Origin of the sequence: Stappia sp. MMSF_3263, assembly GCF_030733745.1 — a bacterium.
Classification (GTDB): Bacteria; Pseudomonadota; Alphaproteobacteria; order Rhizobiales; family Stappiaceae; genus Stappia.
In genome coordinates this window covers 57066-113207 of record NZ_JASHIK010000001.1, presented here as the reverse complement: position 1 = coordinate 113207, position 56142 = coordinate 57066, and the positions used below count along the sequence as shown (strand labels likewise).

55 protein-coding genes, 1 tRNA gene and 2 pseudogenes (2 of these 58 running past the window's edge) are annotated in these 56142 nt (G+C 65.3%); 30 read left to right on the top strand and 28 right to left on the bottom strand.

What is annotated here, in order from left to right:
- From RBB46_RS00545 to RBB46_RS00520, 6 genes are all read left to right on the top strand, one after another.
- Nucleotides 1–640 carry the 3' portion of a fumarylacetoacetate hydrolase family protein gene (locus tag RBB46_RS00545; protein WP_306026880.1) on the top strand. The gene continues 206 nt to the left of window position 1, outside the view, so only the last 640 of its 846 coding nucleotides appear in the window; its start codon lies off the left edge, out of view; its stop codon occupies nt 638–640.
- Between the two features lie 9 nt (nt 641–649).
- On the top strand, nt 650–1519 hold the full coding sequence (locus tag RBB46_RS00540; RefSeq protein WP_306026879.1) for an amidohydrolase: 870 nt from the start codon (nt 650–652) through the stop codon (nt 1517–1519).
- A gap of 128 nt (nt 1520–1647) precedes the next feature.
- Complete coding sequence (locus tag RBB46_RS00535; protein WP_306026878.1) at nt 1648–3147, top strand: sugar ABC transporter ATP-binding protein; 1500 nt, start codon at nt 1648–1650, stop codon at nt 3145–3147.
- Nucleotides 3144–4142 carry an ABC transporter permease gene (locus RBB46_RS00530; protein WP_306026877.1) on the top strand — a complete coding sequence of 333 codons (999 nt, stop codon included), beginning with the start codon at nt 3144–3146 and terminating at the stop codon, nt 4140–4142. Before RBB46_RS00535 ends, RBB46_RS00530 begins: the two co-directional genes overlap by 4 nt.
- Nucleotides 4142–5104: an ABC transporter permease gene (locus tag RBB46_RS00525; RefSeq protein WP_306026876.1), complete on the top strand. Its 963-nt coding sequence runs from the start codon at nt 4142–4144 to the stop codon at nt 5102–5104. Before RBB46_RS00530 ends, RBB46_RS00525 begins: the two co-directional genes overlap by 1 nt.
- 27 nt (nt 5105–5131) lie before the next feature.
- Nucleotides 5132–6067, top strand: a complete 936-nt coding sequence (locus RBB46_RS00520) for a sugar ABC transporter substrate-binding protein (RefSeq protein WP_306026875.1) — start codon at nt 5132–5134, stop codon at nt 6065–6067.
- A 74-nt stretch (nt 6068–6141) separates the two neighbouring features.
- Here RBB46_RS00520 and RBB46_RS00515 read toward each other — a convergent pair whose 3' ends face one another.
- From RBB46_RS00515 to RBB46_RS00460, 12 genes are all read right to left on the bottom strand, one after another.
- Nucleotides 6142–7020: a 4'-phosphopantetheinyl transferase superfamily protein gene (locus tag RBB46_RS00515; RefSeq protein WP_306026874.1), complete on the bottom strand. Its 879-nt coding sequence runs from the start codon at nt 7018–7020 to the stop codon at nt 6142–6144.
- Nucleotides 6998–9970, bottom strand: a complete 2973-nt coding sequence (locus RBB46_RS00510) for an AMP-binding protein (RefSeq protein WP_306026873.1) — start codon at nt 9968–9970, stop codon at nt 6998–7000. Before RBB46_RS00510 ends, RBB46_RS00515 begins: the two co-directional genes overlap by 23 nt.
- A 205-nt stretch (nt 9971–10175) precedes the next feature.
- A complete protein-coding gene (locus RBB46_RS00505; RefSeq protein WP_306026872.1) occupies nt 10176–11150 on the bottom strand; it encodes a Pnap_2097 family protein in 975 nt (324 codons plus the stop codon).
- A gap of 124 nt (nt 11151–11274) precedes the next feature.
- Nucleotides 11275–12084: a class II aldolase/adducin family protein gene (locus tag RBB46_RS00500; protein WP_306026871.1), complete on the bottom strand. Its 810-nt coding sequence runs from the start codon at nt 12082–12084 to the stop codon at nt 11275–11277.
- 79 nt (nt 12085–12163) lie between these two features.
- Nucleotides 12164–13189 (bottom strand): TauD/TfdA family dioxygenase, encoded by a 1026-nt coding sequence (locus tag RBB46_RS00495; RefSeq protein ID WP_306026870.1) that lies wholly within the window; start codon nt 13187–13189, stop codon nt 12164–12166.
- Nucleotides 13190–13215: 26 nt separating this feature from the next.
- A complete protein-coding gene (locus tag RBB46_RS00490; RefSeq protein WP_306026869.1) occupies nt 13216–13641 on the bottom strand; it encodes a PaaI family thioesterase in 426 nt (141 codons plus the stop codon).
- A 69-nt stretch (nt 13642–13710) separates the two neighbouring features.
- Nucleotides 13711–15486 (bottom strand): fatty acyl-AMP ligase, encoded by a 1776-nt coding sequence (locus tag RBB46_RS00485; protein WP_306026868.1) that lies wholly within the window; start codon nt 15484–15486, stop codon nt 13711–13713.
- 22 nt (nt 15487–15508) lie between these two features.
- The gene (locus tag RBB46_RS00480; protein ID WP_306026867.1) at nt 15509–16288 is read right to left on the bottom strand and encodes a thioesterase II family protein; all 780 of its coding nucleotides are present in this window, start codon (nt 16286–16288) and stop codon (nt 15509–15511) included.
- Nucleotides 16285–17574, bottom strand: a complete 1290-nt coding sequence (locus tag RBB46_RS00475) for a cytochrome P450 (RefSeq protein WP_306026866.1) — start codon at nt 17572–17574, stop codon at nt 16285–16287. The genes RBB46_RS00480 and RBB46_RS00475 overlap by 4 nt, the downstream gene beginning before the upstream one ends.
- 109 nt (nt 17575–17683) lie before the next feature.
- Nucleotides 17684–18583, bottom strand: coding sequence for a class I SAM-dependent methyltransferase (locus tag RBB46_RS00470; RefSeq protein WP_306026865.1), 900 nt, complete (start codon nt 18581–18583; stop codon nt 17684–17686).
- The gene (locus tag RBB46_RS00465) at nt 18580–18867 is read right to left on the bottom strand and encodes an acyl carrier protein (RefSeq protein WP_306026864.1); all 288 of its coding nucleotides are present in this window, start codon (nt 18865–18867) and stop codon (nt 18580–18582) included. Before RBB46_RS00465 ends, RBB46_RS00470 begins: the two co-directional genes overlap by 4 nt.
- A gap of 36 nt (nt 18868–18903) precedes the next feature.
- Nucleotides 18904–19881: an acyl-CoA desaturase gene (locus tag RBB46_RS00460; protein ID WP_306026863.1), complete on the bottom strand. Its 978-nt coding sequence runs from the start codon at nt 19879–19881 to the stop codon at nt 18904–18906.
- Nucleotides 19882–20335: 454 nt separating this feature from the next.
- On the opposite strand from RBB46_RS00460, the gene RBB46_RS00455 reads away from it, so the two are divergent.
- Nucleotides 20336–20944 carry a LysE family translocator gene (locus RBB46_RS00455; protein ID WP_306026862.1) on the top strand — a complete coding sequence of 203 codons (609 nt, stop codon included), beginning with the start codon at nt 20336–20338 and terminating at the stop codon, nt 20942–20944.
- A 217-nt stretch (nt 20945–21161) separates the two neighbouring features.
- Here the strand turns inward: RBB46_RS00455 and RBB46_RS00450 are convergent, their stop codons facing one another.
- Nucleotides 21162–22799, bottom strand: coding sequence for a sensor histidine kinase (locus tag RBB46_RS00450; RefSeq protein ID WP_306026861.1), 1638 nt, complete (start codon nt 22797–22799; stop codon nt 21162–21164).
- 351 nt (nt 22800–23150) lie between these two features.
- Between RBB46_RS00450 and RBB46_RS00445 the strand changes: the two are divergent.
- Together RBB46_RS00445 and RBB46_RS00440 are read left to right on the top strand one after the other, a co-directional pair.
- Nucleotides 23151–23308: pseudogene (locus tag RBB46_RS00445) on the top strand (SDR family NAD(P)-dependent oxidoreductase); the annotation flags it as partial.
- Between the two features lie 28 nt (nt 23309–23336).
- A complete protein-coding gene (locus tag RBB46_RS00440; RefSeq protein WP_306026859.1) occupies nt 23337–23507 on the top strand; it encodes a hypothetical protein in 171 nt (56 codons plus the stop codon).
- Nucleotides 23508–23509: 2 nt separating this feature from the next.
- On the opposite strand, the gene RBB46_RS00435 is transcribed toward RBB46_RS00440, so the two are convergent.
- From RBB46_RS00435 to RBB46_RS00415, 5 genes are all read right to left on the bottom strand, one after another.
- Nucleotides 23510–23586, bottom strand: a tRNA-Arg gene (locus tag RBB46_RS00435).
- A gap of 211 nt (nt 23587–23797) precedes the next feature.
- Nucleotides 23798–25327: a HAMP domain-containing sensor histidine kinase gene (locus RBB46_RS00430; protein WP_306026858.1), complete on the bottom strand. Its 1530-nt coding sequence runs from the start codon at nt 25325–25327 to the stop codon at nt 23798–23800.
- A 119-nt stretch (nt 25328–25446) separates the two neighbouring features.
- On the bottom strand, nt 25447–26877 hold the full coding sequence (locus RBB46_RS00425; protein WP_306026856.1) for an NAD(P)/FAD-dependent oxidoreductase: 1431 nt from the start codon (nt 26875–26877) through the stop codon (nt 25447–25449).
- 85 nt (nt 26878–26962) lie between these two features.
- Entirely contained in the window at nt 26963–27757 is a 795-nt protein-coding gene (locus tag RBB46_RS00420; RefSeq protein ID WP_306026855.1) for a TVP38/TMEM64 family protein, read from the bottom strand.
- A gap of 49 nt (nt 27758–27806) precedes the next feature.
- Nucleotides 27807–28652 (bottom strand): DUF547 domain-containing protein, encoded by an 846-nt coding sequence (locus tag RBB46_RS00415; protein WP_306026854.1) that lies wholly within the window; start codon nt 28650–28652, stop codon nt 27807–27809.
- A gap of 417 nt (nt 28653–29069) precedes the next feature.
- Between RBB46_RS00415 and rpmH the strand changes: the two genes are divergently transcribed.
- From rpmH to RBB46_RS00370, 9 genes are all read left to right on the top strand, one after another.
- Nucleotides 29070–29204 (top strand): 50S ribosomal protein L34, encoded by a 135-nt coding sequence (rpmH, locus tag RBB46_RS00410; RefSeq protein WP_067220180.1) that lies wholly within the window; start codon nt 29070–29072, stop codon nt 29202–29204.
- Between the two features lie 38 nt (nt 29205–29242).
- A complete protein-coding gene (gene rnpA, locus RBB46_RS00405; RefSeq protein ID WP_306026853.1) occupies nt 29243–29665 on the top strand; it encodes a ribonuclease P protein component in 423 nt (140 codons plus the stop codon).
- 9 nt (nt 29666–29674) lie between these two features.
- Nucleotides 29675–31501 (top strand): membrane protein insertase YidC, encoded by a 1827-nt coding sequence (gene yidC / locus RBB46_RS00400; protein WP_306026852.1) that lies wholly within the window; start codon nt 29675–29677, stop codon nt 31499–31501.
- 270 nt (nt 31502–31771) lie between these two features.
- The gene (locus RBB46_RS00395) at nt 31772–32410 is read left to right on the top strand and encodes a CatB-related O-acetyltransferase (protein WP_306026851.1); all 639 of its coding nucleotides are present in this window, start codon (nt 31772–31774) and stop codon (nt 32408–32410) included.
- 72 nt (nt 32411–32482) lie between these two features.
- Nucleotides 32483–33151: a ribosome biogenesis GTP-binding protein YihA/YsxC gene (yihA, locus tag RBB46_RS00390; RefSeq protein WP_306026850.1), complete on the top strand. Its 669-nt coding sequence runs from the start codon at nt 32483–32485 to the stop codon at nt 33149–33151.
- 160 nt (nt 33152–33311) lie between these two features.
- On the top strand, nt 33312–35606 hold the full coding sequence (locus tag RBB46_RS00385) for a bifunctional diguanylate cyclase/phosphodiesterase (RefSeq protein ID WP_306026849.1): 2295 nt from the start codon (nt 33312–33314) through the stop codon (nt 35604–35606).
- Nucleotides 35607–35717: 111 nt separating this feature from the next.
- Complete coding sequence (argB, locus tag RBB46_RS00380) at nt 35718–36605, top strand: acetylglutamate kinase (RefSeq protein ID WP_306026848.1); 888 nt, start codon at nt 35718–35720, stop codon at nt 36603–36605.
- Entirely contained in the window at nt 36602–37339 is a 738-nt protein-coding gene (locus RBB46_RS00375) for a pyrimidine 5'-nucleotidase (protein WP_306026847.1), read from the top strand. The genes argB and RBB46_RS00375 overlap by 4 nt, the downstream gene beginning before the upstream one ends.
- A gap of 12 nt (nt 37340–37351) precedes the next feature.
- Nucleotides 37352–38251, top strand: a complete 900-nt coding sequence (locus RBB46_RS00370; RefSeq protein WP_306026846.1) for a DUF817 domain-containing protein — start codon at nt 37352–37354, stop codon at nt 38249–38251.
- Here the strand turns inward: RBB46_RS00370 and RBB46_RS00365 are convergent.
- Complete coding sequence (locus tag RBB46_RS00365) at nt 38211–39134, bottom strand: LysR family transcriptional regulator (RefSeq protein ID WP_306026845.1); 924 nt, start codon at nt 39132–39134, stop codon at nt 38211–38213. The two genes, RBB46_RS00370 and RBB46_RS00365, sit on opposite strands and share 41 nt — an antisense overlap.
- A 123-nt stretch (nt 39135–39257) precedes the next feature.
- Here RBB46_RS00365 and RBB46_RS00360 point away from each other — a divergent pair, with 123 nt between their 5' ends.
- The 4 genes from RBB46_RS00360 to RBB46_RS00345 all read left to right on the top strand — a co-directional run bounded on the left by RBB46_RS00360 (nt 39258) and on the right by RBB46_RS00345 (nt 42309).
- On the top strand, nt 39258–40361 hold the full coding sequence (locus RBB46_RS00360) for an alkene reductase (protein ID WP_306026844.1): 1104 nt from the start codon (nt 39258–39260) through the stop codon (nt 40359–40361).
- A gap of 2 nt (nt 40362–40363) precedes the next feature.
- On the top strand, nt 40364–40588 hold the full coding sequence (locus RBB46_RS00355) for a hypothetical protein (protein ID WP_306026843.1): 225 nt from the start codon (nt 40364–40366) through the stop codon (nt 40586–40588).
- Nucleotides 40589–40602: 14 nt separating this feature from the next.
- Nucleotides 40603–41613 carry a zinc-binding alcohol dehydrogenase family protein gene (locus RBB46_RS00350; protein WP_306026842.1) on the top strand — a complete coding sequence of 337 codons (1011 nt, stop codon included), beginning with the start codon at nt 40603–40605 and terminating at the stop codon, nt 41611–41613.
- Between the two features lie 162 nt (nt 41614–41775).
- Entirely contained in the window at nt 41776–42309 is a 534-nt protein-coding gene (locus RBB46_RS00345) for an alkylphosphonate utilization protein (RefSeq protein WP_306026841.1), read from the top strand.
- A 27-nt stretch (nt 42310–42336) separates the two neighbouring features.
- On the opposite strand, the gene RBB46_RS00340 is transcribed toward RBB46_RS00345, so the two are convergent.
- Complete coding sequence (locus RBB46_RS00340; protein ID WP_306026840.1) at nt 42337–43242, bottom strand: DMT family transporter; 906 nt, start codon at nt 43240–43242, stop codon at nt 42337–42339.
- A gap of 221 nt (nt 43243–43463) precedes the next feature.
- Between RBB46_RS00340 and RBB46_RS00335 the strand changes: the two genes are divergently transcribed.
- The 6 genes from RBB46_RS00335 to RBB46_RS00310 all read left to right on the top strand — a co-directional run bounded on the left by RBB46_RS00335 (nt 43464) and on the right by RBB46_RS00310 (nt 48113).
- Entirely contained in the window at nt 43464–43808 is a 345-nt protein-coding gene (locus RBB46_RS00335) for a multidrug efflux SMR transporter (RefSeq protein WP_306026839.1), read from the top strand.
- Between the two features lies 1 nt (nt 43809).
- Nucleotides 43810–44367 (top strand): TetR/AcrR family transcriptional regulator, encoded by a 558-nt coding sequence (locus RBB46_RS00330; protein ID WP_306026838.1) that lies wholly within the window; start codon nt 43810–43812, stop codon nt 44365–44367.
- Nucleotides 44368–44503: 136 nt separating this feature from the next.
- Nucleotides 44504–45361: a 2,3,4,5-tetrahydropyridine-2,6-dicarboxylate N-succinyltransferase gene (dapD, locus tag RBB46_RS00325; protein ID WP_306026837.1), complete on the top strand. Its 858-nt coding sequence runs from the start codon at nt 44504–44506 to the stop codon at nt 45359–45361.
- Nucleotides 45362–45471: 110 nt separating this feature from the next.
- On the top strand, nt 45472–45900 hold the full coding sequence (locus RBB46_RS00320; RefSeq protein WP_306026836.1) for a DUF805 domain-containing protein: 429 nt from the start codon (nt 45472–45474) through the stop codon (nt 45898–45900).
- Between the two features lie 64 nt (nt 45901–45964).
- Nucleotides 45965–47140, top strand: coding sequence for a succinyl-diaminopimelate desuccinylase (dapE, locus tag RBB46_RS00315; protein WP_306026835.1), 1176 nt, complete (start codon nt 45965–45967; stop codon nt 47138–47140).
- Between the two features lie 223 nt (nt 47141–47363).
- Nucleotides 47364–48113 carry a DUF2189 domain-containing protein gene (locus RBB46_RS00310; RefSeq protein ID WP_306027330.1) on the top strand — a complete coding sequence of 250 codons (750 nt, stop codon included), beginning with the start codon at nt 47364–47366 and terminating at the stop codon, nt 48111–48113.
- On the opposite strand, the gene truA is transcribed toward RBB46_RS00310, so the two are convergent.
- From truA to def, 5 genes are all read right to left on the bottom strand, one after another.
- Nucleotides 48077–48883 (bottom strand): tRNA pseudouridine(38-40) synthase TruA, encoded by an 807-nt coding sequence (gene truA / locus RBB46_RS00305; RefSeq protein ID WP_306026834.1) that lies wholly within the window; start codon nt 48881–48883, stop codon nt 48077–48079. The genes RBB46_RS00310 and truA overlap by 37 nt on opposite strands.
- 19 nt (nt 48884–48902) lie before the next feature.
- On the bottom strand, nt 48903–49430 hold the full coding sequence (locus tag RBB46_RS00300) for a GNAT family N-acetyltransferase (protein WP_306026833.1): 528 nt from the start codon (nt 49428–49430) through the stop codon (nt 48903–48905).
- A 113-nt stretch (nt 49431–49543) separates the two neighbouring features.
- Nucleotides 49544–50491, bottom strand: a complete 948-nt coding sequence (gene fmt, locus RBB46_RS00295) for a methionyl-tRNA formyltransferase (RefSeq protein WP_306027329.1) — start codon at nt 50489–50491, stop codon at nt 49544–49546.
- A gap of 49 nt (nt 50492–50540) precedes the next feature.
- Nucleotides 50541–51173, bottom strand: a complete 633-nt coding sequence (locus RBB46_RS00290; protein WP_306026832.1) for a MarC family protein — start codon at nt 51171–51173, stop codon at nt 50541–50543.
- Between the two features lie 33 nt (nt 51174–51206).
- Complete coding sequence (gene def / locus RBB46_RS00285) at nt 51207–51725, bottom strand: peptide deformylase (protein ID WP_306026831.1); 519 nt, start codon at nt 51723–51725, stop codon at nt 51207–51209.
- A gap of 129 nt (nt 51726–51854) precedes the next feature.
- On the opposite strand from def, the pseudogene RBB46_RS00280 reads away from it, so the two are divergent.
- Nucleotides 51855–52946 (top strand): annotated as a pseudogene (locus tag RBB46_RS00280) (DNA recombination protein RmuC); the annotation flags it as partial.
- Nucleotides 52947–53168: 222 nt separating this feature from the next.
- On the opposite strand, the gene RBB46_RS00275 reads toward RBB46_RS00280, so the two are convergent.
- Nucleotides 53169–53495 (bottom strand): hypothetical protein, encoded by a 327-nt coding sequence (locus RBB46_RS00275; protein WP_306026830.1) that lies wholly within the window; start codon nt 53493–53495, stop codon nt 53169–53171.
- A 211-nt stretch (nt 53496–53706) separates the two neighbouring features.
- Here RBB46_RS00275 and RBB46_RS00270 point away from each other — a divergent pair, with 211 nt between their 5' ends.
- On the top strand, nt 53707–54651 hold the full coding sequence (locus RBB46_RS00270) for a glyoxylate/hydroxypyruvate reductase A (protein ID WP_306026829.1): 945 nt from the start codon (nt 53707–53709) through the stop codon (nt 54649–54651).
- A gap of 21 nt (nt 54652–54672) precedes the next feature.
- Here the strand turns inward: RBB46_RS00270 and RBB46_RS00265 are convergent, their stop codons facing one another.
- Both RBB46_RS00265 and RBB46_RS00260 read right to left on the bottom strand, forming a co-directional pair.
- The gene (locus tag RBB46_RS00265) at nt 54673–55101 is read right to left on the bottom strand and encodes a response regulator (RefSeq protein WP_306026828.1); all 429 of its coding nucleotides are present in this window, start codon (nt 55099–55101) and stop codon (nt 54673–54675) included.
- Nucleotides 55102–55447: 346 nt separating this feature from the next.
- Nucleotides 55448–56142: the 3' portion of a C40 family peptidase gene (locus tag RBB46_RS00260; RefSeq protein ID WP_306026827.1), read on the bottom strand. 205 nt of this gene lie beyond the right edge of the window; only the last 695 of its 900 coding nucleotides appear in the window; its start codon lies off the right edge, out of view; it ends in the stop codon at nt 55448–55450.

Genomic DNA, 56142 nt, shown 5'->3' with positions numbered 1-56142 from the left:
CACGGGCAAATTCATCTGCATCGGCCTCAACTATGCCGACCACGCAGCGGAATCGGGCATGGCCGTTCCGAGCGAGCCGGTCGTCTTCATGAAGGCGACCTCGGCCATCACCGGCCCCAATGACGACGTTCTGATCCCGCGCGGCTCGACCAAGACCGACTGGGAGGTCGAGCTCGGCGTCGTCATCGGCAAGACCGCGAAATATGTGAGCGAGGCCGACGCGCTCGATTACGTCGCCGGCTATTGCGTCGCCCATGACGTTTCGGAGCGCGCCTTCCAGGCGGAGCGCCAGGGCCAGTGGACGAAGGGCAAGAGCTGCGACACGTTCGGCCCCATCGGGCCCTGGCTGGTGACGCGCGACGAGATCGCCGACCCGCAGAACCTTGCCATGCGGCTCAGCGTCAACGGCGAGACGATGCAGAACGGCTCGACGAAGACGATGGTCTACGGCGTCTCCTTCCTCGTTTCCTACCTATCGCAGTTCATGTCGCTGCAGCCCGGCGACATCATCTCCACCGGCACGCCGCCGGGTGTCGGCATGGGCATGAAGCCGCCGCGCTACCTCAAGGCGGGCGACGTGGTCGAACTGGAGATCGAGGGGCTGGGTTCCCAGAAGCAGTCCGTGCACGCCGACTCCTGAGGTCGCCCCATGTCCGCCAGCTCCGACGAGAAACCGGCCCCGGTCGTCGACGCCCATCACCACTTCTGGCAGGTGGCGCGCGGCGACTATCACTGGATGACGGCGGAGACGGGTCTCCCGCTCCGCCGCGACTACCTGCCCGAAGACCTCGCCCCGCTGCTACGCAAGGCCGGCGTCGACAGGACGGTGGTCGTGCAGGCGGCGCAAAGCGAGGCCGAGACGGACTTCCTTCTCGACCTTGCCGACGGGGCCGGCTTCGTCGCCGGGGTGGTCGGCTGGCTCGACATGGAGGATGCCGGTTTTGCCGGCAAGCTGGACCGCCTGATGGCGCGGCCGAAATTCGTCGGCCTGCGTCCGATGCTGCAGGACCTCGACGACGATGCTTATATCCTGCGGCCGCGCGTGCGGGACAATCTCGCCCGCATGGCCGAGCGCGGGGTGGCTTTCGACGTGCTGAGCTTCCCCCGGCACCTCGCCAACGTCACGCGCGCGCTGGAAGCGGTGCCGCAACTCAGGGCCGTCGTCGACCACCTGTCGAAGCCGGCAATCGCCGCGCGGGAGTTCGACGGCTGGGCCACCGGGATTTCGCGTCTCGCGGCCCTGCCGAACGTCCATTGCAAGCTCTCCGGGATGATCACGGAGGCCGACCACGCTTCCTGGCGACCGGCCGACCTCGAACCCTATGTCGACCATGTGCTGTCGGCCTTCGGCCCGGGGCGGCTGATGTTCGGCAGCGACTGGCCGGTCTGCCTGCTGGCGGGCAGCTACGCCGAGGTTCTCAACGCCCTGTGCACGGTGCTGGAAGGAAAACTCTCCGCCGACGAACGGGCGGGCGTCTACGGCGCGAACGCCGCACGCTTCTACAGCCTGCCCGGTTAGGGCCGGCTGCAAGAGTGGGCGGGTCAAGTCTTGCACTCATTATTATATTAGTGTAATAGATTAGTCATCCACCCGGCGGAAGCGGCGACAGACCGGCGGCGCCGGAGCACGGAACCGGGAGGGAGGACATGGCCGCATCCGGCAGCGCCTTGCGCATGCGGGGCATCAGCAAGACGTTTCCGGGCGTCAAGGCGCTCTCCGACGTCAGCCTTTGCGCGGAATACGGCCGAGTTCACGCCATTGTCGGCGAAAACGGCGCCGGCAAATCCACCTTGATGAAGATCCTGAGCGGCGCCTATCCGCCCAGCGCCGGCACGACGGAAGTCGACGGTGCGGAGGTACGCATGCGCAAGCCGGCGGACGCGCAGAAGCTCGGCATCCGGATGGTGCACCAGGAGCTGAACCTGGTGCCGGACCTGAGCGTCGCGGAGAACGTCTATCTCGGCCGGATGCCCCGACGCCGGGGCTTCGTCGACCGCGCGGCGATGCTGCGCGACACGAAGGCCGTTCTGGAAGAGCTCGGCGCCGCCATCGACCCCAAGGTGCGGCTGGGCGAGTTGTCGATCAGCCAGCAGCAGCTCGTTGAGATCGCCAAGGCCTATTCGGCCGGGCCGCGCATCATCGTACTGGACGAGCCGACCTCCAGCCTCAGTGAACACGAGACCGCGGCGCTGTTTCGCATCCTGCGGACGATGAAGGCGGCCGGGATCGCGATCATCTATATCAGCCACCGGCTCAAGGAAGTTCTGGAAATAGCCGATGACGTAACCGTCCTGCGTGACGGGCGCCTGATCGACACAAGGCCGGCTGCCGGCATCACCGCGGCGGAGATGATCCGCCTCATGGTCGGGCGCGAAGTCACCAATGTCTTTCCGAAAACCCCCTCGGAGATCGGCACTCCGGTCCTGAAGGTCGTCGGTCTTGGCGACGGACGCGACTTCCAGGACATCAGCTTCGAGGTCCGCGCCGGCGAGATCCTCGGCCTGACCGGCCTTGTCGGCGCCGGCCGCACGGAACTGGCGCGGGCGATCTTCGGCCTCACGCCGGCAAGCGAGGGCCGGATCGAGATCAACGGCATGGCGGCCGCGATCACCTCACCGGCGGCGGCGGTGAAAGCGGGCATTGCCTATGTGCCCGAAGACCGCAAGGACAGCGGCATCATTCCCTCGATGAGCGTTCGGGAAAACATCAGCCTGCCGGTGCTGCGACGGCTGTCGCGGCTGGGCCGCGTCAGCATGAGCGCCGACCGCCGGCTGGCGACCAAGTACACGCGCGACTTCGCCATCGCCCCCCCCGACCCCGAGCGCCGCATCGAGCAGCTTTCGGGTGGCAACCAGCAGAAAGCGGTGATCGCGCGCTGGCTGTCGACGAGCCCTTCCGTGCTGATCCTCGACGAGCCCACACGCGGCGTCGATGTCGGCGCCAAGGCAGAAATCCATCGCATCATCGGCGAACTCGTCGCCGGGGGCATGGCGGTCGTGATGATCTCGTCGGAACTGCCGGAGGTGCTTGGCGTATGCGACCGGGTGGTGGTGATGCGCGATGGACGTGCTTCGCCGCCAGTGGCGCGCGCGGAGTTCAGCGAGGAGCGGATCATGGCGCTGGCCACGGGAGAGGCGGCGGCATGACGGACGCATCGGCCGCCTTGAGCGAAGAAACCGGCAGCACGCGCTTCCGCAAGGATGGCAGGTGGGCCGCCCTGCTCTCACGCGCCGGGCTTTCCATCGCCATCCTGGCGGTGATCGCCTATGGCAGCGCCGTCAGCCCGGTCTTCTTCACAACCGGCAACCTGGTCAACGTGATGACCTCGATGGCGATCATCGGCATCGTCGTGGTCGGCATGACCTTCGTGTTGGTGGTGGGCGGGCTCGCCGACCTGTCCGTGCCTGCGACGATCGCCTGCGGCGCCATTCTCTCGCTGGCGCTGCAACCGATGATCGGACCTGTTCCCGCCTTTGTCGCGGCCATAGGGCTGGCCGGGCTGTGCGGCCTCGTGAGCGGCGTGCTGGTCGGCTATGTCGGCATCAATCCGATCATCGCGACGCTCGGCATCGGCACAATCGTGCTCGGCATCGTCCAGGCTTCCGTCGGCGGCGTGATCGTCTACGGAACCAATCCCGAGACGGCGATGCTGGTGAAGAGCCGGCTGTTCGGCATCCCCACGATCGTGCTGATCTTTCTTGCCGTGGCGCTAGCCGGCAACTTCCTGCTGGCGCGTTCATGGTGGGGACGCTGGACCTTTGCCACGGGCGGCAACCCGAAGGCCGCAGAGGCGGCGGCCGTCCCGGTTCGGGCGGTCAAGGCCGGGGCCTTCGTCATCACCGGGCTTTGCTCGGGCCTGAGCGGTGCCCTGCTGGGCCTGACCCTGCAAAGCGCCCGGCCGCTGGTCGGCACCGGATACGAGTTCAGCGCGATCACCGCCGTGGTGGTCGGCGGCGTCTCCATCATGGGCGGTGCGGGCTCCGTGCCACGCGCTGTCGCCGGCCTCGTCTTCGTCCAGTTGCTGACCAACGTGATGGTGCTGCAAGGGGTGCGCACGCCGGTCCAGGGCCTGGTGCTCGGCCTGCTGATTGCCGGCGCGGTGGCGCTCGACGTCGCCCTTCGCCGCCGAGGAGGCGCATGATGAACCTCGGTGCAACCATCGTCCGCTTCCGCGTCGCAGTCATTCTCGGGCTGACGCTGCTGTGCGCCTCCCTGCTGGTGCCGGGTTTCCTGGGGGCAACCACGTTGAGCCTCGGTCTCGACCGGGGCGCGACGGTCGGCCTCATCGCCATAGGCATGACAGTGCTGCTCATCGCCCGGCAGATCGACCTTTCGGTTGGCTCGACCTTCGCCCTTGCCGGCATCGTCGCGGTGATGCTGCAGCCGAGCCTCGGCATCTGGCCGGCGGCGATGGCCGGCCTCATCGCGGGCGCGGCGGCCGGCGCCATCAACGGCCTGCTCGTCGTCACCTTCAAGGTGAACCCGCTGGTGGCGACCCTCGCCACCATGCTGATCTTCCGCTCCGCCGCCCATTGGCTCACGGACAGCCAGCCGGTGCCGGGTACCGACATCATGCTGTCGGTCTCACTGTCGAAAATCCACCTCGGCATTTTCACATTGCGCAGCGCACTCTTCATCGGCGCGGTGCTGCTCCTGCATGTGTGGCTGACCCGCACCGTCGCCGGGCGCAACCTGTTCGCCGTCGGCTCGAATGCCGAAGCCGCGAAGGCAAGCGGCATCTCGCCCGGGCGTACCGTGTTCCTGGGCTTCATCTTCGCCGGCCTGTTCGCCGGCCTCGCCGGGGTCCTGCAAAGCCTGACCACCAACACCGGCTCACCGGTCTTCGGGTCGGAGCTGCTTGTCGCGGTGATCGCGGCCGTCGTCGTCGGAGGCACCCGCATCGAAGGGGGGCGCGGCTCGGCGCTCGGCACTCTGGGCGGCGTGCTGACCATAGCCTCGCTGACCACCGCGATGGAGTTCCAGTCGGTGCCCGCCTACGTCCAGCAGGTCGTTGCCGGCTGCATCCTGATTCTGCTTGTCGTTCTGGACCGCACCGTGCGGCCCGGCCCCCGCAGCCATGCCGCAACAGGCGGCACGCACTGACTTTCTAGCCATTCGAAGGAGGAGACGATGGCCAATTGGAAACGTAGATTGCTTGTCGGGACGCTGGCGCTACTGGCATCCGCCAGCTGGGCACAGGCCAAAACCGTCTGTTACGTCACGGCCGCTGACGCTCACGCGTACGCGACCCCGGCCAACGAGGCACTGGAAGCGCGCGCGAAAGAACTGGGCATCGAGATGATCACGCTCAGCCAGAATTTCGACGTGCAGACCGGCACCGAACAGCTCGGCACCTGCATTGCGCGCAGCGTCGACGGCATCATTCTCTGGCCGCTCGACCCGCAGGCCTATATCCCGGGCCTTGCCCGCGCCCAGCAGGCCGGCATTCCCGCAATCCTGATCAACTCGCCGATGGACTCGCAGGCAAACCAGTTCATCAAGTCGTTCACGGGCCCGGACGTCTACGAGGAAGGCGAGATGGCTGCAGACTCGCTGAACGGCGCACTCGGCGGCGAAGGTTCCGTCATCATCATCGCCGGGCAGGCCGGAAACGGCACGACCATCGGCCGCGTCGGCGGCTTCGTCGACCGGCTTGCCGAGATCGGCAGCAAGGTCGAAGTTCTGGACACGGTCAACGCCGATTTTGACCAGCAGAAGGCGCTGGTCGTGAGCCGAGACCTGATCACCCGCTTCGGCGACAAGATCGACGGCGTCTATGCCAATGACGACACGATGGCGCGTGGCTTCATCGATGCCTGGAAGGAAGCCAATCCCGGCAAGCCGACCCCGCCCATCGTCGGCATCAACGGCCAGAAGGACGCCTTCGCCTCGATCAAGTCCGGCGAAATGCACTCGACCATCGTGCAGTCGCCTGTCGAGGACGGCAGGCTGGCGATCGAGACAATCGCCGAAATCCTCGACGGCAAGGAGGTGGAGGCCCGCCGCCCGATCCCGCTGACGGTGGTGACCAGCGAGAATGTCGACAGCGTCGAACCCGCCTTCTGAGCCTCGACACTCCCTGAAATTCCCCACGGGCCCGGCAGTGTATGCCGGGCCCGTTTCGCATGGGAGCCTTGCCTTCAGGTTTCGGCCGGGCGCCTGTCCCAGACGGGATCGAGACGGCGTACCGCGCGTCCTGGAACGGTCTCGAAGACCGTGATGGCATCGTCCTGAAGGGTGCCCGCGCCGGTACACAAGGCAAGCGAATGGCGCTCGCCTGCCGGCGAGGACAGCATCGTCTGCCAGAAGACAGGAGTGAAATGATCGGTCGCAAATTCCGGCGGGAGACGATCGGGATGGCGCCGGAAGGAGACACAGCCCGGTGCATCGAAGGCGAAGGAAAAACTGTCTAGCGGCATCGACAGGCCATAGCCCGTCGCCTTGATATAGCTCTCCTTCAGGCTCCAGAGAGCGAAGAAGCGATCACGCTGTTCCGGTTCAGGCAAGGCTTCCAGATCCGTCACTTCCTCGGGTGCGAAATAGCGCCGCGCGATGCCGGGACCGATGTTGCGGGTGGCCTGTTCGACATCCACGCCGACCGGGTCGCCGCTAAAAACCCCCGTCTCGTCATACGCAACCGCAAGCGCGACAAGCCCCGTGGCGTGCGACAGGTTGAATCCGACACGCGGCAGGCCGGTGGCGACCTCCGGCTTGCCCTGCGCGCCGGTGTCGAAGCGCCAGTCGCGCGGCGCCACCTGCGGATGGAAGAGCGAGAGAACATGACGGACAAAGCCATGAGCGATGGCGAACTGTTGCCGCAGAGCGGGAAACCGGAAGCGCGTCATGCGGGCCAGTTCCTCGTCGCTCAGGCAATCACGGCAAATGGCGATGGCAGCCGCTGCGTCCGGCTCCGCGTCGCGACAGAGCCAGACCGACAGGCCGCCGCGCACCGCGCCTTCGCCGGGCCACCGATGCCAGGTCGGGGAGTGGGCATCTTCAAGCCCCGATGACAAGCTCACCCTCGATCGCCTTTCTCATCCGCGACACGATGGCGAGAATGTCGTCATCCGAGAAGGCCCTGGTGCGATAGAGGAACCGCAGGGCGCAGCCGTCGGCATAGGGCCGGGCGAAGGCCAGCATCTCGTGCGGCAGCGAGGCGCGGATCGCTCCGCCTCTTGGCGCCATCGCCAGGCCGGCGGGCATGCGCTCGCTCACGTCATAACCGTCGAGGGCGAAGCTGATGCCGGTGATCGGGTGGATGCGCTCGTCGAGCGCCTGGCCGGTCAGCCGCGCCAGGTCCTCGAAGCCGATATCCTGGTGCTCGCGCGCCTCGTCGAGCAAGCGGTCGAGATAGGCGACGATCTCGCGTGTCGGCGCTGCCGCGCAATCGAGACGCAGCGGCACGGCGCTGAAGACAAGGCCGAGCGTGTCGAGCAGTTCCGGCCGATAGCGACCGTGGGTGGTAACCCGGATGATAAGATCGTCGATGCCGACATGCCCCGCCATGGCGCGGTAGAAATGCGACATGAGATAGGGAAAGACGCCGGTCTGCATCTCCTTCGCCGTCGAGAGCAGGGCAGCGTGATCGCAGCCAAGCGGCACCGTCAGCGACCGGCCAGACATATCGTGCTTGTCGACCTCGGCGATGAACCGCTTCATTGGCGGCGCGGCGCCGATATGCCTCAGCCAATAGGCGGTCGAGCGGGATTTCTCGCCCTCGCGCTGGGAGCCAAGCACCGAGCTGAAGGGTGTGCGCGGCGCCACAGTGACGCCTGCAAGCCCGTCCTCGATGTCGCGCCGGATGTATTCGCGCGACATGCCGTCACTGATCAGGTGATGCATCGACAGGACGAGACGTCCGGCGCCGGAGGGGGCGGTCAGCAGCAGCAGGCGAAAGGGGCACTCGGTCTCGATGTCGAAGACCCGCTCGGCAAAGGCGGTGGCCAGTCGGTCGAAATCCGCTTCCCGCGCCTCGACCTCCTCGAAATCCCCTGGTCCGCACCGGGTCGGCACGAAATACTGGCACAGGCCGCCTTCGCCCTGGCGGAAGCGAAGGTGGAAGCAGTCGTTGCCGGCGATGACCTGCGACACCGCCTCGCGGATCCGACCGGCCGCGCCGGCGGGAAACGGCACCTGCAGGATCATGTTGATGGCAGCGCCGAACAGGTCCTTGCAGAAGATGTTGTAGATGGTCTGCTGCCGACTGGTCAGCGGCCAGTCCCGCCCCTCCACCTGGCGTGCGGCCGCGCGCGGCGTCTCCGTCACCGGCGGCCGGTAGGCGCCGCCGTTGCGCTCCAGCCAGCCGGCGATCGCACGCGGCGTGCCGGACCGGTAGAACAGGTCCTGCGGGAGCGATATGCCGAAGGCGGTCTCCAGTTCCAGCGCGATCAGGCCGGACATCAGCGAGTTGCCGCCGATGCTGACGAAATCCGTGTCGAGGCCGCAAGGGCGCCGCAGCACTTTCGAAATCACCGCCTGGACATGGCTTGCAGCCTCACTGGAGGACGCCCCGCCCGCCTTCGCGTTGCAGGGAGCGGCGAGCCGCCCGATCGCCAGCGCGGCAAGCGCCTTGCGATCCACCTTGCCGTTGATGGTGACGGGGAAGCTGGCCAGAGCAGCATAGAATGTCGGGACAATGGCGGGGTGCAGGTTGTCAGCGAGATGCGCGCGCAACGTTGCCTCGCAGGCCTTGTCGCCCTGATGGAACAGCGCCAGCGTCTCCAGCGGAGCCTCGGGCGGCGCCAGCTTGACGACGACGGCGCGCGCGACCCCCACGCAGCTTTCCGCCAGCCGCTCGACCTCGCCGGCCTCGATGCGGATGCCGTTGACCTTCATCTGGCCATCGATCCGGCCGAGCAGGTAGAGCTCGCCGTCGATCACTTCACCACGGTCACCGGTCGGATAGCTGCGCCAGCCTGGCGAGGCAGCGGAAAAGGGCGTCACCGTGCCGTCCTTCTTCCGGTAGCCATTGGTGAGAAAGGGCGAGCGGATGATGACCTCCCCCTCCCCCGACACTGTGTAGGTGACCGCCTCGTCAATCGGCCGACCGACCGGATAGAGCCCGCCGCGTGTCGGGCAGCCGTCATCAACGCGGCGGCAGAACTTGGCCATCGTCGTCTCGGAGGGACCATAAAGATTGTAGATGCGGCCCGCGTAGCGAGGCTTCAGGTCGTCGACCAGATGCTGCTTCAGCGGTTCGCCGGCAAAGAACAGGGCAGCTGCGGGAAGCGGCGGCAAGTCGCCACCGGCAAGCCAGGCCCCCATGATCGAGGGCACCACATGGACGATGTCGATATCCTGCCCGATCAGCCAGTTCCAGCCGGAGGCGATGTTGAAACCGGATCCGCTGTGCGGGATCACCAGCGTCCCTTGCGTGCACAGCGGCAGCAGCAGGTCCCGATACATAACGTCGAAGGAAAGCGGCGTCAGCCAGGAGACGCGGGGGCGGTCGATCCACGCGCCCACAAGTTGCGACTGCCAGGCCATGAAATGGTCGATGCCCTCCATCGTTCCCTCGATGGCCTTGGGCTCGCCGGTCGTGCCGGAGGTAAAGGTGACATAGGCCGGCTGCCGCTCGATGCGGGCGGCAACCACACTTGCCGCTGCGCCGGGAACCTTTGTCCCGCCGGCCGGATCCGCCAGGATCGCAGAGACTGCACCACGGTCCTGCGCGACATCGCACCAGTCAAGCAGCGCCTGCTGGCGCGCGGGTGGCAGCCGTGCGTCGACCGGCACGGCGACGTCGCCCGACGCCATCGCCGCCAGGATGCCGATACCGGCCTCGATCGACGGCCGCCCGTTGATGCCGACAAGCCCCGGGCCTGGCATCGCCAGCCCCTGCCGTCCAACATGGCGGATGCATTCGACAAGTCCGGCATAGGAGAGCCGTCGGTCTCCTTCCTCCATGGCGATGAGGTCGCCATGCGCCAGGGCGGTCTCCTCGATCCGCCGCAGCACCGAAAATGTCATGAATCTTCCCTCGTCATCGCGACCGGGGTACCGTCGAAACAAACGGATATCGCTCGAAGAAAAGCAAAGAACCGGAGAGCGATCCGGTTCCACATGTTCTTATTGTAAAATATACCAGTAATAATCGCTGCATACTCCAACACATACATGCAAGCCGGATATCACGATCCCGCCAGGGTGTAAAATCCGGGCCTGCACAGCCTTGTCACGAAGATACAGAACCGCATCCGGCCGGCATCGCGGCACAGCGCTGCTTTCCAGGACAGTTCGGACCGCCGACGCAACCGACTTGCCGAGGGGCGGCGATTCGTCTGGAGCCGGCAACCTCTACCCGGCTCCGCACGGTGAGAACATCGGCCATGTGCTTGCCATCCGTGGCGCGGGTGACCCGGCATTTGTGCCGCCACAGGACGGGGCTGCGCTCGAAATCGACCACCTCGATCGAAATCGCCTCGCCGGGATCGATGTTGGCGAGATAGGTGACATGCCGCCAGCGGGTGACGGCATTGCGGGCGAAGTCCTGATCGACATTCCATTCCGCGCGGTCGACGAAGGCCGGCACATTGGCAAAGTAGAGAAAGCCCGCGCCGTTGAAATCCTGCGAGGGGCACGGAAAGAAAACCTGCGGCCGGCGGCCTGCGGTCTCGACAGCGTCCATATCCCAGATCGTCCCTTCGACGGAGGGCCTGATCAGCGCCGACCTGTGCGCCTGCGAAATCGGCGGCAGGCCCTGGATCTCGACCCGGACAACGGAGCGGTTCGAAGACTTGCCGTTGCGGTGCACGAAGACGGACACCATCCGGATGGTCCCGATCAAGGCGCCGCCTATGGTCAGGCGGTGCTCGCTCTGCACCTGCGTGCGCGAGATCCGCACCAGGTTCGAGCGGATGACGAGCGTGTCGTTCTCCTTGGCCAGATCGAAGCGGGCATCCTCGATCTGCACGGAACGGAAGGCCGCATAGACGATGTTGCCGGCCGCGTCGTAGAAATCGGGCAACCCGGATGCGGCCATGCGCGCCAGTTGCCTCCAGTGGCGATGCCCCAGTTCCTTGAGCAGCCAGGCCTCGGACAGGCCACTGAACGCGAGATGCGGCATACCGAGCTGCACCCGGAAGCTGCTGGCCCATACGCCCGGTCGCTCCCTGGGGACCTGGCTTGTGCTTTTTTCTGCAAGTGACACGGGACGTGAACCTCCGCAATCTCGGAGAACGCGCGGCAGGCGCGTTCGCACCAGTGTGGCGGATGTGAAGCTCGTCCAAGGCCTGCCGGAAAATCGAACGAACTCCAGATCAGGGTGACCGGCCCTACCGCAGCCGGTCGGGCGCGGTATCTCCGGCCCAAAGGGGGCCCTTGTCGCGCCGGACCTTGCGCATCATCGCGTCGAACAGCTTGGCGGCGAAGGCATCGCCGGCAATAAGTTCCTCCGCGACCTGCGAGCAGCGTTCGCGCACGTCGACGCCCAGACCGGTGTTGGCGCCGGGGAGCGTGCCCGCCTGGCACTGGATCTCGGCCGCGCGCTGCGCGGTGTAGAGCAGCCAGAAGGTGCGCGGCACATCACGCTCGCCAACCGCGATGCCGTGGTTGCGCAGAACGAGCACGTTCCTGTCGCCAAGGCTGGCGATCATGCGCGGCCGCTCTTCGGCAAAGACCGTGACCCCCTCGAAGGCGTGATAGCCCACCCGGCCGTAAAGCTGAGCGCCGTAGAAGTCGTCATAGGTGAAGCCGTCTTCCTTGAGGGCAATCGCGGAGATCGGCGTCGTATGCGTGTGGGCAATGCAGTGGATGTCGTCGCGCGCCTCGTGAATCGCCCCATGCAGCGCGAATCCGGTGCGGTTCGGCGGGTAGTCCGACGTTCCGACGAGATTGCCCTCCACGTCGACCTTGACGAGATTGTCCGGTGTCACCTCCTCGTAATGGAGGCCGAAGGGATTGACGAGGTAATGCCCGTCCGGGCCGGGCACCCGCAGGGAGATGTGATTGAAGATCATCTCCGTCCAGCCGAGATAGGCGACGAGATGGTAGAATTCGGCAAGCTGAACGCGCAGCAAGGCCTCCTCCTGGTGCCCGTCTGCGTTCGAGCGGTCAGTGTTCTGGTTCGATACTGTCTTCAGCATGGTCTTCTTCCGATAAGATGGGGCAACGGGACCGGGGAGAGCCGTTCGGACGAAGCCCTCCCGGAGCCGCGAGCAATACCTAGTGGGCGTGCTGGATGAGCGCGGTCAGCACGCTCCTGTCACCGGCGAACTTGCGACGACCGTGGGCCACCAGGATGTTGTCGAGGATGAGCACGTCGCCGGCCTGCCACTTGACCGGCCGGGCATTGGCCGTGAGCACGTCGTAGATGTGCAGCACGTCGGCTTCCTCGATCTCCGTTCCATCGCCATAGCGCATGTGGTCGAGCAACTGCGGCGCCTCCTCGAGCGCCCGGGCCAGCCTGTCCGCCGCCTCTGTACGCCCGTCCTCGCGCGCCCACTTCAGGGCGGAGGCAGGCGAGAAGATGTGAACCTGGTTGAACCAGACCTCGTCGCCGGACCTGGGGTGCAGGCGGGTGGTGGGTCGCACCTCCTGCCAGAGCTGCATGGAACCGTCCTCCATCCACTCGAAACGCCAGCCTGACTTCTCGGCGACCTTTTCAGCCTCGCTGCGATCCTTGGTCGCGAAGACCTCGTGCCAGGTCTTGGGCACGCCGGGACGCGCGTCGACCCGGTCGGGAAGCGGCAGGTTGCGGCAGAGCTGAACGCCGCCATGCGCCTCGAAACGGTCCCGGACCGCGGCGTCCATGTTCCGGGTGATGGCACGCATGTCGCCGATGGTCGTCTCGCCGCCTTCCGTGGCCGGGCGCTCGCAAAAGAAGGAGATGCGATCGGGTGAGTTGTCGGTGTAGGACATCTCCTGGTGCAGCGGGATTGAATAGGTGCCGGGGATCTCGGTCGCCGTCATGATCCGGCCGTTGACCACCTTGCGCGGCGAGGTGCCGCCGACATAGTCCATCAGATCCGGCGCGACGACATCGAGAACCTTCTGATAGTCGTCGGAGGAGCGAACGCAGTCGAAGCCGCGCAGCAGCACGCCGCCGTGCTCGTCGAGCTGGGTCGACAGGCGGTCCTTGCTGTCGGCGAGATAGCGGGTAAGGCCGTCAAGGTCGAAACCGCGCCCGTTGGCGGGCGACCAGACGATGATCGGCATGTCGGAGCCGAGCGGGTTTTCGGTGTGGTACATAGTGCAACCTCCCAGGCGGTTTGTTGTTACCGTTTGACCTGAACGATCGTGGCAAGCGCGGTCGCCACGAGCTTTCGCCGTTCGGACGCGATGGCGTAGAGATCGGCGCGGCAGACGACCTGACGCCCTCCGGCATGGACGACCGAGCCGCATCCCACGAGAGTCTGACCGACGGCCGGCGCCACCAGGTTCAGCTTGTATTCCGACGTCACGACGTCGCCGGCCACCGAGGCCCCCGCCCAGGCACAGGCACTGTCGGCAAGGAAGCCGATGATGGCCCCATGGCCAAAGCCGTGATGCTGCGTCAGGTCGCGGCGCATCGGGATGCTGATCTCGACCTCGCCCCGCCGGTAGATGTCGAGGCGTGCGCCCACCCAGACCGCGAAGGGCGTCTTTGCGATGATCGCCTCGATCTCCTCACGGGAGAGTGCCGGTGCCTGGTCCTCGGACATGGTCTGATCCGCCTCGTCATTTCGGGTTGGTACCGCGGGCAGCGGCATTTTCAGCGCCGCCCGCGAGGGTCAGTCGCTGCCGGCCGCCGCCGTGGCCGGCGAGCGCCTCGTCAAGATCGACAGCGTCTCGTCCAGGTAGCGGGTTCTCGTCTCGGCGCGGCGGATCTTGCCGCTCGACGTCTTGGGGATAGAGCCCGGGTCGAGCAGGACGATTTTGTGAACCGTCACGTCCGCCTCCTTCAGGATCTCCTGGCGGATCGCCTTGGTCGCCGCGTCGATGTCGATCGCCTGCCGGTTGCCCATCATCACCTCCTGGGCAAGGACCAGAGTCTGGATGCCGGTCTCCGGATCCTCCACGGCAAACGCCGCACCGGAATTCTTCTTCAACCCCGGCCAGGCCCGTTCGGCCATGTACTCGATGTCCTGCGGGTAGACGTTATGGCCGCGGACGATAATCAGGTCCTTGTGCCGCCCGGTGACGTAGAGCTCGTCGTCAAGGATGAAGCCGAGATCCCCTGTCCTTAGAAAGCGGGGACCGGGTTCGCCGTCGACCTTCGCATGGAACGTCTCCTTCGAGGCCTTCGCATGGCCCCAGTAGCCTTCGGGAATATGCGGCCCCGCAACCCAGATCTCGCCGACCTCACCGTCGGGCAGTGCCACCGAGGTCTCCGGATCGACGATACGCAGCGTCTCGTCGCGCAGCGCCCGGCCGCAGCCGACCGCAAGGGTTTCGTCCTTCTCGTCGACTGGCGGGCCCGCGCTTCCCCGGGCAAGGCCGCCGCGGCTCACCGAGCGAATGATCGGTTCCTCCTTGCGGCTGCCGCCCGTGATCAGCAAGGTCGCCTCCGCCATCCCGAAACAGGGGTAGAAGGTCTGCGGCCGGAAGCCGATCGGCGCGAAGGTCTTGGCGAATTTCTCCAGCGTGCCGGCACGCACCGGCTCGGCGCTGTTGAATGCGAGCTTCCAGGACGACAGGTCAAAGCCGGCCTCCAGGATCTGGTCGCGCCGCTCGATGCAAAGATCATAGGCGTAGTTCGGCCCGCCGCTGACGACGGCGCGGTAGTCGCTGATCGCCTTGGGCCACAGCCACGGCCGGTGGGCGAAGAGGTTCGGCGACATAAGGATGCAGAAGGACCCGAGATAGAACGGTTCCAGCACGTTCGCGATCAGTCCCATGTCGTGATAGAGCGGCGCCCAGCCGACATAGGTGGGCGTGTCGTCATTGCCGAAGGCTTCGGCCATCATCTCCAGATTGGCCGCCAGGTTGGCATGGCTGACCATGACGCCCCTGGGAACCGACGTGGATCCGGACGTGTACTGGATGAAGGCGAGTTCTTCCGGCGAGGCCTCATGGGCGTCCGCCACCGGCGCCGGAGAGCCGTCGTCGAGATCGACCGCGATATAGGTCGCCTCCCGGTAGCTCGGCAACGGGCTGAGCTGGGCGTGAACGAGTTCGGCCTGCTCGACATTGCTGAGAACGATAGATGCCGCGCAATTTTCGGCGATGGCATGCACCGTGTTGCGCAACCGCTGCCCCTTCAGCGGCACCATGGGCACGGGAACGACGCCGGCAAAGTGACAGGCGAAGAAGGCCACGACGAAAGCAAGTCCCGAGGGGAACATCAGGATGACCCGGTCGCCGGGGCGCGAGTGCTGCCGCAGGCGCTGGCCATAGACCCGCGCCAGGCGAAGCAGCTCGGCATAGGTCAGGACCTCCTGCTCGACATTGTCCGGGCCAAGATACAGGAATGCCCGCTCGTCGGGCCGCGCGGCGGCGAACCCGTCCAGAAGGCCCCACAAGGTCGGTACGGCCGGGGCGCTCAACTCGTGTCTCTTGTCCAGCATGGTGTCCCTCCGGAAAGGCTGTTTACGCGGGCACGGCCGCGGGCTCGAATTCGACCCAGCGGGCCAGTGTCTCTACGAGAATTTCCTGCAGTTGCGCCGTTCCCGCGGCATCGAAGAAATGCGCGCCCGACAGTTCTGCGCAGACGAACTCCCGTGTCGTGTGGGTCGACCAGGCGGCGAGCTCGTCGCGCGAGAGGATCGGATCGTCGAATCCCTTGACCGCCAGGATCGGGCAGGCAAACGGCGGCTGGCCGGCATAGCGGTAGATGTCGGAGAGCATCAGGTCGGCCCGGATGACCGGGAGCATCTGTCGCAGCCAGTCGTCCTTGCCGCGCATATGCGCGGGAACGCCGCCCAGACGATGCAGCGCGGCGACGAGATCCCCGTCGGGCAGGCTGAAAAGCTCGCCATGGGTGAGCTGGCATTGCGGCGCACGCCGGCTGGCAACGACAAGCCCGACGGGCATCTGCTCACCGAGCAGGCGTAAGAACCGGGCCAGTTCGAAGGCGATCAGCGCACCGAGGCTGTGGCCGTAGAAGACATACGGCCTTTGCGTTCCCGCGCGCTCGCGCAGGAAGCTGCGCGCCAGGTCCGGGATCAATCCCCCCGCCCATTTCGGTAGAAGGTCGCTCGTTTCCGCGGTTCGCCCGGGAAGCTGCACCCGGTGGAGGGCGATGGCATCGGGAAAGCGGTTCTGCCAGGCGGCAAAGGAATGACGACTGCCGCCCGCGTGATGGAAGGCATAGAGATCGAGCGCGCTTTCCTTGCGATCGCTCGCGAATATGTCGGTGCACGCCCTCACGCGATCCCCCGTCTTGCCGCGAAGCGCAGGTCGAGCCGCGCCGGACCGCGCAGGATGAGGCTGTTGGCCTGCCAGGTACGCTGCTGCTCGACGCGCTCGAACGCCTCGTAGCCGTCCAGAAGCACCTTGAGGAAGGTGACGCTCTGCACGCGTCCCAAAAGCGCGCCGAGACAGGAATGCATGCCGAAGCCGAAGCCGACATGAGCAGGCCCGGACCTTTGCAGTTGCAGCGCGTCCGCGTCCTCGAAAACGGTTTCGTCCCGGTTGGCAGCGCCAAGACACAGCAGGATCTGCTCGCCCGCCTGGATGTCGATGCCGCCGACGTTGCAGTCCTCGACGGCGAGCCGCTTGGTGAATTGCAGCGGCGTCTCGTGCCGCGTCACCTCCTCGATGGCCGCCCGGATCGCGGCGTCATCTCCGGCGAGCGCCGCAAACTGGCCGGGCTCGTTCAGGAGGGCGTCCGTGATGTTGCCGATCAGGCATTGCGTCGTTTCCGTGCCGGCGACGAAGGACATCACGCAGGCAAAGGCGATTTCCTCGTCCGACAGGCCCTGACCGTCGAAACGGGCCTCGTGGAGCCGGGCCACCAGCGTGTCCTTGCCGGACTTGCGCAGGCGCGCTGCATGCTCGCCGAAATAGCCCGTCAGCTCCTGCATGCTGCGTGCGGCGGTCTCGAAGCTCGCCCGGTTCATCATGCCGGGATCGAGAAGGTATCGCACCGCGTGCACCTTCTCGGCGATGCCGGGGCGGGCCTCCTCCTCCACCGCCATCCAGTCGCACAGGATGTGGATCGGCAGCGGCTCGGCAATGTCGCCGATGATCTCGCAGGCACCGTTGCGAGCATGCCCGGCCAGCAGCCGCTCGATCCGGTCCGTCATCACCGGCAGGAGGGCGTTGACCACCTCATTCGAATAGGCCTGGTTGACCAGCCGGCGCAGCCGCATGTGGTCGGGATTGTCGGTGAAGACGATAGACGCGAGCAGGAAGCGCAGCATCTGGCCGTATTCGGTGAAGCGAAGCCGCGAGGCCTGCTTGACCACGGTGTCGGGTATCAGGCTGACGCTGAATTTCCGGCTGCGGAGGACGGCAAGCACGTCCTCGTAGCGGGACAGGATCAGCGTGCCTTTCGTCCGCAGGACCGGCGCCTCCGCGCGCAGCCTTGCATAGACAGGATAGGGATCCTCCCGGAAGGCGGGATCGAGCGGGTTGAACACGATGTCCGCAGCGGCGCGTCCCGCAGCGGCCGGGTTCGGAACCTTGCTCTGGGTTGGGGCCGTGAGGGTCATTGCACTGTTCCCTGATCCTGGTCACGCAAGGGGAGAGCGACCGGCGACGCGGGACCCGCGCCGCCGCCGTGTTGTCATGCCGCGATGAGAAGCGGTGAGGCCTGCCGGCCTAGATCTTCGCCAGGACGGACACGCCACGGTCCGTGGGACGAAGCGACATGCGAAGCAGGCCGATCTTGCCCGTGTAGAAACCGATCGAGGTCTGTTTCAGGTACCGCTCGTAGCGCTCGGTGACCTCCTCGCCGACAAGGCGAACCGCATCGTCCCGCCGGCGGCGCAGGTTGCGCGCCCAGGCGTCATAGGTGCGCGCATAGTGGAGGCGGTGATTGACCAGGTAGGTCATCTCCATCACGCCGTCGATTGCCGCGGCGATCTCCTCCAGCCGGGGAAGGTCGGCGGCCGGGAAGATTTCCTCGTTGATGAACTCGCTCGCCTCCTCGTTGCGCATCGTGCCGTAGACGAAGGTCTGGAGCGAAAGCCGCCCGCCCGGCGTCAGCCATCCCGAACAGGTGGAGAAGAAATCCCGGTAGGTGGAGATCTTCACCTCCCGGCTGTCCTCGGGCTTGGCGAAATGCTCGAAGGCGCCGACGGAAATGATGCTGTCATAAGGCTGATCCGGCTTGTGCTGCGTCCAGCTCTCCAGGCGCACCTCGATCTTCGGGATCGCGAAGCCGCGGACCTGGTCTGCCTGGTCCTCGCTCAGCGTCAGCCCGACGATGCGCTCGAGCGCGGGAAAGGCGCTGGCCTTGCGCACGAGCGCGCCCCAGCCACAACCGATGTCGAGAAGCGAGGTCGCCCGCGCGACCCGCGCCTCGCTCAGGTGATGGTCGATCTTGCGCTGCTGGGCTGCGGCCAGGGTATCGTCCTCGCCTTCCCAAAGAGCGCTGGAATAGGTCAGGCTCTCGTCCAGCCAGAGGCTGTAGAATTCCCGGCTGACATCGTAGTGGTACTGGACGGCGGCCATCGAGCCGCCATAGTCCTGCTGGTCGTTCTTCATGGCGGTGCTCATCCTGCGGTTACCTGCTGGCGTTGGGTCTCGAGCGTGACGCCCTCGGCGATCTTGTCGAGCGTCTCCGCCTCGAACAGGATGGCCAGAGGGATCTCGATGCCGAGCCATCCTTCCATGTCCATCGCCAGGGCCGTGGTCAGCGCCGAGTCCAGGCCAAGGGAGTCAAGCCCGTCGCTGCCCTTGATCGCGGCATCTTCCATGCCGAGCACATTTGCGATGTAGGACTTCAGCCAGGCGGCAACGGCCGCTTCGTCGATCTGTTCTGCAATCTGGACATGATCCATGGGATCTCCCTCCTCTTTCACTGCTGGTCGAGAATGTCAGGACGCGCGGATTTCCCGGCGGCTGATCTGCTCCCTCGTGGGGACCTTGACGTCCCAGGCCTGTCCGAGGAGAGACAGCATGCAGATGACCCAGTAACCGGGGTCGATGCGGTACCAAGCAAGGCCGAACGACGCGGAACCGGGGAAGGCATGGTGATTGTGATGCCAGGATTCCCCGAAGATGAACGGTGCCAGCCAGCTGATATTGGTGCTCTGGTCATCGGTGACGAAGCGACGCCGTCCGATCAGGTGACAGAGCGAATTGAGCGAGAAGATCCCCTGCTCGACGACGAACATGCGCACCATGCCCCCCCACAGGAAGCCGGTCACCGCCCCCATCCAGGTCTGCGTGACAAGCGCACCGATCAGCGTGGGAGCCAGCAACCCCAGAACAATCCAAGTGTAATAGTGCCTGTTGACCCAGATGATCACAGGATCCCTCAGAAGGTCCGGGGCATAGTGGACGACGTTGGGATAGGGATGCGCGACCATCCAGGTGAAATGTGCGTGCACGAAGCCCTTGAGCTTGCCGACAAGACCGCTGCCATGCAGGTTGGGTGAGTGCAGGTCGCCGTCCTGGTCGCCCAGCTCATGATGTCTGCGATGCATGGCCGTCCAGGAGATCACACCGCCCTGTCCGGCCATCGAGCCAAAGATGCCGAAAAGCGCACGCACCACCGGCGTGGTCTTGAAGCTGCGATGGGTGAACAGGCGGTGATAGCCGACCGAAACGCCCAGCCCCGTCAGTATCCACATGACCGCGAAGAGCGCGATGTCGACCACCGAGACCGGATGAAAGAAGAGCAGCGCGACCGCGCAGACCGTTCCGACGATCGGCAGCACGTCGAAGAGAAGGAAATGCATCCTTTGCAACTTGTGCAGATGCGGGCTGTCGAGCACCTTCTGGCGCGGCTGATCCGGAGACTGGATCTCCTGGAACATCTCATGAGCGATCTGGTCGTCCCGGTTCAGCATGCTTCATCCTCCAAACATATATGGTGTTTCGTCGACACGTGACGCTCGGGATTTTGTATAGATTCACCAAAAATCCGGCCAATTCATATAAATTGGCATGATATTCAAAGTATTTGTTTTGTATTATCTATCATAAAGACAGATTAATACGAAATTCTTTAAATATATCATGTGAGTCACTATCTATATAATAGACGACCAAATGCATATGCATTCCGACATTTACGTAAATTTATCAGGGTAAGAATTTAGAGGGTGCGCCGCGTACGCCCTGAAAGACGCGTTTCCTGTCAGTGTGAAAGGCGAGGAGCCACCCGGATTGCGGGCTGGAGACAAATATCGACTATCTGGGATTGCGGCGACCTTGCTATAATGCGCCGTCCGCTTCCCCTCCCCTTCAACCCGCTACCGGATCTCCTGGCACATGTCGGTCATGCCCCATGATTTGGCGAATATGCTGTCCGCCTTCCTCGTCTACATTGTCGGCGCGGCAAGCCCGGGTCTGGGCAACATGACCATCGCCACCACGGCGATCCAGCAGGGCCGCCTGCCCGGCTTTGCGGTGACGGCCGGCGTCATGACCGCAGGCCAGACATGGGCGCTGCTTGCCGCGATCGGACTGTCATCAGTGCTTGCCGCCATGCCCGCGGCGATGACGGCGATCGGCATCGCGGGTGGGCTCTACCTGGTGTGGCTGGCCTGGAAGACGAACATGCGCCGCCCTGCGGGCACGGCCGGCGAGGCAGGCACTGCCGGAACCAGCCTTGCCGGCAATTTCCGGCGCGGGTTCTTCATCCAGATCCTCAACCCGAAGGCCGTCGTCGGCTGGATCCTGATCATCGCAACGGGCGTGCGCCAGGACTCCCCCTGGTATGTGCCGCTGGCGATCGTTCTCGGCTGCCTCGTCCTTGGCGCCGTCATCTTCTCCAGCTACGTGCTGCTGTTCTCCTCAAGGATGCTGACACGCGAGACAGTGGCCGGTTCCGCCGGCTTCAAATACGCATTGGTCGCCGTCTATTCGCTCTCCGGCCTGTGGCTGATCGTCGACAGCCTGCAGAGATAGCTAGAAGGCGGCCCATCTTTTTGGGCGCGCAGGCCTTCCGCTGAAGTTCAGGCGCATTGGGCCGAGGCTGGATGCACGGCGCAGCGAGCCGGGCTGACGGAACGTCCCCGGCGAAGAGGCGACCGGTGAGCTTTGCCGGAAGGACGCAACCGACGGCGACCGAAGGGCAACCGCCGAATACTGACGGCCGACGGCAAGACCGGACCGCCGCCGCCCGTTATTCGGCAGCCTTGTAGGTGAGGTTCTCCGCAACCGCGTCGAGCGGATTGGATGTCCCCTCCTTGCGCAGCGCCGACCAGGGCGCATGCAACGACCAGTAGAGCCCGTCTGGCCGATACTCCAGCGTTACGCTGGCCGAGAAAGCCGCCGCCGCATGCCGCTCGATGATCACCGAGCCGAAGCCGCTCCGCTCGGGTGGCGTGACCGGTGGGCCGCCCTCCTCCCGCCACTCCAGCAGCACGCCCGGCTCGTCCCGCCGGTCGCCGGCGCCAGTCCAGGAGATGCGGATGCAGCCGAGCGGGCTCTGCAGCGCCCCGTACTTGATGGAATTGGTGGCAAGCTCGTGCAGCACGAGACCGAGATTCTGGACCGCGCTGACCCCGAGAACGAAATCCTCGCCGTCGATTGCCCGCTGATCGAGCGAGACGCCGACGGTCGACAAATGCTGGTCGATCAGGCTGTGCATCGACACGCCGTACCAGTTTTCCTGGGCAAGCAGCCCGACGGACTGGGCAAGGCCCTGCAGCCGGGTGTCCGCCGCCTCCTGGAACTCTTCCTTGGTGGCGGACTGGCGCGCGATCTGCCGCAGGATCGCCTGCACAAGGGCCAGTACGTTCTTGGTGCGATGAACCAGTTCACGCAGCAGCAGATGGACGCGGTTTTCGGCCTCGCTGCGGTCGAAGGAGGCATTGCACAGCGCCACGGCGATCTGGTTGACCTCCAGCACCCGCGTCTCCAGCGGCGCGACGACCTCGCCGCGCCCCATCCGCTCCGCCATCCGCGACAACTGCCGCACGGAACGGCTGAGCTGGCGGGCCACGAGATAGGCAAGCAGCATGCTCATGGCGATGAAAGCGATACTGCCGAAAACCAGCAGCTTCCATGTCACGACCGAAGACTGCACCGAGGCGACCGGCCCCGACACGACCACCACCCAGGGAAAGCTCGGCAGCTTCGCATAGCCGCTCACCATCGCTTCTCCGTTCTGCTCGTATCCCACGGAACCGCTGAAGCGATTGAACCCGTAATGCGGATCGGCGGGAAAGGCCGAAGCAGAAGGCGGCCCATTGGCGCCGCTGGAGGCGATGACCATGTCGTTCTGGTCGACAACGGCAGCGCTCCAGCCGGGCGGGATCATCTCCCGCGACAGCACGGTCTGAACATGCTCGGTGCTCTGGGTCAGGATAAGCGCTGCACCCACATCGCGCTGCCCCTCCGGCAGCGGCATGATGACGTTGAACACCCACTCGCCGCCCGTCTTGCCGAAGAAAATGTCCGAGACGGTGGTCTTGCCACTGGCCAGGGTTGCCTCCAGCGCGGCGACATTGGACGTTGGGCCGAGCGGCGTGCCGTAGGGAACGCGGGTGTTGAGCAGTTGCTGTCCGGTCTCGTCCACCAGGATGAGATAGATCGAATACGACGACAGGATGTGCTGCGTCCGGTTCTGGAAACCCCGAAGGTCACCCTCCTCCAGTTCCGGAAAGACCGCGAGCAACCGCAGCGTCGACGTCATGTCGGTGAGATGGCGTTCGACAATACGCCCGAGCGAACGCGCATCCGTGGTCGCCCGTTCGCGCAGATCCTTTCGCTCGTTCGTCTCGATCTCCAGGAAGAGAAAGGTCGCAAACGCAATCAAGGGAATCGCGATGGCAGCCGCGAGCAACGTCAGATACGACGTTATGGACGCCGTTGCCGGCGTAAGCGAGAACACAAAAGACAGTTTGCGCAAACGTGTCCGGCGCCGCCCCAAGCCCGCACATGCCCCACGCACGGCCCGACAGACAACACCCCTTTCCGGCTAGACGTTTACCCCCCGATCCGTTGCGAAACGTACTATCAAACTTCTGGCTTGGCCATAACGCCATTTCCGCGAAGCTATGAACCAAGGGACATCGGCCAGCGTCGCGCGGGAAGAGACGGATGTGGTGATCTCCAATTATCGGCGAAGACCGGTATGCCAAGGACACCGCCGCGCTGGTGGAGAAGCAAGACCGGCGCGACAATCGACAACACCGGCTCGGTGGTGGGCTCGAGGGCAAGGCGCAGCTGCTCGACTACGCGATCACCAGGGGCGGCATCCACACCTTCACCAAGTCGCCGGCCGGGCAGTTGCTGCCGCGCGGCATCCGGGTCAATGCGGTCGCCCTGGCCCGGTCTGAAGACGCCGTAGAAGATGCATCGGGCGGCGCAGTCGGAGGACCTGAAGAAGGTGCTCGAGACGCAGCGCGTCGAGGGTGCCAACGACGAGGTTCGGATCGTGGGAACGACGTCGGACTTGCTGCGAACCGTGATCACCACTTCCAGCGTGGAAACGGCAGCGCTCGGCGTTCATGTTCTGTTGTGAAATGGCGCACCGGGGAAGATTCGAACTCCCGACCCCCAGATTCGTAGTCTGGTGCTCTATCCAGCTGAGCTACCGGTGCTTTTGCCGTCAGGCCATCGCATGGCGCGAGGCGAGGCGTTCCGTTCCAAGGCGATGCCTTTCGAACAGGGCGGTACCTCTACTCCGGTCCTTTGCCGATTGCAAGCGAGGCGATGCGTTTTTGGCGCATTTTTCGAACCCGCCGAACATGCCTGTTGATAAGCCCGGAGACCGGCAGGGAAGGTCAGGGCGCGCACCGTCCGGAAGCAAGGCTACATCGCCGCATCGCGTCCGGAAACACCGGCGCCATGCGCTTGCGGCAAGTTGCCGGACCGCTCGCCCGGCAGGCGCACCGGCAGCACGATCTCGAATTCGGCTCCCGGACCATCGCGCGCGACATGGCGTATCCTGCCGCCATGGGCACGCACCAGTTCGGCCGCGATGGCAAGGCCAAGACCCGTGCCGCCTCTTTTCGCCGCCGACTGGAAAGGCTTGAACAGCTTGTCGCGCAGGGCCGGAGGAATGCCGGGCCCGGTATCCCTCACCCGGATCAGCGCGCCCTCCGCTCCGCATTGCGCCTCGACGACGACCCGGCGCACGAGCACATCGGCGCCGTTCTGCTCGAGCACCTGCACCGCGTTGCGACACAGGTTCATCAAGACCCGAAAGAGCTGCTCCGGATCGGCGTCGATCTCCACCCCTTCCGGCACCCGGTTGTCGAAGGAGATGTCGCCATCGGGCGCAAGGCCGAGCACGTCGCCGACATCGCGCACGACCGCGTCGAGGCGCACAAGCCGACGGGCAAGCGGCGCCTCCCGCGCGCTGCCATAGGCAAGCACCGACTGGGTGTAGCCAACGGCCCGGTCGAGGGTGGCGATGATCTTCGGCACCAGCCGCTGCACCGTCGGGTCGGCGACATGCTCCAGGCGTTCGGAGAAGAGTTGGGCGGACGCGAGGATGTTGCGCAGGTCGTGGTTGATCTTGGACACCGCCAGCCCCAGGTCGGCAAGCCGCCGCCGGCTCTGCAGCGTCTCGGTCAGGGTCGCCTGCATGGCGGCCAACCGATGCTCGGCGTCGCCCATCTCGTCGTTGCGCCCGGAGGGAACGATCGCCCGGGACGGGTCCTCGGGCGCCTCCTGGAAACGGGCCATCGAGCGCGTGAGCTTCTGCATGGGCCGCACCAGCAGCCAGCGCAGCGACAGATAGACCAGCGTGGCCGTGATCGCCGAAATCACCAGCGACAGGGCAAGGATGCGGACCGAGAAGGCGAGCATCGCATCGCGCAGAAGCGCCTCGGGCAGGACGATGTCGACACGTCCGCCGAGCCCCATCTGGGAGGGTCCGACCACGCGAAGTTGCCCCTCGCCGCCGAAAAGCAGCGTGGAGAAGCTGTCGAGGACGGAACTCATCGGATCGGCCTTGCCCATATCGACCATCCGGTCGACCTCACCGGGCGAACCGGACATGGCGATGAGCCGGCGGCGCTCGCCGTCATCAAGGGCGATGGCCAACGCCCCGGTGGTGCGCAGCAATTCGGCCTGCACGGCGGGCGAGACCATGTCGGTCTCCACCAGGATCGCCGCCGCCACACCGGCCACCGTCAGCTTGTCGGTGAGCCATGTATTGCGGAAATTGGCGATCGAGGGAACAAAGATCAGGACTTCGCTCAGCATCACGAAAAGTACAGTGAGAATGAGGAGCTTGCCGGACAGGCCGCCCCAGCGCCTCCTGCTTTCACCTGGCATCTCCGCCCCTGTAACGGAGTTCTCGCGCGGGTCGTCGATCATCTGCGGCGCCGTCACTAGCCACCCTCTCGCAGCCGCGTCCCCGCAGCCGGCCTGTCGCCTGTCCGTCCGGACGCTGCCACGTCCGACGCTGTTCAACGCCCCCCGCGCGCATGACCGGAAGATGCCGCCGGCCGCTAGCCGAAACGGGCGAGGAAGCGGACCAGACGACGAATCCACGGGTTGCGCGCGCTTTCAGCATAATAGGAAATCGCCGCGCGGCGAACCGCTTCCGAAAGGGAGGGATAGGGAGAGACAAAACCGGCAATGTCGCGCACGGTAAGGCCGCGCGCGACGATCAACGACAGCATGTTGACGATCTCGCCGGCGCCAGCGCCGACGGCATCGCCGCCGACCACCTTGCCACCCTTGCCGACGACGAGACGCACCAGTCCCCGGGTGTGTCGTTCGGCCTGGGCGCGGTCATTTCCGGAGAACGGCGCCTCCAGCACCTTCACCCGCTCCGCGCCGTAGCGGCCGCGTGCCTCGTCGGCGGTCAGGCCGACATGTCCGATCTCCGGATCGGTGAAGGTGACCCAGGGAATGATGTCGCGGTTCTCTTTTGCCGGCAGACGGAACAGAAGCGCACGGATGACGATGCCGGCATGATAGCCTGCGACATGGGTGAACTGCAGCCCTCCGGCGACATCGCCAATGGCATAGACGCGACGGTTGGTGGTCCTCAGGTCGGCACCGACGCTGATGCCGCGCCGGTCGAAGGCGATTCCGGCCTCCTCCAGCCCCAGCCCCTCGACATTGGCCTTGCGCCCCGCCGCAAGGAGCAGGTGGGTGCCGGAGATCTCGCGGGTGCCGGAGGCGTCTTCCAGCATGAGGTGTATGTCCCCCGCCGAACCGGACGCCTGCGTGACCTTTGCCTGCTCAAGGAATTCAACTCCCTCTTCCCGAAGCGCCTCGATCACGATCGCGGCAAGCGACGGATCCTCCTTTGCAAGCGCCTTCGCCGCCTCGACGACGGTGACGCGCGCGCCGAGCCGGCGATGCGCCTGGGCCAGCTCCAGGCCGATCGGCCCGCCGCCGATCACGAGGAGATGCGAGGGGCATTCGCGGCGGGTGAAGATCGTCTCGTTGGTGTCGAAGGGAACGGTGTCGAGACCGGGGATCGGTGGCACCAGCGGCGAGGACCCGGTGGCGACCACGAAGCGGCGGGCACGGATTTCCGTTTCGCCCGCAACAACCGTGTCCGCATCGCGGAAGCGGGCGGAAGCGCGCAGGACCGTGATGCCAAGTCCCTCGAAACGCTCCTGTGAATCATGCGGGGCGATCGCCGCGATGACGGAGCGGACATGATCGTTGACCGCGGCGAAATCGACCTCGACACCCGGCGCGCCGACACCGAGTTCCACCGAGTGGGCGGCGTGGTGGGCGGCCTTGCCCGCGGCGATCAACGCCTTGGAGGGCACGCAGCCATAGTTGAGACAGTCGCCGCCCATCTCGCCCTTTTCGACAAGAACCGTCTCGACTCCGAAGGCGGCCGCGGCCGCGGCAACCGACAGGCCGCCGGAGCCGGCGCCGATGACACAGATATCGGGCGTCAGGATGCGGGTCATCGTGCTTGCTCCGGGTTTGTCACGGCAGGCACTGCCGTGCGGGACGCAACCGGCCCCTTTGAACAGGATATGGCAACCGGCGCGGTCACTCGCGCGGCAGGCGGCTCTTCGCCCGCAATTTGCGGACGAGAACGGGAATGAGGGCCGCGATCCCGAGCGCCGCGAAGGCGAGCACCAGATCGCGGGTGACCAGCGCCGACAGCTCGATGCTGCAGGTGCCGGCGGCGGCGCAGCCGGGAGAGGCCGATTCCTGCGCGGCGATGACGCTGTCGAGGCCGGCGCCGATGAAGGCATAGGCGTATGTACCCGGCAGGATGCCGATGAACGTCGCCGTCACATAAGGGCGCAGGCTCATGCCGAACAGCGCCGGAGCGATGTTGACCAGCCAGAAGGGAAAGACCGGGGCGAGCCGCAGGAATAGGAGATAGTTGAAGGCGTCTTCCCGGAAGCCCGCCGCAAGCCGGGACAGGAACGGCCCGGCGCGGTGCTTCAGCGCCTCGCCGAGCGAACTGCGAGCAGCCAGGAAGATCAGCGCAGCGCCGGCAGTCGCGGCAAAGGCGACGAGCGTGCCGCCAAGCGCCCAGCCGAAGAGAAAGCCGCCAATGATGGTGAGAAGCGAGGCGCCGGGGAAGGAAAGGGCGACCGCGACCACATAGACCACGACAAAAACCGCAACGGCAAGCGGCATGTTGTCCGAAACGAAGGCGGCAAGTTCCATACGTTCGCGGATCAGGTGCGACAGGCCGAGATAGTGGTGAAGGCCGAGTGCGTAGCCGAGCCCCATTGCTGCGACAATCAGCGCAAGCGGCGCGAAACGGCGCAGAACGCTGCGGCCTGCCGGCGGCGGAGCGTGTGCGTCGCCTTCCTCGCGTTGCGGCATTGCGCTCTCCCCCGTTTGCCCGGCCGCGCTCTGACCGTGTGTGTCCCGGTCAAGCCGCATCGTTCAGCCCCCAGTCGTAATCATAACCGGCTATTCGTTCATTGGCATCGAGCCCGCGTAGCAGGGCGGGCCGGGCATGAGAGCGCCAGTGCTCGCGCAACTGTGTCGCAGTACCGAAATCCTCGGAGAACCAGCTGTAGATCCGCGAGGCCCGCACGCCCGCGGACGTGATCGCAACGCCGCGCGGGTGATTGACGAAGTCCCGCGCGCCTTCGTCCAGCATCCGCTCCAGCGTCGCGCCGGACCAGGCCTCGCGGGCAAGGTTCGGGCAACCGATGGAGGCGCAGTTGACGGCGTAGTGAACGCGCGGCTCCGACCAGCGCTTGCGCAGAATCCCGTGCTCGATGTCGTCAAGGGACAGATCACGCCCCTCGACGGCGACAAGGTTCTTGCGCCAGGGGCCACGAGCAAAAAAGCCCCCACCAAGGTCAATCTCGCGAATCGAACGGACGGGATAATGGGCAAGCACCACCTGAAGGGTCACTGCATTGTAGAGATTGACCCAGAAGGCGAAGGCATCGTTGCGTCCAAGTCCCGACACGCGGGTTTCGGCGAGCGAGGCGATATAGCGGTCAAGGGAAGCTCCCGCCTCCGCCTTGAAGCGCGCATAGCGAACCCGGTTGAGCCCGTCGCGGCCGGCAACGACATAGCGCTGCAGCAGATCGGTGAAGGGACCGTGTGCGGGAGCCGCGGCCCGGGCAGCGTGCGCCGGTAAAAGGAATGCTGCGCCCAGCCCGGCAACGAGGGACCGGCGCGACAAATGCGGCGCGGCGTTGCAAGCGCCCTTGTCCGCCTTGAAAAACCCGCCGTGCGGGCGGCCTGTCAAGTTTCGCATGCGATCGGTCTCCAAATCTCAAACATCGGGGCGCCGGGGCGGGTCAGCCTCTTGCGTTCTACCTTCTATCTGGGGTTCGGCGAGGCGGAATCGGGCGCTCTCACCGGGAAGTGAAAGGGGCCGGACGGCCTGTCACCCTCCTGTGAAGCCGGCTCACCGCGACGTGCGCGGCAGCTTGCGGGAAACCGGGAGGAAAGAGCCAATCGCTGCGGTGCGGTTTCCCGTCGCGGGACGCCCGCTTGTCGTTGACTTCGCGATGCTCGGCCCGTATAAGCCCCGCAATCGGGTCGTGCTGACTTATCCGGCGCCCACGACATCCTTGCCTAGACGGGTCGCTGCCCGGACGGGTGGGGATATCGACCACCAGACAATTCAAGAACCAGGGCCGCGCGCCCCTCGCGCGCGGGAGAAGACACAATGAAGCGCACATATCAGCCGAGCCGCCTCGTCCGCAAGCGCCGCCATGGCTTCCGCAGCCGCATGGCGACCAAGAATGGCCGTCAGGTCCTTGCCCGCCGTCGCGCGAAGGGCCGCAAGCGGCTGAGCGCCTAAGCAGGCCCGGCCGGGCTGGCGGTGGAGGAGTCGTTTACGTGATCCAGTCCCCGCCGACCGCGACATTGCCAACGCTGAAGAAGCGCGCCGAGTTCCTGGCCACCGCAAAGGGTGGCCGGAGCGCACGGCGCGCCTTTGTCTTGCAGGCCGCGCCCGCCCCGCGGGCCGAGGCGACGCCGCGCATGGGCTATACGGTCACCAAGAAGACGGGCAACGCTGTCGAGCGCAACCGCATCCGCCGGCGCTTCCGCGAGGCGGTGCGCGCGGCGGCCGGCCAAGCGCGCACCGGCGTCGACTACGTGCTGATCGGCCGCAGGGCCGGACTGTCCATGGATTTCGACATCCTGGTACGCGAAATCGGACATTGCCTGGCCAAGGCGCCACTGACAGCCGACCCGGCGCAGGACAGGCGCCGCAAGGGCCGCACCCCATCCAAAACACCAGCGAAAAACCAAAGGTGAACGCCGATTATGGCCGACAACCGTAACACGATCCTGGCTATCGTCCTGTCGCTGATCGTCCTGCTTGGCTGGCAGTACTTCATTGCCAAGCCGCAGCTCGAGCAGCAGCGTCAGGTTGCCGAGCAGCAGGCAGCCGAACAGGGGCAGCCGGCCACGGGAGATGCCGCTCCGCAGACCCCTGGCGCGCCAGGCAGCACGGCAACCGGCGCGGCGAGCGTGCCGGGCGGCACGGCACCTGCAACGACGGCCATGTCCCGTGAAGCTGCGATCGAGGCGACCCCGCGCGTCGTCATCGACACGCCGCGTGTCAGCGGTTCGATCAACCTCACCGGCGGGCGCATCGACGACCTGCGACTGAAGGACTATCGAGAGACCGTCGACGCCACGAGCCCTACCATCGTGCTTTTCTCGCCGAAGGGCGCGCCGGCTCCCTATTACGCCGATTTCGGTGTCACCGCCGATCCGGGTGCTGATGTCGCGCTGCCCCAGGCGACCACGGTGTGGACGGCGCAGGACGGTGCGAAACTTACGCCGCAGTCCCCGGTCACGCTGACCTGGGACAACGGTGCCGGCCTTGTCTTCGAGCGCGTCATCGCGATCGATGCCGACTACATGTTCACCGTCGAGCAGCGGGTGCGCAACGAGAGCGGCAAGGCCGTTCAGCTCTATCCCTACGGCCTGATCGTGCGCAACGGCACGCCGACGACCGCCGGCTTCTACATTCTTCACGAGGGCCTGATCGGCGTCTTCGGCGATACCGGGCTTTCCGAGGTCGACTACGAGGATGTCCAGGAAGACGGCCGGGTGCGCCCCGCCGCCGTCAGCACGGGCTGGCTCGGCATTACCGACAAGTACTGGGCATCGGCGCTGATCCCGGCACAGGGCAGCGGCTTCCAGCCGCAGTTCTCCTATGCCCAGGCAACCGACAATTTCCAGGCCGACTTCCTTGGCGACCCGATCCGCGTCGAAGCAGGCGCAAGCGCAACCTCGACGACGCACCTATTCGCCGGCGCCAAGGAAACGGCCAAGCTCGACGCATATGAGGAAAACCTCGGCATCAAGCAGTTCGAACTGCTGATCGACTGGGGCTGGTTCTACTTTCTCACCAAGCCGCTGTTCTTCGTCATCGACTACCTGTTCAAGGTGGTCGGCAACTTCGGCGTCGCCATTCTTCTCGTGACGGTCGCGATCAAGACGCTGTTCTTCCCGCTGGCCAACAAGTCCTATGTCTCGATGAGCAAGATGAAGCTCGTCCAGCCGCAGATGACCGAGATCCGGGACCGCTACAAGGACGACAAGCAGAAGCAGCAGCAAGCGCTGATGGAGCTGTACAAGAAGGAAAAGATCAATCCGCTCGCCGGCTGCCTGCCGGTGCTGATCCAGATCCCGGTCTTCTTCGCGCTCTACAAGGTGCTGTTCGTCACCATCGAGATGCGGCACGCGCCGTTCTTCGGCTGGATCCAGGACCTTTCCGCGCCGGACCCGACGTCGCTGTTCAACCTCTTCGGCCTGATCCCCTGGGATCCCCCGCAGATGCTGATGCTGGGCATCTGGCCGCTGATCATGGGCGTCACCATGTTCGTCCAGATGAAGATGAACCCGGCCCCGCCGGACCCGACCCAGCAGATGATCTTCACCTGGATGCCGGTGTTGTTCACCTTCATGCTGGCGTCCTTCCCGGCCGGCCTGGTAATCTACTGGGCGTGGAACAACTCGCTGTCGATCGCCCAGCAATACGTGATCATGCGGCGCCAGGGCGTGAAGGTGGAACTCTGGGATAACCTGAAAGGCTCCTTCAGTCGAAAGAAGGGGGAGGCCGACAGCAAGTCCAAGTGACGCTGTCGGCGCCAAAGGCCCGCGATGACTGTGGCCCCGGGGACACCCCCGGGGCCTTTTTGTTTGCCCCCCGCTGTTCGAGGGTTGCGACAACCGTCCCTCACTCCCATTAAGAAGCGAGACGAATTCGGGGAGAGGATCGATGAACAGGATCGCCTGAAGATGGCGCGAGCGACGGCATAGCCGCCTCGCGCCCTGCCCGCAGCGGCACCTGGCCCAGACGGCCCCGGCCGCGACACGCGAACCTATTCCCGATCCGGAGACATCCCCATGCACGGCCCAGATCCGAGCACCCGGCACCCCCTTGCCGGCGCACCCCACACCGTTTTTCTCAATGCGGTCGTCACCCGCCCGACTATCGAAGTCGGCGCCTACAGCTACTATCACGACCCCGATCACGCGGCGGAGTTCGAGGACCGCAACGTTCTCTATCACTTCGACTTCATCGGCGACCGGCTCAGGATCGGGCGGTTCTGCGCGTTGGCGACGGGCGTCCGCTTCATCATGAACGGGGCCAATCACCCGATGGACGGCTTCTCCACCTATCCATTCGCAATCTTCGGCGAAGGCTGGGAGAAGGGCTTCGACATGGCCGGGCTGGCCAGCGCGCATCGTGGTGACACGCTGGTGGGCAATGACGTGTGGATCGGCCGCGAAGCGACGATCATGCCCGGCGTCACCATCTGCGACGGCGCGGTGATCGGCGCCGGCTCTATGGTCGCATCCGACGTGCCGCCCTTCGCCATCGTCGCCGGGAATCCGGCGCGGGTGGTTCGAATGCGCTTTGACGAATCCACCATCGACACCCTGCTGGAGATCGCCTGGTGGAACTGGCCTGCGGAGAAGGTTGCGCGGAATCTCGCCGCCATACGCGGCGCCGATCTCGACAAGCTTGCGCAGGCCCGCTAGAGGATCAGGCCGGGTCGCAGCGGACCGGACTGCCCGCCGCGACCCGGCACACACCATGCGAAGCGAGACGCAATGAGCGAGCCGGACAATTCTTCCAAGCCCGACGCCCCCTATACCGAAGGGGAGATCGAGGCCGGCCGGCTGATGTTCCGCCGCCCTTGGGGCTTTGTCACCAGCGTCGCCCATCTCGAGCAGTTGCCGCCCGAAGCCGCCACCGAGGTTGCCTTCGCAGGCCGGTCCAACGTCGGCAAGTCGAGCCTGATCAACGCCCTCACGGGGGTGAAAGGACTGGCGCGAACATCGAACACGCCGGGTCGGACACAGATGCTCAATTTCTTCGCGGCGCCGGAGTCCCCTGTCACTCTTGTCGATATGCCCGGCTATGGCTACGCTCAGGCCCCGAAGTCGCTCGTGGATGCGTGGACGGAGCTGGTTTTCACCTATCTCCAGGGCCGCGCGCGTTTGCGCCGCGTCTTCGTCCTGATCGACAGCCGCCATGGCCTCAAGGAGGTCGACCTCAAGGTCATGGGGCTGCTCGACCGCGCGGCCGTCAGCTACCAAGTCGTTCTCACCAAGACGGACAAGATAAAGCCGGGTCAATTGTTGCGCATCCGGCAGGACACGGCCGAAAGCCTGAAAAAGAGGCCTGCCGCCCATCCGAACATCATCGACACCTCCTCCGAAAAGGGGGCAGGCATCGCGGATGTCAGAGCGGAGATTTACAAGCTTTCGATCGACTGACCGACAAGATCAATCAAGAGGCAGCGGTGAACCGATCGGCACCGGGGAGTTTACTGACGTACCCGACAGTTTTACCTGTCGACATGCGTGGCGAATCTCCTCATTTTTAACGTAGCGTAAATTTACTTGCGCTATGCCTGCGGAATGAGGGGATAACCGCATGCACGTGGAAGGCAGGAGTGCCACGGACGAGATTGCCGTCCCGGCGACAACCGCGCGGGAAGAAGCGCGTTTGCGCGCGGAGCTCGCCAGCCTACACCTTGCCGGCAATGCCCCCGACCTCGCCCTCGACCATATCGTCAAGGCCGCCGCGCGGATCACCCGTTGCGAAAAGGCCTTCGTGACCTTTGTGCATGGCGACGACGTGCATGTGCTCGCCGCCGTCGGCAGCGACGTCACCCAGACACCGGCGGCAACCTCGGTCTGCGGCGTCGCCTATCGCGAGGATACCCCGCTGATCGTCGCCAACCTGGCGATCGATCCGCGCTTCAAGACCTATCCCTATGTCGACATCGACAAGGGCAACCGCTTCTATGCCGGCTTCCCCGTTCGCGTGGAAAGCGGCTTTCCCATCGGCACGCTCTGCGTCATCGACCGAAAGACGCGCGAGGAAGGCCTCACCGCGGACGAATTCTCGAGCATGCAGGCACTGACCGCGCTCACCGTCCGGGTGCTGGAGGGCCGCCGACGCGATGCCCGTTTCGCCGATTATCTGGAGATCGCCTCGGACTGGATCTGGGAGCAGGATGCCGATTTCCGCTTCACCTACCTGTCGCCCAGCGCCCGGGACAACGGCATCGTCATCGACCGCTTCCTCGGCAAGACCCGCTGGGAAGCCGAGAGCGGCAACGGCGAGAGCGCAGCCTTCTGGGAAGCTCATCACGAGCTTCTGAAGGCCCAAAAATCATTCCGCGACCTGCGCTTTCGCTGGTTCTCCGGCGATCAGGAGCGCATCTATTCAATCAGCGGACGGCCGATCTTCGCCCATGACGGCGGCTTTCTCGGCTATCGCGGCACCGCGCGGAACGTCACCGAGATCGAGCAGGTACACCGCGAGATCGAGCATATGGCGCGGCACGACCCGCTGACGGGCCTGGTCAACCGCTCGACCTTCGAAAGCCGTGTCACCGACGCGTTCCGCTGCTGGCAGGAAACAGGCGCGGAGGCAACGCTGTTCCTGCTCGATATCGACCATTTCAAGCTCGTCAACGACACCTTTGGCCATTCCAGCGGCGATGCGCTGCTGATGGAGGTGGCGGAACGGCTTACCGCCAGCGTCGGCCCGAAGGCAACCGTTGCACGGCTTGGCGGCGATGAGTTCGCTGTCCTGGAGCCGGACCTTTCGCGCGACGGCGCCATCGCGGAATATGCCGCGGCCCTTGCCCAGGCGATCGGCCGCCCCATTCCGACCGGCCGCGAGAGCGTCGAATGCGGCTGCAGCCTCGGCATCGCCGTCCTGCCCGATCACGGCGGCTCCTTCAGCCAGTTGATGGGCAACGCCGATCTCGCGCTTTATGAGGCCAAGTCAAAGGGCCGCGGCCGCTTCATGATCTTCGACGCGGCGATGCGCCGCGACGCGGATCATCGCAACACGCTGGCACGCGAGCTGACCGAAGCGGTGGACGGCAAGCAATTCCATCTCGACTACCAGCCGGTGGTCCGTATCACCGACGAGGTCGTGATCGGCGCGGAGGCGCTGATCCGCTGGGACCATCCAGAACGGGGCTGCCTGCTGCCCGGTGCCTTTATCGGCGCGCTCGACGGCAGCCGCCATGCCGCCGATGTCGGCTACTGGGTGTTGGAGGAGGCCTGCCGCACCGCGCGGCCCTGGGCACTAGGCGCGCCAAACGGCTTCCGCCTTTCGGTGAACCTGTTCTCCGGCCAGTTGCGCGACTCGCGCCTGGTCAACCGGGTACGCTCCATTCTCGAGAGTACCGGTTTCGACGGACGCAACCTCGACCTGGAGATCACCGAAAACATCCTGCTCACGCCGAGTGCCGATCTTGTCGAGACGCTGTCGAAGCTGAAGCGGCTCGGCATCTCGATCGTGCTCGACGACTTCGGCACCGGTTACGGGTCGCTCAATCACCTGCTGCAGTTCCCGATCGACCGGATCAAGGTCGACCGGCAATTCGTCCGCGGTCTGGGCGAACGTGTCGACTACAACACCGTGACCCATGCGGTCGTGAAACTCGCCGTCGATCTTGGCCTGAAAGTGACGGCCGAAGGGATCGAGACAGAGGAACAGAAGAACTTCCTCGCCCAGATCGGCTGCAGCGACCTGCAGGGTTTCCATTTCTCCCGTCCGGTCGCGGCGAACAGCATTCCGCGCCTGATCGAGGCCGGCTCCTTCTCGCGGACGCAAGACGAGGGGCCGGATCCCGCGCTCATGCCGGCACAAGCGCTGCGACATGAACCGCAGAGCGACGACGCGCTGAAGATCGGCGCCGCCTGATCCGGCAGGCCACATCGCCGGGCCATCATTGAGCCCTTTTGTGAAAGCAGCTATAGACCGGTCAAGCGCCTGTGCGCGGCCCGCGAACCAGCCCGAGAGCTCCTTCCCGACATGACCGACACCGCTCCGATCAATCCCGCCAAGGTGATTTCCACGGCCCTGCCGCACATGCTGCGCTACGACGACCAGGTCGTGGTGGTGAAGTACGGCGGCCATGCCATGGGCGACCCGGCACTGGGCAACGCCTTTGCACGGGACATCACCCTGCTGCGCCTGGCCGGCGTCCTGCCGGTGGTGGTGCATGGCGGCGGTCCACAGATCGGCTCGATGCTCGACCGCCTCGGCATCAAGAGCGAGTTCAAGAACGGCCTGCGCGTCACCGACAAGGCGACGGTGGAGATCGTCGAAATGGTCCTGGCGGGCTCGATCAACAAGGAAATCGTCCACCTGATCAATGCCGAGGGCGGCAAGGCCGTGGGCCTGTGCGGCAAGGACGGCAACATGGTCACGGCGGAGAAGCTGCAGCGGCGGGTACGCGATCCGAATTCCGCCATCGAGCAGGTTCTCGACCTCGGTTTCGTCGGCGAACCCGCATCGGTCAACCCGACCGTCTTGCGCCTCGTGATGAAGGAAGAGCTGATCCCCGTGGTGGCGCCGGTGGCGCCGGGCGCCGACGGCGAGACCTACAACATCAACGCCGACACATTCGCCGGGGCGATCGCCGGCGCGCTCGACGCCAAGCGGCTGCTGTTCCTTACGGATGTGCCAGGGGTGCTCGATGCCAATGGCAAGCTGATCAAGGAGCTGACCGTCAGCCAGGCTCGCGCGCTGATCGAGGACGGCACCATATCCGGAGGCATGATCCCCAAGGTGGAAACCTGCATCGAGGCGCTGGAGCGAGGCGTCGAGGGCGTCGTAATCCTCAACGGCAAGGTGCCGCATGCGGTGCTGCTCGAGCTGTTCACCGACCAGGGCGCGGGGACGCTCCTGCGTCCATGACCCCCGACGAAAGGGAAGGCCTCCAGGCGCACGAGCAGGACCTGCGCGTCTTTACCGGCGTTGAGGCCTGGGTCTTCGACCTCGACAACACGCTCTACCCGCCGAGCTCCGACCTGTTCTCGCAGATCGACGTGCGCATTTCCGACTATATCGCCCGTCACCTGGGCCTTTCGGCGGAAGATGCGCGCCTGAAGCAGAAGGCGTTCTACCGGGACTACGGCACCACCTTGCGTGGGCTGATGATCGAGCACGACATCGAGCCGGACGCCTTTCTCGAATATGTCCATGACATCGACTATTCGCCGGTTGTGCCGAACCCGGCGCTCGGCCGCGCCATCGCCCGGCTGCCGGGCAAGAAGTACATCTTCACAAATGGCGACCGCCCGCATGCGGAACGTACGGCGGCGCGACTGGGCATCGCCGAGCATTTCGACGACATTTTCGACATCGTCGCCGCCGGCCTGCTGCCGAAGCCCAACCTGGAAACCTACAACCTGTTCATCGAGAAAACCGGCGTGTCGCCGGTGCGCGCGGCCATGTTCGAGGACCTTTCCCGCAATCTCGTTGTCCCGCACGGGCTCGGCATGCGCTCCATTCTCCTGGTGCCGGAAGGCACGCGCGCCGTCTTTCGCGAGGAATGGGAACTGGAGGGCCGCAACGCGCCGCATGTCGACTTCGTCACCGACGACCTCACCGGCTTCCTGAACGCCGTGCTCGGTGCCATCAACGCGTAGGCCAAACAGAAGATGGGACTGAACCTGGTTCACAGGCTCGGCCGGCCGGCAAGCGCCACCTCGCGCACCGAACGCCTGCTTCACAGGGCGCTGCCGCTCGTCTATCGGCGCCTGGGCAAGGGACTGCTGGCACGGGCGGCCGTCGAGTTCCTCGCCTTTGGCATCAAACAGGCCTATGCCTGCATCTATGGCGCGCTGCTGCTGGCGCTGATCCTGGCGACCCGCTTCTGGTATCCCGAGGGAACCGCGCTTGCCCGCTACGATTTCCTGTTCCTGGCGGCTCTTGCCATCCAGGTGTGGTTGCTCGCGGCACGGCTGGAAACGCTGGACGAGGCCAAGGTCATCCTGATCTTCCATGTCGTCGGCACGGCCATGGAGGTTTTCAAGACAGCCGCCGGCTCCTGGATCTATCCGGAGGAGAGCTTCTTCCGCATTGGCGGCGTGCCGCTCTTTTCCGGTTTCATGTATGCCGCGGTCGGCAGCTATCTCGCCCGCGTCTCGCGCATTTTCGATTTCGCCTATTCCCGCTACCCGCCGTTATGGACGACCTGGCTGCTGGCTCTGGCGATCTACGTGAACTTCTTCTCCCATCACTACACGATCGATATCCGGCTCGGACTGTTCGCCGCCCTCTTCCTGCTCTACGGCCGGACCTGGGTGCACTACTCCGTCTATCGCTACCGGCATCGCATGCCTCTGGTGCTCGGCTTCTTCCTGGTGGCGCTGTTCATCTGGCTGGCCGAGAATATCGGCACCTTCGCGCGGGCCTGGCACTATCCCGACCAGGCGGACGGCTGGACGCTCGTCTCCCTGGCCAAGCTCAACGCCTGGGTGCTCTTGATGATCATTTCCTTCGTGCTGGTGACACTCGTCAACCGACCGAGGACGGAAGGGAAGACTGCGGATCGATGAAGGCCGAGAGTTCGGTGGCCAGGCACTCGATCAAAACGCGCACCCGGCAGGGCTGCACAGCGGCCGGCGGATAGACGATCTGCAGCCCCGTGCTGCCCGAGGAATAGTCCGCGAGCAACTCGACCAGCGCGCCTGTGGCAAGGTCCTCGTCGACGTCGCGGATCGACTTCAGTGCGATCCCCCTGCCCTCCCGGCACCATTGGCGGACGAGCCCGCCGTCATTTGCAATGCGGCGGCCACGCACCGCAATCTTGCGCGTCTCACCGTCGATGACAAACGGCCATTCGCGGTCCAGATTGCCGCCGAAACGCATGAGAATGCAGTCATGGCCGGCGAGATCATCGGGATGGCCCGGCGTCCCGTGCACCTCCAGATAGGCAGGCGCCGCGCAGACGACGCGCCGGTTCTGACCCAGCGGCCGCGCCCGCAATGCGCTGTCGGCGAGCATTCCGTGGCGGACGGCCAGATCCAGGCCGCGCCCGACGAGATCGACGTAGCCGTCGGTGAGATCGAGATCGACGGTGACGTCCGGGTGGCGTTCGAGAAAGGCATCGAGGATCGGCACGATGCGGCGGCGGCCAAGGTCCTCCGGCGCGGTCATGCGGATCGGCCCGGAAATCCGTTCCGTCCCGTGCCGGATGCTGTCCTGGAGTTCCTCGGCCTCGGCGAGCAACCGGCGCGCACCCTCGACAAGCAGCGTGCCCTCGTCGGTGAGCGTGATCCTGCGTGTCGTGCGCAACAACAGGGTCGCTCCGTAGTGACGCTCGAGCGCCGCAAGCCGCTCGGAAACCGTGGCGGGCGAGAGGCCGAAATCACGCCCTCCGGCAGCCAGCCCGCCCTTTTCAACGATCCGCAGGAAGAGAGCCAGAGAGTCGAGCATCATTGTTCGATTTATCCGAATTATAATTTCGGAAATTAGATGATTATCCGGGAGATCCGCAACACCTAAATCCTGAACGACCCACACGGCGCTGCCGCACCCCATTCGCTCAGGATACCGCTTCCCATGACCTCTTCCCTTTTTGACCCCTTGACGCTCGGCGACCTGTCGCTGCCGCATCGCATCGCCATGGCGCCGATGACGCGCGCCCGATCCATCCAGCCCGGCAATGTTCCCAGCAGGGAGATGGCCCGTTACTACGCCCAGCGCGCAAGTGCTGCGACGATCATCACCGAGGCGACACAGATCTCGCCGCAGGGCCAGGGCTACTCCTTCACCCCCGGCATTCATTCCGACGAGCAGGTCGCCGGTTGGCGGTTGGTTACCGACGCGGTGCATGCGGCCGGCGGGCGCATCGTGTTGCAGCTCTGGCATGTGGGCCGGATGAGCCATGCGATCTTTCACGAGGACGGGTTGCCGGTTGCACCGTCGGCGCTCGCCCCCGATGCCAAGGTTTGGATCGCCGACCCGGCAACCGGCGAGACCGGCATGGTCGACAGTCCCGTGCCGCGTGCCCTGGAAACGTCCGAGATCGACGGGATCGTCAAGGATTTCGCCAAGGCCGCGACCAACGCGATGACCGCCGGCTTCGACGGCGTCGAGATCCATGGTGCCAACGGCTACCTGATCGACCAGTTCCTGCGTCGTTCCTCCAACCTGCGCGACGACCGCTATGGCGGCAGCCAGGAAAACCGTATCCGTTTCCTTGTCGAGGTGGCGGAAGCCGTCGCAGCCGCCGCGGGCCCTGGCCGAACCGGCATCCGGCTGTCACCGGTGATCACCCAGCGCGGGATGGCCGATACCGAGATCATTCCGACCATGCTGGCGGCGGCACGCGAGCTCGACCGCATCGGGCTTGCCTATATCCATCTGGCGGAAGCCGATTGGGATGACGCGCCGGAGACGCCGGAAAGCTTCCGGCACGAGTTGAGGGCGGCGTTTTCCGGCCGCATCATCGTCGCGGGCAAGTACGACAAGGCGCGCGCCGACAACATCCTGGCGCGCGGGCTTGCCGATGTTGTCGCCTTCGGGCGGCCGTTCATCGCCAACCCGGACCTGCCGCGCCGGCTCAGGGAGAACCTGCCGCTCGCCTCCTTCGATCCCGCGACGCTGTTCGGAGGCGATGAGCAGGGTTATTCGACCTATCCAGCCTGGGGGACGGCGGCGTGAACATGCCACTGACGACCGAAGAAGCCCTGGCCGGAGCGGCGAACGCGACCATCGGCACGGTCCTGGTGCTTGAGGACCGGGCGATGCGGGTCTGGCACCTGCGCCTCGCCCCCGGCGACACGGGGCATTTCCCCCATCTTGGTCCGGACACGGCCTTCGTCCACGATCTGACCAATACCGGCACGACGGAGCTTGTCTTCGTCACCGTCGAATTCGATTCTCACTAACAAGGATGACAAGCATGAAAGCCGTCGGCTTCACCCGTTACCTGCCCATCGACGATCCGCAGTCGCTGGTCGATCTCGACCTGCCGAAACCGGCTCCGCAGGGCCGCGACATTCTCGTCGCCGTGCGCGCCGTCGCCGTCAACCCCGTCGACACCAAGGTCCGCGCGCCCAAGGACACGGTCGAAGAGGCGCCGCGTGTCATCGGCTATGACGCCAGCGGCGTGGTCGAGGCCGTCGGCCCCGAGGTCACGCTCTTCAGGCCGGGCGACGAGGTCTACTATGCCGGCGACATCACCCGGCCCGGCACCAACCAGGAATTCCATCTGGTCGACGAGCGCATCGTCGGGCGCAAGCCGGCAAGCCTGTCCTTTGCCGAAGCAGCCGCCCTACCGCTGACCACGATTACCGCCTATGAATCGCTCTTCCACCGGCTCGGCATCGGCCGGGACGGCGCGAATGCCGGCCGCTCACTCCTGATCATTGGCGCAGCGGGTGGTGTTGGCTCGATCGGCATCCAGCTGGCCAAGCGCGCCGGCCTGACAGTCATTGCCACGGCCTCGCGGCCGGAGACAGTCTCCTGGGTGCGCGAGCTTGGCGCGGACCATGTCGTCAGTCACCGCGAGCCGCTCGCCCCGCAGGTGCGGGCACTCGGCATCGAGCATGTCGACCATGTGGCGATCTTCAACGACATGCGTCACTGGAGCGACGCGGTCGAACTGATCCGGCCGCAGGGCTCCATTGTCACCATCGACGATACCGACCTGCCAATGCCGATGGCGCAGATGAAGACCAAGGCGGCGAGCCTGCACTGGGAGCTGATGTTCACACGGTCGATGTTTAAAACGCCGGACATGATCGAGCAGAACCGGCTGCTCGACTTCGTTGCCGACGAGGTCGATGCCGGGCGGCTGCGCAGCACGGTTTCCGAGACGCTGTCGCCGATCAATGCCGCAAACCTGCGCGAGGCGCACCGGCGGATCGAGACAGGAACCGCGCGCGGCAAGATCGTCGTCGAGGGTTTCTGAACCGGCACGGTCGCCGTCACGGGACCGGAACGGAGATCGGGAGCAGGTCCGTATCGCCACGGACTTCGCTTCGAGGCGATGGACAGGATGGCGGGCGGGGCGTATGCCTCGCCAACCGCCAACCCCGTGCTCCTTCTCGCCCTCCCGACCAATGGATCCCTCATGCCGTCCTGTGCCCTTTGCAACACCGAAGACGCAGCCCCTTACGAGGTCGCCCCGAGAGCGGACAGCGTGCCGGTTTGCGCCGCCTGCCGACAGGGACTGGAGGAGAGTAGGACGACGGGCTCGCTGGAGGACGGGCCGCACTGGCAGTGCCTGAACGAGGCGATATGGAGCCCTGAACCGGCGGTGCAGGTCCTCGCCTGGAGGCTGCTCGCGGCTCTGCCGGAAGCGGTCTGGGCGCGTGACGTGCTGGAACTCGCCTATCTGGAGCCGGACGTGCTCGACTGGGCGCAACAGCAAGCCGGCGGCGGCACGGACGCGGTCGTCCATGTCGATTGCAACGGCACGGTGCTTGCCACCGGCGATACGGTGACCCTGATCAAGGACCTTCCCGTCAAGGGCGCAGGCTTCACCGCCAAGCGCGGCACCGCCGTGCGCAAGATCGCTCTGGTTCCCGACAATGCGGCGCAGCTTGAGGGCCGGGTAGAGGGACAGCGCATCGTCATTCTCTGCCAGTTCGTGAAGAAGGCCTGAGACCGGGCAAGCGCAACACGCCGCCGGCTATACTCCCAGCAACAGCACGATGATACCGGCGACGATCAACACCGCGCCGGCGGCTTCGACCGTGCGGACCTGTTCGCGAAAGATGAGCCAGGAAACGAGGAAGGTGAAGACCAGCTCGATCTGGGCCAGAGCGCGCACATAGGCGACCTGCTGCAGGGTCATCGCCGTGAACCAGCCGGCCGAACCGGCAACGCCCGACAGGCCGACCCAGATCGCTGTGCGCCAGCTGGCGATGCTGGCGGCCAGCTGGTCGGGTTCGCGCCAGACCATCCACAATCCCATGGCAATCGTCTGGAAAACGGTCACATAGGCGAGCGTGAAGCCGGCCTGCATAAGGAAATTCGGCCCGCCCAGGGAGAGCGAGGCACCACGCACGCAGACCGCCGAGACGCCGAAGAGCGCCGCCGAGGCGAGGCCGATCAGGGCCGCCCGTCCGGCAAGAGCGGCATAGACGCTTTTCAACCCGACGCGCTGGCCGGCGAGCGAGATCATTACGACGCCGGCAACGCCGATGGCGATCGCGAACGCGGCGATCGGGGTCACCGTCTCCCCGAGGAAAACCAGGCCGAAGACGGCCGCCTGCACGGGCTCGGTCTTCGAATAGGCGGTCCCGACGACGAAGTTGCGGTAGCTGAAGAGATGCACCAGCAGGAAGGTGGCCGCGATCTGGGCAAGCCCGCCGGCCGCGCCGATGGCCCAGAAATCCGCTCCCGGCGAGGGCAACGGATGGTCGAGACCATGGTGCAGGAAGGCCAGATAGGCGAGCGCGAAGGGAAAGCCATAGCCAAAACGCACGAAAGTGGCGCCGGTCGTGCCGAGCCGACCCTTCAGGTGCTTCTGAAGAGCGGAGCGCGCATTCTGGCAAAAGGCGGCAAAAATCGTGACGGGGATCCAGAGTTCCATGGCATTGGCACATACAGCATGGGTGACAGATGCGGTAGCGCGAAAACGCCATGGCCGCACTTCGGCGAGAGGCGGGACCCGCACGACGTAAGCGGCTCATTCGATTGCGACATGTCGGCCTGCCCCGAATGAACCACGATGCCAGGCACGGCCGCACTTGAAAAGAAACCGAACAGTTGGTATCTTTATGGAACCGCTTCCCCGTCAATCGAGACGCCGACATGAATCCGATCCTGGTCGCCTATGCTTCGCTCGCCCTTGCCATCGTCTGCGAGGTGACGGGCTCGTCCCTGCTCCAGAAGAGCGAGCAATTCTCCCGGTTCCTTCCCTCGCTCGCCTCCGGGCTTTGCTTCGTCGCCGCGCTGTTCTTCCTGTCCCACGCGTTGAAGGTCATCCCGCTCGGCATCGCCTATGCCATCTGGGCCGGCGTCGGCATCGTTCTGACGGCGATCATCGGCGTCGTCGTGTTCCGCTTCACGCTCGATGCCGCGGCACTGATCGGCATGGCGCTGATCGTTTCCGGGGTCATCGTCATAAACGTCTTCTCCCGAAGTGCCGTGCACTGAGATGGAAAACGCCCATACCCGAAAGAAGCAGCCCGAACTGGTCCGCCGCGCCCTTCTCGACCGTGCGGCGGAACTCGCCGTCGAACAGGGGCTTGCCGCCGTCACGGTGCAGGCCGTGGCGGACGCGGCGGGCGTCACCAAGGGAGGTTTCATGCATCACTTCCCGAGCAAGCAGGCGTTGATCGATGCGGTGTTCCGGGAGCTTCTCGACACGCTCGACCAGGATCTCGACGCCCGGATCGAAGCCGATCCCGAGGCCACCGGCGCCTTCACCCGCGCCTATCTCGGCTCCGTTCTCGACATGATACCCGGTGCCAGTGGCGGCCCCTGGGCGGCCCTCTACGTTTCCATGCTCGCAGACCCGGACCTCAGGGCCTTGTGGGCAGGATGGTACGAGGCCCGCCTCGAACGGCACCAGGCCACCGACGACACGGTGCAGCTCGCCGCCGTGCGCGCAGCCGCCGACGGCATCTGGCTTGCCGACCTGACGGGCATCGCGCTTCACGGGCGCGCCGGCCTGCATGCGCTTCTGCTCGACATGACACTCCCCCATTCCTGATGGCAGGCCCTACCGCGCATGCCGCCCGGCAACGGGGGCAAGGCCCGCCCGGCCTTGACTTCGCGCCGCCACGGGTCTTAGGTCCGCGCACAGAATTCCCGCCACGATCCCCGAGACTTGCTGGAGACCCGCGCGCATGAACCACGCCCATACCGACCAGGCGAAGCTCGCCGCCATCATCGACGCCGCCTTCGAGGACCGCGCCAATATCGACACGCGCACCACGGGCGAGATCCGCGACGCGGTCAACGCGGCGCTGGACCTGATGGACCGAGGTCATGCTCGGGTGGCGGAAAAGTCGGGTGGCGACTGGCAGGTGAACCAGTGGCTGAAGAAAGCCGTGCTGCTCTCCTTCCGCCTGAACCCGATGGAGATCATCAAGGGTGGTCCGGGCGATGCCACATGGTGGGACAAGGTGCCGTCGAAGTTCGACGGCTGGCGCGGTGTCGACTTCGAGGAAGCCGGCTTTCGCGCCGTGCCAGGCGCCATCGTCCGCCGCTCGGCCCATATCGGCAAGAATGTCGTCCTGATGCCGTCCTTCGTCAATCTCGGCGCTCATGTCGGCGAAGGCACGATGGTCGACACCTGGGCAACGGTCGGCTCCTGCGCCCAGATCGGCAAGAACGTGCACCTGTCCGGCGGTGTCGGCATCGGCGGTGTGCTTGAGCCGCTGCAGGCCGGTCCGGTGATCATCGAGGACAATTGCTTCATCGGCGCCCGCTCCGAGGTCGTCGAGGGCTGCATCGTGCGCGAGGGCGCGGTGCTCGGCATGGGCGTCTTCATCGGCCAGTCGACCAAGATCGTCGACCGTGCCACCGGCGAGGTCTTCTATGGCGAAGTGCCGTCCTACTCGGTGGTCGTTGCCGGTACGATGCCGGGCAAGCCGATGCCGAACGGCGAGCCGGGCCCGAACCTTTACTGCGCCGTCATCGTCAAGCGCGTCGACGAGAAGACGCGCTCCAAGACCTCGATCAACGAGCTGCTGCGCGACTGATCACGGGAGAGCGCGGGGGCATTGCGTCCCTGCGCTTCCATGCCACGCCTTCAAAATGCCGGCACGCACCCCAGATAGGATGGGAAGCCGTCCGTCCGGCAAGGAGACCCATGACCGCCCCCGTTCCCCATCCCGGCCCGCTCGGCCCACTCTGGCTGCTGTTCAGCCCGATCGGCCGCGTCTCGCGGGAGCCCTACTGGCTGGCGCTGGCGCTGACCTGGGTGCTGTTCATGATCCCCGTCGCCATCTGGGCGCGCACCGTCGAGGTCGTCGAAGGCCGGGACATGGCGAGCTATCTCGGCGATTTTATCAATGCCAATCCCTTGATGCCCTTCATGCTGATCGCCTTTCAGTGGGTGGAACTGGCGCTGGTGATCAAGCGACTGCAGGACCGGGGCCTGAGCGGACTGCTCGCGATCCTCGTGTTCATGCCATATCTCAACATCCTCTTTGTCATCGGTCTTGGCTTCATGCCGGGAACCCCTGGCCCCAACGCCTATGGCCCCTGGCCCAACGGCCGCTGGGCGCGGCCGAAGTAAGCCGTACACCTCCCGGCTCGTGTCGCAGCGACGCCTTCCTTCCGCACCATCCGGACTTGCCCGCATGACCGACCAGACACTGTCTCCCGCCGCAGAACTTGCCCGCGAACTGCTGCGCTGCCCGTCCGTGACGCCCGAGGAGGGCGGCGCACTGGCGCTTCTGGAAGCGCGGCTGTCGGCGGCGGGCTTTGCGGTCGAACGGATGGTGTTTTCCGCCCCGGGCACTCCCGATATCGAAAACCTCTTCGCCACGATCGGCGACACGGGGCCGAACCTTGCCTTCGCCGGTCATACCGACGTGGTGCCTGCCGGAGACCTGGACGCCTGGCGGCACGATCCGTTCGAAGGCAGTATCGAGGACGGCATCCTGTTCGGCCGCGGCGCCGTCGACATGAAGGGGGGCATCGCCGCCTTCGCCGCCGCCGCCCTTGCCTGGGTGGCTGAAAACGGCCCAAGTCTGCCGGGACGGATCTCCTTCCTGATCACCGGCGACGAGGAAGGCCCCGCGATCAACGGAACTGTGAAGCTGCTCGACTGGGCGGCCGAACGCGGCCACCGTTTCGATGCCTGCATCGTCGGTGAGCCGACCAATCCGGAGAGGCTCGGCGACGCGATCAAGGTCGGCCGGCGCGGCTCGCTCTCCGGCGCCCTCACCGTCACCGGCGTGCAGGGCCATGTCGCCTATCCGCATCTGGCGAGGAACCCAGTCTCCGATCTTCTGCGCCTTGCGGCCACACTCGACCGGCTGGAACTGGACAAGGGCAACGAGCGGTTTCAGCCGTCCAATCTCGAGATCACCTCCATCGATGTCGGCAACAGCGCGTTCAACGTTATCCCGCGCAAGGCGGAGGCGAAGTTCAACGTGCGCTTCAACGACACCTGGTCGGTGGAGAGCCTCAAGTCGCGCCTGCGCACCGAACTGGCCGGCATCAACGAGCTTGCCTGCGAGTGGCGGCTCGAGTTCACCGACGATGCCAGCGACAGCTTCCTCACCCATGACACCGGGCTGATCGAAGCGCTCGGCAACGCCATCGAAACAGAGACCGGCCGGCGGCCCGAGCTTTCCACCGGCGGCGGCACCTCGGATGCCCGCTTCATCAAGAATTTCTGCCCCGTGGTCGAGTTCGGCCTCGTCGGCCAGACCATGCACCAGGTCGACGAACGGGTCGCCATCGCCGATCTCGACCGGCTTGCCGCGATCTACAAGCGCTTCCTCGACGACTACCTGCGCGCAGGCTGAAGCGGTCCCCCGGGCACCGCCCTCGTAACATTGCGAAGGTGACGCTTCAGCCCAGATGTTGTTTCACTGAAAGGGAACAACTGCGGCGGAGGAGAGGCCGATGACAGGTGAAACGGTCGAAACCGAGACAGGGCAAGCTGGCGTCGAACCGCAACGCCGGCCCGACCCGACACGGGTCAACGCCATCGGCTTCGATGCCATCGTCGATGCGCTTGGCGAAGGCATGCGCGATTTCCGCAAGGCGCCACGCTTCGGCCTGTTCTTCGGCGGCGTCTACGCACTTGGCGGCATCGTCGTGCTGCTGACAGCCTCCGTGCTGCACATGAGCTACCTGAGCTATCCGCTTGCAATCACTTTCGGGCTGGCCGGCCCCTTCGTCGCCGTTGGTCTTTACGAGGTCAGTCGGCGCCTGGAAACGGGTGAACCTCTTGCATGGGGCGGTGTGCTCGGCGTCATCTGGGAACAACGCCGACGCGAGATCGCCTGGATGGCCTTCGTCGTGCTCTTCGTCCAGATCATGTGGATGTACCAGGTGCGACTGCTACTCGCCCTGTTCCTCGGTTTCAAATCCTTCGCATCGTTCAGCGCCTTCGCCGAGGTGGTGGTGACCACTCCTGAAGGCCTGATGTTTCTCTTCATCGGCAATATTGTCGGTGCTGTCCTGTCGGTGATCCTGTTCTCGCTGACAGTCGTCTCGTTCCCGATGCTGCTCGACCGGGACGTCGATTTCATCACCGCGATGATCACCAGCGTCCGCTCGGTGGTAACCAGTCCGGGGCCGATGATCGGCTGGGCCATCCTCGTCACGGCTACGCTGCTCGTGTCGATGCTGCCACTGTTCATCGGGCTGGTCGTCACGCTGCCGGTGCTCGGGCACACGACCTGGCATCTCTACCGCAAACTCGTACCCCCGGCTGAGGCCAAGGCGGCGGAAGATCAGCTCTCCGCAGCCGATCCGGTCTCCGCGAGATAGGCGGCAAGCGAGGCCCGGTCCTCCTCGGCGGAGCGATAGTCCACCTGCGTCAGGTAGAGCCCGTCGGGCGGGGCAACAGGTCCGCAAGCTTCGCGATCGCGTGCGGCGAGTGCCTCTGCCACCTCGTCCGCCCCCCATCGTCCCTCGCCGACGAGACGCAGCGTGCCGACCATCGAGCGCACCTGGTTGTGCAGAAAGGAGCGCGAGGAACACTCGGCGATGACATTTTCACCGTCGCGGCGAACGGAAAAGGCCTCAAGCGTCTTCCACGGGCTTTTTGCCTGGCAACGCGAGTGGCGGAAGGTCGTGAAGTCGTGATGACCGACAAAGACCTGCGAGGCCGCATGCATCGCATCGGCATCGAGCGGCTTCTTCACATGCCAGGCAAGACCGAGATCATGGGTGAGCGGCGCCACCCTGTTGACGAGGCGGAAGCGATAGTGCCGGCGGATCGCCGAGAAGCGCGCATCGAAACCCTCATGCATCACCTGGCAGGCACGGATCGCGACCGGATCGGGCTGGCAATGGAAGTTCAGCGCGCCCAGAACCGTCGCCGCGGGCCAGTCGCGCTCGAGATCAAGATGGGCCACCTGTCCCGTCGCATGCACACCGGAATCGGTGCGTCCGGCGCCGCCGATGGTTACCCTCTCGCCGGAAAACGCCAGCACCGCGCGCTCGATCACCGCCTGGACGGAAGGGCCGTTGTCCTGGCGCTGCCAGCCGACAAAGGGCCGGCCGTCATAGTCAACCGTGAGCTTGTACCGGGGCATGGCGCAGCAGAGATCCGTCCTACTCGAATACCTGGAAGGGCGTGGCGAACGTCACCTCGATGGGAAGTGCGGCGACAGCCTCGTCCTTGAGTGCCAGCGCCTGGAACGCCGCTCCCGCATAGGGGCCCGCAACCTTTTGCGCAAGCTTCGGGTCAAAGCCGAAGCGCGGATAATAGTCGGGATGGCCGAGCACCAGGACGAGATCCTCGTCCTGCTCGCGCAGCGCCTCCAGACCGGCGCGGATCAATGCCGAGCCGACGCCGCCGCGCTGGCGGTCGGGGCTGACGGAGATCGGCGCCAGGCAGGTAATGGCAAGGCGATGGCCGGCCCCGGCTCCGGTCACGCGGGAGAAGGCGACATGGCCGACCACGCGGCCGTCACGGTCGACAGCGACGCGCTCCAGGACCAACGCGCCGCAGGAACGAAGCTCACGGACGAGTCGCGCTTCCGCCTCGTCGCCGAAGGCGGTGGCGGTGACCAGGGAAATGTCCGCCTCATCGGCAGGCGTGGCCGGGCGGATCTCGGGTTCAAGCGCGGGATGGGTCATGTCGGGGCGTTCCGTTTTGCGCTATGGCCACAGCGGTTGCTTCGATCGTTTTCGGTTCGTTTGCACATCATAGACCGCCGGCCGTGGGCTTGGCGACGCCATGCCGGCCGGGATCAGGACAGGCAGGCGCCGACAGCGAGCTGGGCACCGCGCTGGAACTCGGCCGCCGGCATCGCCTTCTTGCCGGCCCGCTGCAACTGCACCAACCGCAACGCGCCGCCATCACCGCAAGCGACCAGCAATCCCTCCGCCGCATCCGCGTCGAGCAGCGTGCCCGGCGCGGCCGCCGCCACGGCATCGGCACAAGAACTGCGCAGGACCTTGACCCGCTCGTTGCGTCCGCCGATGGCGATCTCGCACCAGGCGCCGGGAAAAGGCGAGAGACCGCGAACATGGTCATGCACCTCGCGCGCCGGCCGCGACCAGTCGATCCTGGTCTCGGCCTTGTCGAGCTTGCGCGCATATGTGACACCTTCTTTCGCCTGTGGTATCGGCACAAGGCCGCCGCGCGGCAGGGCGGCAAGCGCGCGTACCATCAGGTCAGCGCCGAGCACCGACAGGTGGTCATGCAGCTCGCCCGCCGTCATCGCCTCGTCGATGGCAACCTTCTCGGCCATATAGACGGGACCGGTGTCGAGACCGGCTTCCATCCGCATCACCTCAATGCCGGTCTCCTTATCACCCGCCATGATCGCCCGGTTGATGGGAGCGGCTCCGCGCCAGCGCGGCAACAGCGAGGCATGCAGGTTGAGGCAGCCATGGACGGGGATGTCGAGCACAGCCTGCGGCAGCAGCAGCCCGTAGGCGACCACGACGGCGACATCGGGGGCAAGGTCGGCGAGTGCGGCACGCTCTCCCTCGCCTTTCAGCGAGGCGGGTGCGCGCACCTCGATACCAAGCGTCTCGGCCGCCTCGTGGACCGGCGAGCGGCGCTCATCCATGCCGCGGCCCGCCTTGCGCGGTGGCTGGGTGTAGCATGCGACGACATCGTGCCCCTGGCCGACGATCTCCATCAAGGTCGGAACGGAGAATTCCGGCGTTCCCATGAAGACGATACGCAGGCTCATGGCTTGTCCTTCAGTTGCCGGTCGCTTTGTTGACATTGCCGCATCATGCCAGCCCCGGCAGCAGAACCTTGAGGCTCGCCACCATCATCTCCATGGCAATAGCCGCCAGAAGCATGCCCATCAGCCGGCTCATGATGCTGACCGCGGTGCGGCCGAGCAGGCGCGACAGCAAGGGGGCGGCGAGAAACGTCACGCCGAGCAGGACCACGATCGTTGCGAGCGCGGCGATCAGGGCGATCTCCTGCCCCGGCTCCCGCGCCTGTTCCCGGAAGATAACGATGGTGGAAATCGATCCGGGGCCGAGCAGCATCGGCACGGCCAGCGGATAGATACCCGGATTGTCCACCGACCGGTGATGTTCCTTCTCCGCATCGGAGCCGGCATGGGCCGCGCTCTCGCCGCCATGCAGCATCGACAGCGCAATGAAGAGAATGAGCAGTCCGCCGGCAAGGCGGAACCCGTCGATGCTGATGCCGAACAGCGCCAGGATGGCCTCGCCGCCGACGAAGACGACCGCCGCGCCGACACACAGCGCCACCGCCACCGTGACCGCCACCGAGCGCTTGCCGGCGGCATCGCGATCGTCGGTCAGCGCGAGAAAGACCGGCAGGTTCGCAATCGGGCTCATGATCGCAAACAGCGCCGCGAAGGCCTTGAGGAAAAAGGGGATGTCCATGCGTCTCGCTCCCGTCCGCAGGTTGGCTCGACGTCAGGCCTTCTCCGACTGACGCGCCTGCTTCTGGAACTTGCGCAGGACCCGGCCTCGCTTCAGCCGCGAGATATGGTCGATGAAGAGCACGCCGTTGAGGTGATCGATCTCGTGCTGCAGGCAGGTTGAGAGAAGACCGTCGGCCTCGATCTCCCGCTCGGCTCCGTTCCTGTCGAGAAAACGCAAGCCGATCTTCTCTGGACGTTCCACGTCCTCGTAATACTCGGGGATCGACAGGCATCCTTCCTGGTAGACGGAGTGCTCCTCGGAAGCCCAGACAATTTCCGGATTGATCACCACCAGAGGTGCGGGCTCCTCGCCCTCGCGTGCAACGTCGACCACCAGGATGCGGCTCGGCACACCGATCTGGATCGCGGCAAGCCCGATGCCCGGTGCGGCATACATCGTGTCCAGCATGTCGTCGGCAAGCTGGCGCACGGCATCGTCAACACGCGCCACAGGTTCGCTCACCAGGCGTAGCTTCGGGTCGGGCAGGATCAGGATGTCACGCTTCGTCATGAGGCTCAGATATTGGAGAACTCGGGCCGCGTCAACGCAGGCGTGCCCTCCTGCGGCGGTGCGGTGCCTGTGTGATGACAGCCGGCGGCACCATTTCCCGCTTCGCTCAAATGTTCTATCTTTGTTTCCATGAATGCGATTCTGTTTCACATTGCCGGGCGCCCGGTAACGCTGGGGGAGGGCGTCGCCGCCTTCGGCGCCCTCGCCTTGCTGCTGTTCTTTGTCAGCGTGCTGGGCGCGGCGCGGCAGGCGCGCGCGCGCCGGCTGGCCGAGTGGCGCGCCGAGAAACAGGCACGCGAGCTGGAAGCGCGGATCTCCGACCTGCTCAAGGTTCAATCGGAAATGACCGGCCGCATGCAGACCATGGTGGAGGTCTTCGGCACACGGCAGGGCGACCTGATGCGCGCGGTCAACGAGCGGATCGACGGGATGAGCCACAAGCTCGGCCAGTCGATGGCCGACACGACCAAGCGCACCCATGACGGCTTGCGCCACCTGCACGAGCGGCTCGCCGTCATCGACCGGGCGCAGACCACGATCCGCGACCTTTCCGGACAGGTCGGTGCGCTGCAGGCGATCCTCTCCAACAAGCAGAGCCGCGGCGCCTTCGGCCAGGGGCGGATGGAGGCGATCATCCAGGACGCCCTGGCGCCGGGCGGCTACAGTTTCCAGGCGACGCTGTCCACCGGCAGTCGGCCGGATTGCCTGATCCACCTGCCCAACGGTGCGGCACCGCTCGTCATCGATGCCAAGTTCCCGCTGGAGGCGCATAACGACCTGCGCGCCGCGCAGGACCCGGAAGCCCTGAAGCAGGCCGCAGCCCGGTTCCGCCGCGACATAGGCAAGCATCTCGCCGACATCAAGGAACGCTACCTGATCCCGGGTGAGACCCAGGACACGGCTTTCATGTTCGTGCCATCGGAAAGCGTCTTTGCCGAAATCCACGAGACATTCGGCGATATCGTCCAGCGTGCCCACCGGCTGCGCGTCGTGATCGTGTCACCATCGCTGCTTCTGCTCTCGATCCAGGTGGTTCAGTCGGTGCTGCGCGATGCCCGGATGCGCGAGGAGGCGCACCGGATCCAGGCGGAGGTGGCGCATCTTGTCGCCGATGTCGACCGGCTGGACGAGCGCGTGCGCAAGCTGCAGCAGCATTTCGGCCAGGCGGGCCGCGACATCGAGCAGATCCTCATCTCGTCCGACAAGATCGGCAAGCGCGGCCGCAGCATCGGCGAACTCGACCTCGCTCCACCGCGCGCGGCCCCCGATACCGATCACCAGGCCCCGGCAGGAACCAGCGGCACCAACGGAAACGGTACCGGACCGCATCATGAAACAAGGGAATCCACCCGCGTCTTTCCCGTCCCGCGACGCACTGTGGCAGAAGATCCGGAACTGTTCTGAGCCAGGATCAGGACCGCGTGACGCCCGCGTGTGGCTGCATCAGCTGACAGTCTGGATGTCGACCGTCTTGCTGTCCGTGTCGGACAGCACACTCAACTGCTTGGAATTTCCGGCATAATTGCGCTCCACATAATGGAACTCCTTGTCGGTCAAAACCTGCGGGCAAAGACCTGGCCGCTCACTGAGCAGGACCTTCACTCGATAGACCGGCGGGTTCGATTTGTCGAAGCCGTCGAACTCGGCCAGCACCTCGTAACAGGGCGTCGGCGCGGTGACCTTGCCGGTCACGTGCAATGTCGGGGCACTGCCCGGTCCCGGCATTGCGTTCACCCAGGCCACCACGTCCTTTACATCGCCAACTTTCATGACAGCCCCTCCTCATGCCGGAGCATCCTGGAATGATGCGTCCTGCGGCCAGCACACAATAAACGGTTACAATATGCCTATTCTAGATTGCATCACCTTCCCGCGCAATCCGCCGTCGACGTCGCCGGTCAGCCCGTCATCTTTGCGTCAAGGTGCGAAGGCCGGTATGACGGGCGAAAATCGATCGCACGACCACCGGGAGGATCGCCGCATGAGCCTGCTCGTCGCCGTCAAGGGCTGGGACCCCGCGCCCTGGGCCACGCGCCTGTCTGCCCGCCTGCCCGGCCGCGCCATCCGCACGTGGCCGGACGCGATCGGCGAGGCATCAGATATCCGCTACGCACTCGCCTGGAAGGCGCCGGCGGAAGCACTCAGCGCCTGCCCCAATCTCGAAGTGATCTTTTCGCTTGGCGCAGGCGTCGACCACCTGCTCGGTCAGCCCGCACTGCCTCGCGTCCCCGTGGTGCGCGTCGTCGACCCCGATCTGACCGCACGCATGGCCGAATGGGTGGTGCTGCAGGTGCTGTTGCACCATCGCCAGCATCTCGCCTATGCCGCCCAGCAGCGGGAGCGGGTCTGGCGCGACCTGCCTCAACCTGCGGCCCGTAGTGTCCGTGTCGGCATCATGGGGCTTGGCGTACTTGGCGAGCGCGCAGCGCGCGCGGTCGCCGGTCTCGGCTTCGATGTCGCCGGCTGGGCGCGCGGACGCAAGCAGATCGAAGGGATTGATTGTTATGCCGGAGAGGAAGAGATGGACGTCTTCCTGCAGCGCACCGACATCCTGGTCAACCTGCTGCCGCTGACACCGCAGACGACTGGTCTCGTGAACAGCCGGGTTCTTGCCAGGCTCGCCCGTGACGGCGCGCTCGGCGGGCCGGTGTTCATCAATGCCGGGCGTGGCGGCAGCCAGGTCGAGGACGATCTTGCCGCGGCCCTTCGCGACGGTACGCTGAAGGCGGCAAGCCTCGATGTCTTCGAAACGGAGCCGCTGCCGGCAACGAGCCCTTTCTGGCAAATGGAGAACGTCGTCGTGTCACCGCATGTGGCGGCCGACAGCGATCCGGAGGCCATCTCGGATTATGTCGCCGAACAGATCCTTGCCTATGAGGCGACGGGCGTCTTGCGCAACAGGGTCGACCCGGGAACAGGCTATTGAAACCGGTGGATGCGGCGACATTCAGCAGTGAAAGCGGCGGGCCTGGGAGAACCACAGGTCGACGGCAGCCTGAGCGGCCGCGCGCAGGCCGCGCGGTGTCTCGCATTTCTGGTAGATCGCATCGAACCAACCCCGATCGTCATTGCCGACCGGAGTGTCCCGGGTCATGCCGATAAGCGGCAGGGTGGCGCTGTCATAGCGCTGCCGCAGCCGCCGCGCGAGATCGCCACCGCCCATGCCGGGCAGGCTCAGCGACGTCACGACGCAGTCGAAAGGCGGGCCGCCCTCACCACCGGCGCCGCCGATCAGTTCAAGCGCGGTCTCCGCCGAGGCAACGCGCCGGACGCGAATGTTGCTGGTGACACTCTCGACCGCCTGACGAAATACGCGGGCGTCGTTGACGTTGTCCTCAACGTGAAGAAAAACGGCACGTGGAATGACATGAAGCATGATTTCGCGACTATCCGTAGGGACAACAGCACAAGCAATCCATCGCGTTTTTCACAACGCAGATGGAGAGCCGTGGTTGTTTGATTTCAGGCGGATTGCGCGCTTTCGGACACCGTTGCCCGAACAGCTTGTCGATCCGTCATTGTCGCGCGGCAAAAGCGTCGCGCCAAGTCATCGCTTATATATTACATGAAACGATTCACGACAAATGCGATCCCTGCATACCTGCTACGCTAGGGAAGTTTGAAATTCCGGCGTAATTACGCATACCGCAAAGCAAGTAAATTCTCAAAACGCAGGCCTGCGGAAAACTTTCAGAAAAACAGAATAGCCCGGCACACCAGGGTCAGGCCGGAGGAACCACCCCCAACCGGCGGCAGGCGGTGACGGCACCCCATTCGCTCGAGGCGATCCGCGCCACCGCTGTCTCCAGCGGCTCGCTCGCGACGCTCATGGTAAAACCGTTGGCGTGAAGCAGTGTTTCAGCGTCACGCAGGATGCCGACATGCCCTTTCCAGAAGACGAGGTCGCCGCGCCTCAGTTCCGGCAACCCGCCGGACATGTCCAGTTCCACCCCCGCCTCGCGCTCCTGCATGTCGCTGTCGCGCGGCACGACAATGCCGGCCTCGGCCGCGGCGAGTTGGACGAGAGCGGAACAGTCAAGGCCGAGTGTGGTGCGTCCGCCCCACAGATAGGGCGTGCCGAGCAGTCCCTCGGCCACCGACACCCAGTCACCGACGAAGCTGCCGAGCGGCAACAGGTGCCGCGCGACAACGGCACTGCCGTCGGCGAGCACGGCGTAATCGAGCCCGCGTGTCTTTGCCGAGCCGACGACAGTTACCTGCGCGCCGAGCGACAGCAGACCAAGCGGGGGAGACTTCAGCTCGGCTCCGGGGTAGCGATAGCTGCGCGGCACGCAGACCCGGTGAGTCGGGGCTATGCCCGGATCTCCCAGCGCCTCCGTCGGCAGATAGCCCACATACCCGTCTGTCGCCAACTGCCCCCAGGACCAGCCATCGGCGCGCGTTTCGTAGACGTCGA

Excerpts from the sequence above, each read along its gene's own strand:
- RBB46_RS00275 (WP_306026830.1), bottom strand. The coding sequence starts at position 53,495 with ATGAAAGTTGGCGATGTAAAGGACGTGGTGGCCTGGGTGAACGCAATG.
- RBB46_RS00490 (WP_306026869.1), bottom strand. The coding sequence starts at position 13,641 with ATGTCCGAGGACCAGGCACCGGCACTCTCCCGTGAGGAGATCGAGGCG.
- RBB46_RS00340 (WP_306026840.1), bottom strand. The coding sequence starts at position 43,242 with ATGGAACTCTGGATCCCCGTCACGATTTTTGCCGCCTTTTGCCAGAAT.
- argB (WP_306026848.1), top strand. The coding sequence starts at position 35,718 with ATGACCGACACCGCTCCGATCAATCCCGCCAAGGTGATTTCCACGGCC.
- RBB46_RS00495 (WP_306026870.1), bottom strand. The coding sequence starts at position 13,189 with ATGTACCACACCGAAAACCCGCTCGGCTCCGACATGCCGATCATCGTC.
- RBB46_RS00270 (WP_306026829.1), top strand. The coding sequence starts at position 53,707 with ATGAGCCTGCTCGTCGCCGTCAAGGGCTGGGACCCCGCGCCCTGGGCC.
- rpmH (WP_067220180.1), top strand. The coding sequence starts at position 29,070 with ATGAAGCGCACATATCAGCCGAGCCGCCTCGTCCGCAAGCGCCGCCAT.
- RBB46_RS00320 (WP_306026836.1), top strand. The coding sequence starts at position 45,472 with ATGACCGCCCCCGTTCCCCATCCCGGCCCGCTCGGCCCACTCTGGCTG.
- truA (WP_306026834.1), bottom strand. The coding sequence starts at position 48,883 with ATGCCCCGGTACAAGCTCACGGTTGACTATGACGGCCGGCCCTTTGTC.
- RBB46_RS00530 (WP_306026877.1), top strand. The coding sequence starts at position 3,144 with ATGACGGACGCATCGGCCGCCTTGAGCGAAGAAACCGGCAGCACGCGC.
- RBB46_RS00300 (WP_306026833.1), bottom strand. The coding sequence starts at position 49,430 with ATGACCCATCCCGCGCTTGAACCCGAGATCCGCCCGGCCACGCCTGCC.
- RBB46_RS00535 (WP_306026878.1), top strand. The coding sequence starts at position 1,648 with ATGGCCGCATCCGGCAGCGCCTTGCGCATGCGGGGCATCAGCAAGACG.
- RBB46_RS00525 (WP_306026876.1), top strand. The coding sequence starts at position 4,142 with ATGAACCTCGGTGCAACCATCGTCCGCTTCCGCGTCGCAGTCATTCTC.
- RBB46_RS00540 (WP_306026879.1), top strand. The coding sequence starts at position 650 with ATGTCCGCCAGCTCCGACGAGAAACCGGCCCCGGTCGTCGACGCCCAT.
- RBB46_RS00420 (WP_306026855.1), bottom strand. The coding sequence starts at position 27,757 with ATGCCGCAACGCGAGGAAGGCGACGCACACGCTCCGCCGCCGGCAGGC.
- RBB46_RS00520 (WP_306026875.1), top strand. The coding sequence starts at position 5,132 with ATGGCCAATTGGAAACGTAGATTGCTTGTCGGGACGCTGGCGCTACTG.
- RBB46_RS00350 (WP_306026842.1), top strand. The coding sequence starts at position 40,603 with ATGAAAGCCGTCGGCTTCACCCGTTACCTGCCCATCGACGATCCGCAG.
- RBB46_RS00460 (WP_306026863.1), bottom strand. The coding sequence starts at position 19,881 with ATGCTGAACCGGGACGACCAGATCGCTCATGAGATGTTCCAGGAGATC.
- RBB46_RS00335 (WP_306026839.1), top strand. The coding sequence starts at position 43,464 with ATGAATCCGATCCTGGTCGCCTATGCTTCGCTCGCCCTTGCCATCGTC.
- RBB46_RS00425 (WP_306026856.1), bottom strand. The coding sequence starts at position 26,877 with ATGACCCGCATCCTGACGCCCGATATCTGTGTCATCGGCGCCGGCTCC.
- dapE (WP_306026835.1), top strand. The coding sequence starts at position 45,965 with ATGACCGACCAGACACTGTCTCCCGCCGCAGAACTTGCCCGCGAACTG.
- RBB46_RS00385 (WP_306026849.1), top strand. The coding sequence starts at position 33,312 with ATGCACGTGGAAGGCAGGAGTGCCACGGACGAGATTGCCGTCCCGGCG.
- RBB46_RS00415 (WP_306026854.1), bottom strand. The coding sequence starts at position 28,652 with ATGCGAAACTTGACAGGCCGCCCGCACGGCGGGTTTTTCAAGGCGGAC.
- yidC (WP_306026852.1), top strand. The coding sequence starts at position 29,675 with ATGGCCGACAACCGTAACACGATCCTGGCTATCGTCCTGTCGCTGATC.
- RBB46_RS00375 (WP_306026847.1), top strand. The coding sequence starts at position 36,602 with ATGACCCCCGACGAAAGGGAAGGCCTCCAGGCGCACGAGCAGGACCTG.
- RBB46_RS00365 (WP_306026845.1), bottom strand. The coding sequence starts at position 39,134 with ATGATGCTCGACTCTCTGGCTCTCTTCCTGCGGATCGTTGAAAAGGGC.
- RBB46_RS00440 (WP_306026859.1), top strand. The coding sequence starts at position 23,337 with ATGCATCGGGCGGCGCAGTCGGAGGACCTGAAGAAGGTGCTCGAGACG.
- RBB46_RS00475 (WP_306026866.1), bottom strand. The coding sequence starts at position 17,574 with ATGACCCTCACGGCCCCAACCCAGAGCAAGGTTCCGAACCCGGCCGCT.
- def (WP_306026831.1), bottom strand. The coding sequence starts at position 51,725 with ATGACGAAGCGTGACATCCTGATCCTGCCCGACCCGAAGCTACGCCTG.
- RBB46_RS00510 (WP_306026873.1), bottom strand. The coding sequence starts at position 9,970 with ATGACATTTTCGGTGCTGCGGCGGATCGAGGAGACCGCCCTGGCGCAT.
- RBB46_RS00355 (WP_306026843.1), top strand. The coding sequence starts at position 40,364 with ATGCCACTGACGACCGAAGAAGCCCTGGCCGGAGCGGCGAACGCGACC.
- RBB46_RS00370 (WP_306026846.1), top strand. The coding sequence starts at position 37,352 with ATGGGACTGAACCTGGTTCACAGGCTCGGCCGGCCGGCAAGCGCCACC.
- RBB46_RS00310 (WP_306027330.1), top strand. The coding sequence starts at position 47,364 with ATGCGCGATTTCCGCAAGGCGCCACGCTTCGGCCTGTTCTTCGGCGGC.
- RBB46_RS00395 (WP_306026851.1), top strand. The coding sequence starts at position 31,772 with ATGCACGGCCCAGATCCGAGCACCCGGCACCCCCTTGCCGGCGCACCC.
- yihA (WP_306026850.1), top strand. The coding sequence starts at position 32,483 with ATGAGCGAGCCGGACAATTCTTCCAAGCCCGACGCCCCCTATACCGAA.
- RBB46_RS00485 (WP_306026868.1), bottom strand. The coding sequence starts at position 15,486 with ATGCTGGACAAGAGACACGAGTTGAGCGCCCCGGCCGTACCGACCTTG.
- RBB46_RS00330 (WP_306026838.1), top strand. The coding sequence starts at position 43,810 with ATGGAAAACGCCCATACCCGAAAGAAGCAGCCCGAACTGGTCCGCCGC.
- RBB46_RS00345 (WP_306026841.1), top strand. The coding sequence starts at position 41,776 with ATGCCGTCCTGTGCCCTTTGCAACACCGAAGACGCAGCCCCTTACGAG.
- RBB46_RS00360 (WP_306026844.1), top strand. The coding sequence starts at position 39,258 with ATGACCTCTTCCCTTTTTGACCCCTTGACGCTCGGCGACCTGTCGCTG.
- RBB46_RS00265 (WP_306026828.1), bottom strand. The coding sequence starts at position 55,101 with ATGCTTCATGTCATTCCACGTGCCGTTTTTCTTCACGTTGAGGACAAC.
- RBB46_RS00465 (WP_306026864.1), bottom strand. The coding sequence starts at position 18,867 with ATGGATCATGTCCAGATTGCAGAACAGATCGACGAAGCGGCCGTTGCC.
- RBB46_RS00500 (WP_306026871.1), bottom strand. The coding sequence starts at position 12,084 with ATGCTGAAGACAGTATCGAACCAGAACACTGACCGCTCGAACGCAGAC.
- RBB46_RS00470 (WP_306026865.1), bottom strand. The coding sequence starts at position 18,583 with ATGAGCACCGCCATGAAGAACGACCAGCAGGACTATGGCGGCTCGATG.
- dapD (WP_306026837.1), top strand. The coding sequence starts at position 44,504 with ATGAACCACGCCCATACCGACCAGGCGAAGCTCGCCGCCATCATCGAC.
- RBB46_RS00455 (WP_306026862.1), top strand. The coding sequence starts at position 20,336 with ATGCTGTCCGCCTTCCTCGTCTACATTGTCGGCGCGGCAAGCCCGGGT.
- RBB46_RS00290 (WP_306026832.1), bottom strand. The coding sequence starts at position 51,173 with ATGGACATCCCCTTTTTCCTCAAGGCCTTCGCGGCGCTGTTTGCGATC.